The 56,797-nt window shown below is 69.3% G+C and carries 50 protein-coding genes (2 of these 50 only partly in view); 17 read left to right on the plus strand and 33 right to left on the minus strand.

The window, feature by feature from the left end:
• A protein-coding gene (locus tag GQ57_RS01665; RefSeq protein ID WP_031397215.1) for a TetR/AcrR family transcriptional regulator crosses the window boundary here: on the minus strand, positions 1 to 212 show its 5' end (the start). Its footprint begins 394 nt before the window's first position; the window shows 212 of its 606 coding nt (coding positions 1-212); it begins with the start codon at positions 210 to 212; its stop codon lies off the left edge, out of view.
• 110 nt (positions 213 to 322) lie between these two features.
• Between GQ57_RS01665 and GQ57_RS01670 the strand changes: the two genes are divergently transcribed.
• Positions 323 to 1,378 carry a sugar phosphate isomerase/epimerase family protein gene (locus GQ57_RS01670; protein WP_031397216.1) on the plus strand — a complete coding sequence of 352 codons (1,056 nt, stop codon included), beginning with the start codon at positions 323 to 325 and terminating at the stop codon, positions 1,376 to 1,378.
• 32 nt (positions 1,379 to 1,410) lie between these two features.
• The gene (locus GQ57_RS01675; protein ID WP_034196894.1) at positions 1,411 to 2,295 is read left to right on the plus strand and encodes an alpha/beta fold hydrolase; all 885 of its coding nucleotides are present in this window, start codon (positions 1,411 to 1,413) and stop codon (positions 2,293 to 2,295) included.
• A gap of 183 nt (positions 2,296 to 2,478) precedes the next feature.
• On the opposite strand, the gene GQ57_RS01680 is transcribed toward GQ57_RS01675, so the two are convergent.
• From GQ57_RS01680 to GQ57_RS01690, 3 genes are read right to left on the minus strand one after another with little or no spacing between them, the layout of a single operon-like run.
• Positions 2,479 to 3,213 (minus strand): polysaccharide deacetylase family protein, encoded by a 735-nt coding sequence (locus tag GQ57_RS01680; protein WP_034196895.1) that lies wholly within the window; start codon positions 3,211 to 3,213, stop codon positions 2,479 to 2,481.
• Between the two features lie 23 nt (positions 3,214 to 3,236).
• Positions 3,237 to 3,797: a hypothetical protein gene (locus GQ57_RS01685; protein ID WP_034196896.1), complete on the minus strand. Its 561-nt coding sequence runs from the start codon at positions 3,795 to 3,797 to the stop codon at positions 3,237 to 3,239.
• A 5-nt stretch (positions 3,798 to 3,802) separates the two neighbouring features.
• Positions 3,803 to 4,948 carry a glycosyltransferase gene (locus GQ57_RS01690; protein ID WP_034196897.1) on the minus strand — a complete coding sequence of 382 codons (1,146 nt, stop codon included), beginning with the start codon at positions 4,946 to 4,948 and terminating at the stop codon, positions 3,803 to 3,805.
• 529 nt (positions 4,949 to 5,477) lie between these two features.
• Between GQ57_RS01690 and GQ57_RS01695 the strand changes: the two genes are divergently transcribed.
• Both GQ57_RS01695 and GQ57_RS01700 read left to right on the plus strand, forming a co-directional pair.
• Positions 5,478 to 6,779 carry a dicarboxylate/amino acid:cation symporter gene (locus GQ57_RS01695; protein ID WP_031397221.1) on the plus strand — a complete coding sequence of 434 codons (1,302 nt, stop codon included), beginning with the start codon at positions 5,478 to 5,480 and terminating at the stop codon, positions 6,777 to 6,779.
• A gap of 508 nt (positions 6,780 to 7,287) precedes the next feature.
• On the plus strand, positions 7,288 to 8,112 hold the full coding sequence (locus GQ57_RS01700; RefSeq protein ID WP_034196898.1) for a peptidylprolyl isomerase: 825 nt from the start codon (positions 7,288 to 7,290) through the stop codon (positions 8,110 to 8,112).
• A gap of 45 nt (positions 8,113 to 8,157) precedes the next feature.
• On the opposite strand, the gene GQ57_RS01705 is transcribed toward GQ57_RS01700, so the two are convergent.
• Positions 8,158 to 8,595, minus strand: coding sequence for a GNAT family N-acetyltransferase (locus GQ57_RS01705; protein WP_034196899.1), 438 nt, complete (start codon positions 8,593 to 8,595; stop codon positions 8,158 to 8,160).
• Between the two features lie 43 nt (positions 8,596 to 8,638).
• The gene (locus GQ57_RS01710; protein ID WP_034196900.1) at positions 8,639 to 9,580 is read right to left on the minus strand and encodes a hypothetical protein; all 942 of its coding nucleotides are present in this window, start codon (positions 9,578 to 9,580) and stop codon (positions 8,639 to 8,641) included.
• 311 nt (positions 9,581 to 9,891) lie between these two features.
• Between GQ57_RS01710 and GQ57_RS01715 the strand changes: the two genes are divergently transcribed.
• The gene (locus GQ57_RS01715) at positions 9,892 to 11,184 is read left to right on the plus strand and encodes an MASE1 domain-containing protein (RefSeq protein ID WP_034196901.1); all 1,293 of its coding nucleotides are present in this window, start codon (positions 9,892 to 9,894) and stop codon (positions 11,182 to 11,184) included.
• Positions 11,185 to 11,197: 13 nt separating this feature from the next.
• Entirely contained in the window at positions 11,198 to 12,013 is an 816-nt protein-coding gene (locus GQ57_RS01720) for an alpha/beta hydrolase (protein WP_034196902.1), read from the plus strand.
• A 177-nt stretch (positions 12,014 to 12,190) separates the two neighbouring features.
• Here the strand turns inward: GQ57_RS01720 and GQ57_RS01725 are convergent, their stop codons facing one another.
• The 8 genes from GQ57_RS01725 to GQ57_RS01760 all read right to left on the minus strand — a co-directional run bounded on the left by GQ57_RS01725 (position 12,191) and on the right by GQ57_RS01760 (position 20,827).
• Positions 12,191 to 12,478 (minus strand): barstar family protein, encoded by a 288-nt coding sequence (locus GQ57_RS01725; RefSeq protein WP_034196987.1) that lies wholly within the window; start codon positions 12,476 to 12,478, stop codon positions 12,191 to 12,193.
• A 215-nt stretch (positions 12,479 to 12,693) separates the two neighbouring features.
• On the minus strand, positions 12,694 to 13,734 hold the full coding sequence (locus GQ57_RS01730; RefSeq protein WP_034196903.1) for a MerR family transcriptional regulator: 1,041 nt from the start codon (positions 13,732 to 13,734) through the stop codon (positions 12,694 to 12,696).
• 505 nt (positions 13,735 to 14,239) lie between these two features.
• Complete coding sequence (locus GQ57_RS01735; RefSeq protein WP_034196904.1) at positions 14,240 to 15,199, minus strand: amidohydrolase family protein; 960 nt, start codon at positions 15,197 to 15,199, stop codon at positions 14,240 to 14,242.
• 1 nt (position 15,200) lies between these two features.
• Positions 15,201 to 16,148, minus strand: coding sequence for a YncE family protein (locus GQ57_RS01740; RefSeq protein WP_031397229.1), 948 nt, complete (start codon positions 16,146 to 16,148; stop codon positions 15,201 to 15,203).
• 40 nt (positions 16,149 to 16,188) lie between these two features.
• Positions 16,189 to 17,481 carry an MFS transporter gene (locus GQ57_RS01745; protein WP_034196905.1) on the minus strand — a complete coding sequence of 431 codons (1,293 nt, stop codon included), beginning with the start codon at positions 17,479 to 17,481 and terminating at the stop codon, positions 16,189 to 16,191.
• 133 nt (positions 17,482 to 17,614) lie between these two features.
• Complete coding sequence (locus GQ57_RS01750; RefSeq protein ID WP_034196906.1) at positions 17,615 to 18,532, minus strand: dihydrodipicolinate synthase family protein; 918 nt, start codon at positions 18,530 to 18,532, stop codon at positions 17,615 to 17,617.
• An 8-nt stretch (positions 18,533 to 18,540) separates the two neighbouring features.
• Positions 18,541 to 19,713 (minus strand): L-rhamnonate dehydratase, encoded by a 1,173-nt coding sequence (locus GQ57_RS01755; RefSeq protein WP_034196907.1) that lies wholly within the window; start codon positions 19,711 to 19,713, stop codon positions 18,541 to 18,543.
• Between the two features lie 58 nt (positions 19,714 to 19,771).
• Complete coding sequence (locus GQ57_RS01760) at positions 19,772 to 20,827, minus strand: 4-hydroxythreonine-4-phosphate dehydrogenase PdxA (protein WP_034196908.1); 1,056 nt, start codon at positions 20,825 to 20,827, stop codon at positions 19,772 to 19,774.
• A 115-nt stretch (positions 20,828 to 20,942) separates the two neighbouring features.
• On the opposite strand from GQ57_RS01760, the gene GQ57_RS01765 reads away from it, so the two are divergent.
• A complete protein-coding gene (locus GQ57_RS01765) occupies positions 20,943 to 21,887 on the plus strand; it encodes a LysR family transcriptional regulator (RefSeq protein WP_034196909.1) in 945 nt (314 codons plus the stop codon).
• Positions 21,888 to 21,966: 79 nt separating this feature from the next.
• On the opposite strand, the gene GQ57_RS01770 is transcribed toward GQ57_RS01765, so the two are convergent.
• Positions 21,967 to 23,238, minus strand: a complete 1,272-nt coding sequence (locus GQ57_RS01770) for an MFS transporter (RefSeq protein ID WP_034196910.1) — start codon at positions 23,236 to 23,238, stop codon at positions 21,967 to 21,969.
• Positions 23,239 to 23,413: 175 nt separating this feature from the next.
• Between GQ57_RS01770 and GQ57_RS01775 the strand changes: the two genes are divergently transcribed.
• Positions 23,414 to 24,100, plus strand: a complete 687-nt coding sequence (locus tag GQ57_RS01775; protein WP_034196911.1) for a hypothetical protein — start codon at positions 23,414 to 23,416, stop codon at positions 24,098 to 24,100.
• Positions 24,101 to 24,117: 17 nt separating this feature from the next.
• Here GQ57_RS01775 and GQ57_RS01780 read toward each other — a convergent pair whose 3' ends face one another.
• The 3 genes from GQ57_RS01780 to GQ57_RS01790 form a co-directional block, all read right to left on the minus strand.
• A complete protein-coding gene (locus GQ57_RS01780) occupies positions 24,118 to 25,203 on the minus strand; it encodes an ATP-binding protein (protein ID WP_034196912.1) in 1,086 nt (361 codons plus the stop codon).
• Complete coding sequence (locus tag GQ57_RS01785) at positions 25,200 to 25,937, minus strand: response regulator (RefSeq protein ID WP_031397238.1); 738 nt, start codon at positions 25,935 to 25,937, stop codon at positions 25,200 to 25,202. The genes GQ57_RS01780 and GQ57_RS01785 overlap by 4 nt, the downstream gene beginning before the upstream one ends.
• A 148-nt stretch (positions 25,938 to 26,085) precedes the next feature.
• Entirely contained in the window at positions 26,086 to 26,301 is a 216-nt protein-coding gene (locus tag GQ57_RS01790) for a DUF1737 domain-containing protein (protein ID WP_031397239.1), read from the minus strand.
• Between the two features lie 182 nt (positions 26,302 to 26,483).
• Between GQ57_RS01790 and GQ57_RS01795 the strand changes: the two genes are divergently transcribed.
• From GQ57_RS01795 to GQ57_RS01820, 6 genes are all read left to right on the plus strand, one after another.
• The gene (locus GQ57_RS01795) at positions 26,484 to 27,158 is read left to right on the plus strand and encodes a histidine phosphatase family protein (RefSeq protein WP_031397240.1); all 675 of its coding nucleotides are present in this window, start codon (positions 26,484 to 26,486) and stop codon (positions 27,156 to 27,158) included.
• A 19-nt stretch (positions 27,159 to 27,177) separates the two neighbouring features.
• Positions 27,178 to 28,209, plus strand: coding sequence for a phosphotransferase (locus tag GQ57_RS01800; protein ID WP_034196913.1), 1,032 nt, complete (start codon positions 27,178 to 27,180; stop codon positions 28,207 to 28,209).
• A gap of 58 nt (positions 28,210 to 28,267) precedes the next feature.
• The gene (locus GQ57_RS01805) at positions 28,268 to 29,032 is read left to right on the plus strand and encodes an SDR family oxidoreductase (RefSeq protein WP_031397242.1); all 765 of its coding nucleotides are present in this window, start codon (positions 28,268 to 28,270) and stop codon (positions 29,030 to 29,032) included.
• Positions 29,033 to 29,039: 7 nt separating this feature from the next.
• Positions 29,040 to 29,798 (plus strand): SDR family NAD(P)-dependent oxidoreductase, encoded by a 759-nt coding sequence (locus GQ57_RS01810; protein ID WP_031397243.1) that lies wholly within the window; start codon positions 29,040 to 29,042, stop codon positions 29,796 to 29,798.
• Between the two features lie 47 nt (positions 29,799 to 29,845).
• Complete coding sequence (locus GQ57_RS01815) at positions 29,846 to 31,090, plus strand: acyl-CoA dehydrogenase family protein (RefSeq protein WP_034196914.1); 1,245 nt, start codon at positions 29,846 to 29,848, stop codon at positions 31,088 to 31,090.
• 76 nt (positions 31,091 to 31,166) lie between these two features.
• Entirely contained in the window at positions 31,167 to 32,072 is a 906-nt protein-coding gene (locus GQ57_RS01820; RefSeq protein WP_031397245.1) for a LysR family transcriptional regulator, read from the plus strand.
• Between the two features lie 12 nt (positions 32,073 to 32,084).
• Here GQ57_RS01820 and GQ57_RS01825 read toward each other — a convergent pair whose 3' ends face one another.
• From GQ57_RS01825 to GQ57_RS01840, 4 genes are all read right to left on the minus strand, one after another.
• Positions 32,085 to 35,123 (minus strand): FAD-binding and (Fe-S)-binding domain-containing protein, encoded by a 3,039-nt coding sequence (locus GQ57_RS01825; protein WP_034196915.1) that lies wholly within the window; start codon positions 35,121 to 35,123, stop codon positions 32,085 to 32,087.
• Between the two features lie 40 nt (positions 35,124 to 35,163).
• On the minus strand, positions 35,164 to 35,925 hold the full coding sequence (locus GQ57_RS01830) for a 2-keto-4-pentenoate hydratase (protein ID WP_034196916.1): 762 nt from the start codon (positions 35,923 to 35,925) through the stop codon (positions 35,164 to 35,166).
• A 52-nt stretch (positions 35,926 to 35,977) separates the two neighbouring features.
• A complete protein-coding gene (locus GQ57_RS01835) occupies positions 35,978 to 37,252 on the minus strand; it encodes an MFS transporter (RefSeq protein ID WP_031397248.1) in 1,275 nt (424 codons plus the stop codon).
• Positions 37,253 to 37,448: 196 nt separating this feature from the next.
• On the minus strand, positions 37,449 to 38,669 hold the full coding sequence (locus GQ57_RS01840; RefSeq protein ID WP_031397249.1) for a pyridoxal-phosphate-dependent aminotransferase family protein: 1,221 nt from the start codon (positions 38,667 to 38,669) through the stop codon (positions 37,449 to 37,451).
• Positions 38,670 to 38,852: 183 nt separating this feature from the next.
• On the opposite strand from GQ57_RS01840, the gene GQ57_RS01845 reads away from it, so the two are divergent.
• Positions 38,853 to 39,557: a GntR family transcriptional regulator gene (locus GQ57_RS01845; RefSeq protein WP_031397250.1), complete on the plus strand. Its 705-nt coding sequence runs from the start codon at positions 38,853 to 38,855 to the stop codon at positions 39,555 to 39,557.
• A 115-nt stretch (positions 39,558 to 39,672) separates the two neighbouring features.
• Here the strand turns inward: GQ57_RS01845 and GQ57_RS01850 are convergent, their stop codons facing one another.
• The 6 genes from GQ57_RS01850 to GQ57_RS01875 all read right to left on the minus strand — a co-directional run bounded on the left by GQ57_RS01850 (position 39,673) and on the right by GQ57_RS01875 (position 47,848).
• On the minus strand, positions 39,673 to 40,773 hold the full coding sequence (locus tag GQ57_RS01850; RefSeq protein WP_031397251.1) for a porin: 1,101 nt from the start codon (positions 40,771 to 40,773) through the stop codon (positions 39,673 to 39,675).
• 162 nt (positions 40,774 to 40,935) lie between these two features.
• Positions 40,936 to 42,570 carry an HAL/PAL/TAL family ammonia-lyase gene (locus tag GQ57_RS01855; RefSeq protein ID WP_034196917.1) on the minus strand — a complete coding sequence of 545 codons (1,635 nt, stop codon included), beginning with the start codon at positions 42,568 to 42,570 and terminating at the stop codon, positions 40,936 to 40,938.
• A 17-nt stretch (positions 42,571 to 42,587) separates the two neighbouring features.
• The gene (locus GQ57_RS01860; RefSeq protein ID WP_031397253.1) at positions 42,588 to 43,910 is read right to left on the minus strand and encodes an MFS transporter; all 1,323 of its coding nucleotides are present in this window, start codon (positions 43,908 to 43,910) and stop codon (positions 42,588 to 42,590) included.
• Positions 43,911 to 43,940: 30 nt separating this feature from the next.
• Entirely contained in the window at positions 43,941 to 45,581 is a 1,641-nt protein-coding gene (locus GQ57_RS01865) for a urocanate hydratase (protein ID WP_031397254.1), read from the minus strand.
• A gap of 24 nt (positions 45,582 to 45,605) precedes the next feature.
• The gene (locus GQ57_RS01870; protein WP_034196918.1) at positions 45,606 to 46,697 is read right to left on the minus strand and encodes a DUF917 domain-containing protein; all 1,092 of its coding nucleotides are present in this window, start codon (positions 46,695 to 46,697) and stop codon (positions 45,606 to 45,608) included.
• Positions 46,698 to 46,957: 260 nt separating this feature from the next.
• Complete coding sequence (locus GQ57_RS01875; RefSeq protein WP_031397256.1) at positions 46,958 to 47,848, minus strand: LysR family transcriptional regulator; 891 nt, start codon at positions 47,846 to 47,848, stop codon at positions 46,958 to 46,960.
• A gap of 99 nt (positions 47,849 to 47,947) precedes the next feature.
• Between GQ57_RS01875 and GQ57_RS01880 the strand changes: the two genes are divergently transcribed.
• Positions 47,948 to 49,333: a dihydroorotase gene (locus GQ57_RS01880; RefSeq protein WP_031397257.1), complete on the plus strand. Its 1,386-nt coding sequence runs from the start codon at positions 47,948 to 47,950 to the stop codon at positions 49,331 to 49,333.
• On the plus strand, positions 49,330 to 50,601 hold the full coding sequence (locus GQ57_RS01885; RefSeq protein WP_031397258.1) for a Zn-dependent hydrolase: 1,272 nt from the start codon (positions 49,330 to 49,332) through the stop codon (positions 50,599 to 50,601). The genes GQ57_RS01880 and GQ57_RS01885 overlap by 4 nt, the downstream gene beginning before the upstream one ends.
• 33 nt (positions 50,602 to 50,634) lie before the next feature.
• Here GQ57_RS01885 and GQ57_RS01890 read toward each other — a convergent pair whose 3' ends face one another.
• The 5 genes from GQ57_RS01890 to GQ57_RS01910 all read right to left on the minus strand — a co-directional run.
• Positions 50,635 to 51,657 (minus strand): AraC family transcriptional regulator, encoded by a 1,023-nt coding sequence (locus tag GQ57_RS01890; RefSeq protein ID WP_031397259.1) that lies wholly within the window; start codon positions 51,655 to 51,657, stop codon positions 50,635 to 50,637.
• A 94-nt stretch (positions 51,658 to 51,751) separates the two neighbouring features.
• Positions 51,752 to 52,948, minus strand: a complete 1,197-nt coding sequence (locus tag GQ57_RS01895; protein WP_034196919.1) for a porin — start codon at positions 52,946 to 52,948, stop codon at positions 51,752 to 51,754.
• A 144-nt stretch (positions 52,949 to 53,092) separates the two neighbouring features.
• Positions 53,093 to 54,277 (minus strand): MFS transporter, encoded by a 1,185-nt coding sequence (locus GQ57_RS01900; protein WP_031397261.1) that lies wholly within the window; start codon positions 54,275 to 54,277, stop codon positions 53,093 to 53,095.
• Positions 54,274 to 55,671, minus strand: a complete 1,398-nt coding sequence (locus GQ57_RS01905; protein ID WP_031397262.1) for a D-arabinono-1,4-lactone oxidase — start codon at positions 55,669 to 55,671, stop codon at positions 54,274 to 54,276. Before GQ57_RS01905 ends, GQ57_RS01900 begins: the two co-directional genes overlap by 4 nt.
• Before the next feature lie 65 nt (positions 55,672 to 55,736).
• Positions 55,737 to 56,797, minus strand: partial view of an amino acid deaminase/aldolase gene (locus GQ57_RS01910; protein WP_052001002.1) — the 3' portion only. Its footprint extends 166 nt past the window's final position; only the last 1,061 of its 1,227 coding nucleotides appear in the window; the start codon falls outside the window, past its right edge; its stop codon occupies positions 55,737 to 55,739.

The raw sequence follows: 56,797 nt of genomic DNA on the forward strand, positions 1-56,797 counted from the left end.
GCGAAGCCGCCATCGCCTTGCTCGTAGAGCGCCACGGCTTCATGGAACAGCGCCTCCTTGCTGCCGAACGCCGCGTAAATGCGCGCGGACGCAATGCCCATCGCTTCGACCAGGTCGGACATCGATGTGCCTTCGTAGCCGCGTCGCCAGAAAGCGAGCATGGCGCGCTTCAGCGCCATGTCGCGATCGAATTCTCTCGGTCGTCCCGCCATTTCCCTGTCGTCCGTGGTCACATCGTGGAGCGATTTTATCGCGCACCGTGTTGACACGGGCCGTTTCCTCGTCCTATTCTTTGTCGATCAACAAACAATAGGAGTCGGTCATGCGTACCCTCAAGGGCCCCAGTCTTCATCTGGCGCAGTTCGTCGGCGATACCGCGCCTTTCGACAACCTGCCCGATATCGCGCAATGGGCCGCCGGCCTCGGCTTCAAGGCATTGCAGATTCCCGCGTGGGATACGCGTCTGTTCGACGTGGCGACCGCCGCGGAGAGCCAGGACTACTGCGACGACGTGAAGGGCATGCTGGTCGAACACGGGCTGGAGATCAGCGAACTGACCACGCATATCTTCGGGCAACTGGTCGCCGTGCATCCGGCGTACGACGCCATGTGCGACAACTTCGCGCCCGAGGCCGTGCGCGGCAATCCGGCCGCGCGCACCGCATGGGCGCTGGAGCGGCTCGAGCTGTCGGCGCGCGCTTCACGCCGCCTGGGGCTCACCGACATGGGCACCTTCTCGGGCTCGTTCGCGTGGCCTTACCTGTTTCCGTTCCCGCAACGGCCCGCCGGCCTCATCGAGACGGCCTTCGACGAACTGGCGCGCCGCTGGCGGCCGATTCTCGACGTCTGCGATGAAAACGGCGTCAACCTCTGCTACGAGATTCACCCGAGCGAAGACCTGCACGACGGCGTCAGTTTCGAGCGCTTCCATGCGCTGGTCGGCGGGCACGCACGCTGCCGGATTCTGTTCGACCCCAGTCATTTCGTGCTGCAGCAACTGGACTATCTGGCGTACCTCGATATTTACCGCGAGCACATCCGCATGTTCCATGTGAAGGATGCCGAGTTCCTGCCATCGGGGCGCCAGGGCATCTACGGCGGCTACAGTTCGTGGCTGGAGCGCGCCGGCCGCTTCCGCTCGCTGGGCGACGGCCAGGTCGACTTCAAGGCGATTTTTTCTAAATTTGCTCAGTACAACTATGAAGGATGGGCCGCCCTCGAGTGGGAATGCTGCCTCAAGGATCCGGAGGACGGCGCGCGCGAAGGTGTCGCGTTCATCAACGACCACATCATCCGCGTGACGGAGCGCGTTTTCGACGATTTCGCCGGCGCCGCGGTCGATCAACGGCAAATCCACACGATGCTCGGCCTCGAATGAGCCGCTTTCTCCCACTGCCAGGAACCATCGACATGTCCGCTCAACTCGCGTCGCCGCCGGCCGACGCCAATGGCTTCACACATCAATACGTCCGGATCGACGGCCAGCGCATCCATTGCGTGACGGCCGGCGCGGGTACGCCCGTCCTGCTGATTCCGGGGTGGCCGCAAACCTGGTATGCGTGGCGCCACGTCATGCAGGCGCTCGCCGGGCACGGCTTCACGGCTGTCGCGGTCGATCCGCCGGGCACCGGCCATTCCGACCGGCCGCTGGCAGGCTACGACACGGGGCACACGGCGGCCACGCTGCATCGCGCGATGGCGCAGCTCGGCTTCGACGTCTACCAGGTGGCCGGTCACGACGTCGGCATGTGGGTGGCCTATGCGCTGGCGAGCGACCGCCCCGAGGCGGTGAAGGCGCTGGCGCTCACGGAGGCCGTGATTCCGGGGCTGGCGCCGGCGCCGTCGATCTTCGCGCCGCCGGAGGAGAACATCTTCCTGTGGCATTTCATGTTCAATCAGCTGGCCGACTTGCCCGAGACGCTGATCGCCGGGCGTGAACGCGCGTATCTGACGTTCATGTTCGACCGCTGGTCGTTCCGGCGCGACCGCGTGGCGGTCGACGTCTATATCGACGCGTATGCGGCGCCGGGCGGCTTGCGCGGCGGCTTTTCCTATTACCGCGCCATTCCGGAGACGATCCGCCAGAACCGGGAGCGGGCGCAGCGGAAGCTGGCGATGCCGGTGCTCGCCATCGGTGCCGAACATGCCACGGGCGACGCGCCGCTGGTCACCCTGCGCGACAACGCGACGGATCTGCAGGGCGCGATCGTTCCCGATTGCGGCCACTTCATCATGGAAGAAGCGCCGGATGCGTTCATCGGCCACCTGCTGCCGTTCCTGATGCGGACCCGCTGAACCTGCCGGCCGACGCGGGCCTCGCCGCGCCGTCGGAACGATTGGCCGGGGCGAATTGCCTGCGTCGCCGGGCGCGCGCAGTTCGTTTCAGCCCCCATGCAACGGCATCGCGCCTTCCAGGGCGGCCCCGTTGCCGGGGAACCGGCCTGTCGGGCATGGGCTCGCGGCGGGCGCGGCCCTACCCTACCTGCGCGCCTGAACCCGCCCGCGCAGGCACTTGAACCACAGCCGTACCGCGCCGACGCCGCCCGCCACCGGAATCCGCGGCAACAGGAACGGATCGTCGGACGCGTCGGCGCAACCGCGCCGGGTGGTCGTCGCGTTGCCGTAACCGGCATCCGCGACCTGGTCGCGCACACGCGGGTCGAGATCGCCGTACGGGTAGCAGAACGATTCGACGCGCTGGCCGCCCAGCGCTTCGAGCTGCCGCCTGGATTCGGCGATCTGGATTGCCGACACGTGCGCCGGCACGCGCGACAGCGCGACGTGATCGAGCGTATGCGAGCCGATCTCGTGGCCGTGATCGCGCCAGGCGAGCATGTCCTCGCGAGTCATCAGCGGCGAATGCGCGGTATCGGCTTCCGCATCCCAGTCGTTTTTCCCGCCGAAGCGGCCGGCGACGAAGTAGCAGGTCGCGGTGAACCCGAGTTCGTCCAGCACGGGCATCGCATGCGTCAGCACGTTGAGAAAACCGTCGTCGAACGAAATGCCGAAGACTTTCCCGCTGCGTTCGCCGCGCAGATACGGCTGCAGTTCGCGCACGCTCAGGCCGCGGTAGCCGAGCCGGCTGAACAGCGTCATCTGGCGGCGGAACGCGCCGGGTGCGACGCTCAGGCCGCGCAGCCGGTCGGGCGGCGGCGGCAGCGTGCGTATCTGGTGGTACATCAGGATCGGATAGCGCGCGGCGGACGGCAGCATGGGGCGATCGCGGGAACGGAGGGTTACGCGGCCTTGCGGAAAATCCGCAGGGTCTTGAAGTGGCCGGTTTCGACGAAATCGGCATTCGCCGCCCATCGCTCGATGACCGGTTCGGCCTTCCGGTAGGCCGACGAGCCCGTGTAGAACAGGAGGTGCCCTGCAGGCGCGGTATGGCGTGCGAACAGGTCGAGCACTTCGGCGTCGGTCTTCGCGCCGTAGCGGCTGTTCGTCTCGTCGCGGTACTCGCACAGATGGAACAGCGTGACGACGTCGAAGGCCGGCAGCAGGTCCGGATTGCTCGTATAGATGTCGCCGAAATACGCCAGATAGGTCTTGCCGACCTCCGGCCGCCGCGTGACGAGATCGACGTACGACCTGTATTCCTTCGGCGACGCGGTGACGCCGAACACGGTGTTGTTCAGGTGCGGTCGCGCGCATGCCACGCCGACATGGTGGTGGCCGCCGGTGCCGAAGTGATAGATGCGGATGCCGTTGAGGCGAGCGGATTCCAGCCATTCGACGAAGTGCACGTCGCACGGGCACTCCCCGATGCGCAGATCCCAGTACTTCTTCCAGACGTTCATTGCCGTCACACCGACCTCATGGATGTCACGCGGCGATACGGGTTGTGTCGAATCGAGTTCTGATAGACGGACAACGTCGCCTCGACGAACCGGTCGAACGAGAATTCGCGCTTGCCCTTCAGTTGCGCGCTGCGTCCCATCGCGTGGACGCAGCCGGGCTCGCGTGCGATCGCGCGCAGGATCGGCTCGATCGCTTCCGGCTCGCGCGGCGGGACGACCCAGCCGTCCACGCCCGGCTCGACGTTCTCGGGCAGCCCGCCCACGCGGGTCACGATCGCGGGGCAGCCGAGCGACATCGCCTCGCGGCACGCGTACGACAGGCTCTCGTGATACGACAGCACGAACGACACGTCGACGATCGAGAACGGCGTCCGCACGTCGTCGAGGCGGCCGGTGCAGGCGATGCGCGACGTCATGCCGTGCCGCGCGATCTGTTCGCGCTGCTCGCCGGACGGTTCCGCACCGACCAGCAGCACGCGAAACCGTTCGCGCTCGTGGTCGGGCAGGCGGCCCAGCGCCGCGATCAGGTCCATCCAGCCTTTTTCCGGCGCGGTGCCGGCGCTGCTGCCCAGGACGATCGCATCCGCGCCGGACGGCCCGAACAGGGCCGTCTTGCGGCGGCGAATCTCGTCGCTCGCCAGTCGTTCCGCGGCCGGCTGGCGCACGCCGTGCTTGATGACCGTGACGTTGCCGTACGGCGACCGGAACGCGAGCATGTCCGCCACGTAGTCGCTGACCGCGATGGTGTGGTCGGTTGCCAGCCGTGCGCGCAGCAGGTTGCCGAAGCTGTCGGCGCGATAGGTGTTGTGCTTGGTGAGCACGACCGCGGGCCGACGCCGGCACCCGAGCAGCGCCAGCATCACCTGCCGATGGTCGGCGGACCCGTTGACATGGATGACGTCGAAGCGCTCCGCGACGATCAGCTGGCGCAGCCGGACGATTTCCACGCACAGCCGGTTCCAGCGCGGCTTGAATTCCATGTCGAAGATGGTCACGCCGGGGCTGTCCGACAGGAGTCGCGACAGACGGCTGCCCTCCGGCGACGCGACGGTCACGCGGTGATGCCGGCTCATCGCCACGGCGAGATCGCGGACGTAGGTGTCCTGGCCGCCGCCGTAGTCGCCGTGGAAGTTCGTATACAGAATGTTCATCGCGATGCCGCCTTTGTCCGGTCGCCTGTTTGACAGGACTGCTTAAGATGAATGAATCGAGCTTTCGAGAGCCGTGCTTCCTGCCCGGAGCCGGGTTTCCGGTTCGGGATCGTGCATCGACGCCCGCGGAGGGCGGCAACGCGAATTATTTCCGAATATTACATACACATTACGTATCGTAGTGTCGAGGTCTGCGCATCTTTGTGAGAATGTGTCGCGATCGCTTGCGGTGTAGTTAGGTCTCGCAACGCCGCCGGAAGGGGCGGAGTTGGCCGGCGTCACCCGGGCAGGCTTGGGCCGGATCGCGACAAAACCGGCCTTTTCGACGGTAACCGGACGCAGATCAACCCGGCCGACTTTCAGATTTGAAAGCCGAAGTGCCATTTGCGTTAGAATGCCCCCCCTGTCCGCCCTGGCGATCGCCGAAGGCGGACTTGTCGCACCCAGGGAGACGTGGGTTCCGCTTCGGAGCCGGGCGCGAATGATGTGCCAGCCGTTAGCAACATAAGCTTTGTGATTTGGATTACTAATGAAAAAGAAGCACAACATCACCAAGTACATCGTTGTCGCGATGATGCTTGGTATCGCCGTGGGTTACGCCTGTCATAGCGCGTTTCCCGATCCGAAAATGGCGAAGGAAGTCGCCGGTTACGTGTCGTTGCTGTCCGACGTGTTCCTGCGCCTGATCAAGATGATCATCGCGCCGCTGGTATTCGCGACCCTGACCGTCGGCATTGCGCAGATGGGCGACGGCAGTGCCGTGGGCCGGGTCGGCGTCAAGGCGTTCGGCTGGTTCTTCATCGCGTCGTTCACGTCGTTGCTGCTCGGTCTGCTGACCGCGACGATCCTGCAGCCGGGCAGCCACCTGAGCCTGCCGTTGCCGGCCTCCGATGCGGCCCTCAACCTGAAGACGGGCGCCTTCACGCTGAAGGACTTCGTGGTCCACCTGGTGCCGAAGTCGATCGCCGAAGCGATGGCGAACAACGAAATCCTGCAGATCGTCGTGTTCTCGATCTTCTTCGGCACGGCGCTGTCCGCGCTCGGCGAGGCGGGCAAGCGCCTGACCGGCGTGATCGACGATCTCGCGCAGGTGATGCTGAAGGTGACGAGCGCGGTGATGTGGTTCGCGCCCGTCGCGGTGTTCGCCGCGCTGGCGTCGACGATCACGACGGAAGGGCTCGGCATCCTGCTCACGTTCGCGAAGTTCATGGCGAGCTTCTATCTGGCGCTGGCGCTGCTGTGGGGCGTGCTGACGCTCGCGGGCGTGACGTTCCTCGGCAAGCGCGCGTTCACGCTGATCAAGCTGATCCGCGAGCCGTTCCTGCTGTCGTTCGCGACGGCGAGCTCCGAGGCCGCGTATCCGAAGCTGCTGGACGCGCTCGACCGCTTCGGCGTGAACCGCAAGATCTCGAGCTTCGTGCTGCCGATCGGGTATTCGTTCAACCTCGACGGCTCGATGATGTACTGCACGTTCGCGGTGCTGTTCATCGCGCAGGTGTACGGCATTCATCTGCCGCTGGGCACGCAGATCACGATGCTGCTGATGCTGATGGTGACGTCGAAGGGGATGGCGGGCGTGCCGCGCGCATCGCTGGTCGTGATCGCGGCGACGCTCAACCAGTTCAACATGCCCGAAGCCGGGTTGCTGCTGATCATGGGCGTCGACATGTTCCTCGACATGGGGCGCTCGGCCACCAACGCCGTCGGCAACTCGATCGCGGCCGCCGTGGTCGCGAAGTGGGAAGGTCAGCTCGACGCGCCGCGCGACGACGATCCGGACGGCGGACGCGCGATGCCCGTGAAGGCGCCGGAGACATCCGCATCGGCATGATGCGCGGCAGCGCGGCGCTCGCCGCGCGTGGCCTGTTTCACGGTTACTGACGGTCGCCGGCCTGGATTCGACGAGGATCCAGGCCGGCGCTTCGTTTGGCGCAACGATTTCGCCATCTCTCCGCCACACTTGTCCGGATTCACCGGAACAGCCGCGTGGCGTTTCAATCCTTCGTCGCCGAACCGGCGGCGATTGCCTTGCTCGCCAGGCGCCAGCCTGACGCCTCCTTCTCCGTCAGGCGCATCGCTGCCTTCGCTGCCTTCGCTTGCGCACTGTCGCATCCGCCGTCGGCGTGTGTCGCCGCTCGGGGCCGCGCGACGACGTCCCGACGTCCCGACGCGGAAACGCGGTTCCGGGCAGAATGACGACGGCGTCCGCAGACGCCGCCGGCAGCCCTTGACGACGAACCGGACCGACCGAACGGTCGCACCGCCGCGTCGCAGCGCCGGCGAACCCGCGCGGCACTCGCTGCCGCGCTTTTCAAGTCCGAAGTGACGAAACGACGAAGATGAACAAGACACCGAAACGCCTGTTGCTGATCGCCGCGCTGGCCGGCGCATTGAGCGGTCCCGTCCTTGCCGAGACGGCGGCGACCGTTGCAACGGTCAACGGCACGCCGATCACGCAGGCCGACGTCGATACGTTGCTGCGCGCGTCCGGGCAGCCCGATTCGCCGCAGGTCCGCCAGGCGATCAAGAATCAGCTGATCACGCGCGTGCTGGTGCAGCAGGCCGCCGAGAAGGCGAACTATGGCGACAAGCCCGAGGTCAAGGCGGCGGTGCAGCAGGCGAAAACTAATGCCGAGGTGCAGCTTTACCTGCGCGAGAACGTGAAGCCCGAGCCGGTGACCGACGAGCAGGTCAAGGCGCGCTACGACGAAATCGTCGCGGCGCTCGGCAAGAGCGAGTACAAGCCGCGCGTGATCGTCGTCAATGATCCGTTGACGGCAGCGACGGTGCTGAGCGAACTGAAGGCGGGCAAATCGTTCGACGGGCTCGCGCGCCAGTACAGCCTGGCGCCGAGCCGCGATGCGGGCGGCGAACTGCCGTGGGTGAGCTTCAACACGCCGGCGGTGGAGGGCAAGACGTCCGGCTTGCCGCTGCCGGTCGCGCAGGCGCTCGAGAAGCTGGCGGTCGGCGCGACGACGAAGGATTCGATTCCGGTCGACGGCGTGCGGGCCATCGTGAAGCTGGATGCGAAGCGGCCGACGCAGGTGCCGGGCTTCGCGACCGCGAAGCCGGCGCTTCAGCAGCAACTGCAGGCGGCTGCGATCGAGAAGGCGAGTGCGCAGATGATCGGCAACCTGATGAAGGGCGCGAAGATCACGCAGTGATGCGGCGGCCCCGCGCGCCGGGCGTCAGGCGTCAGGCGTCAGGCGTCAGGCGCGCCAGATCATGCTCGTGCTCGTGTCGGCCTCCGATGCGACGCGAAAGCCGAGCCGCTCGTAGAGCCGCCGCGCCGGGTTGCCGTGCACCACGCTGAGCGATACGGGCACGTTCGCGCGCGCCGCGTCGTCCAGCAGCACCTGCAGCAGGGATTCGCCGATGCCCCGGCCCTGGTGCGCGGGGAGGATCTGGATCTGGTGAACGTGCCATTCGCCGGCGGCGCGCGTCACCTTCAGCAAGCCGATGGGAGCGGCGCCTTCGCAGACGATCATCGCATCGTCGAAGTGCGCTTCGATGCGCCGGGTGTGCGCTTCGTCGTCGGTTGGCGAGCCGACCCGCTGCAGGTGCGCGGTCATCGTGAGCCGGCGCAGGGTCAGCAGGAAGGGCAGGTCGGCCTGGCAGGCGGTACGCAGATGGATTGCCGGTTTCATGATGGGCGGGAGCCTGGGTTGAGCGTCTGGATGCCGACGCGGATCAAAGGCCGGGCAACTGAATCTGCAGGCCGGCCGGGCGATGCTCGAGGACATCCGTGACTTCGTATTCGGTTTTTGCCCCGTCCGAAGTTTGCCACTGCTGCATTCGGACATTGCAGACCAGTACGTCGCCCTTGCTGAAGCTGATCTGACTGTTGTTTACGCGCGACAGGAAGCGGGTATCCGTGATCGCCGCGTGAATCGTCGACGTGCCGTCGTACAGCCGCCACTTGTTGTCGTCCTTGAACGCGAGCGACACGATCGAGAAGGCCATCTTCCGATGCTCGTCGAGGATGAGCGCGTCGGCCTGTTCGGGCGCGTGAAACCACGCAATCTCGCTGCGGGAGACTGTTTCGAATATCTCCGTGTCGGTGCCGGCCGCAAACGTCGCGATGCCTTCGCGCGCGAGCGGCGCCAGGACTTGCGCGGTTGCGTTGCGCACGCGGATGTCGCGCAGCAGGGTGAGGACGGCCAGGTCGATTTCGAGTGCGTCGCCGTCGACGTGCAGCACCGCGGTGCGATCCTGTATCCGCACTTGCCGGATCGTGCGCCCGCGCAACCATTTGAGGACGGCGAAGAGCCCCTTTCTCGCCGTCGGCGGGGCGATGCCGAGCGCGGTCAGGATCGTGATCGCATTGGCGAGCGCCGTGCCGTCGTGGCCGCTCAGCATGTCGCGCATGCGGCCGAGCAACGAGGTCGCGAGCGTGAAATCGATACCGAAACTGCCGGTCTGGAAGCTGCCGCGCACGTTGACCTGCGGCCGCACCCGATCGCCGCACAGCGCCCGGGTCGCGGCGTCGAGCAAATCGCCGATCGCGAGCAGTGCGGGTGCAAGTTCGCGCACGTCCATCTCGGACGCTTCGAGCGCGGGCCCGTCGTACGTGACGCGAAATCGGCTCATGGCGTCGAAGAGGCCGGGACTGTTGCCATTGCGTGCGGTCATGCGACGTGTTGGCTGGAGACGTGGACGATACCCGAAACGTGTGCTTTCGAATGCCTTTCATGCCAGGCGCAATCGACCGGCCGCGCGGGATTTTGCGCCATCCGGCCAAGGCGACGCGCTGACGTGTCCCGACAGCGCCTGGAAAATCACGAACTTTTCCGATATGTTCCCGGTCACAACCGCCGGCTTGCGGCCGCGCCGGTGCGGTGAACGCGTTTCCGGCTTCCGGGATGCCGCGGCCTGCCTCAGTCGGCCTATCATTCGCACATCGCGCACCTGCGGGCCGCAGGCGCAGCACACAGGGATTCTCGATGGACATCAAACGATCGCGGCCGGGCCTCGTCGTCGCGCTGCTCTGGGCGGCGCTGTATCTCGCGACCGGCTACATCTCGCACCTGTTCAACGGCCCCGTCCGGTTGGCGGGCTACATCTGGCTGCCGGCCGGCGTGACTGTCGGCGCATTCATGCTGCGGCCGGTGCGCGAATGGCCGGCGCTGGCGGGCGCATTCCTGCTCGGGCAGCTCGCGCTGTCCGGCATCGAACAGGGCAGCCTCGTGAACGCGGTGCTGTTCACGGTTGACGAAGTCGGCGCGGCCGCGCTCGCGGTCTGGCTCGTGCAGCGCGTGCGATTCTCGCTCGAAGGGCTGTATTTCCTGCGCTCGGTGATCCTTGCCGGGCTGATCGCGGGCGTCGTCGGCGCGATCGGCGGCGCGGCGTGGTACACGGTGGTCAAGGGCGCGCCGTTCCTCGACGTGTGGTCGGTGTGGGCCGCGTGCGATTTCGTCGGCGTGCTGCTGATCACGCCGGTGCTCGCGTCGTGGTCGCGTTTTCGCGCGCACCGCTCGGGCGACCACGAGCGCTTCGACATCGTGCTCGGCGTCGTCGGGTTCGTGCTGGTCGCGATCATTGCGCTCGTGATCTTCGACGGCGACACGTCGCAGAAATTCGGGACGGGCGCCGGCTTCGCCCTGACCTACGTGCCGCTGTTCCTGACCGTCGCGGTGACGTTGCTGCTCGGCGGCCGCGCGGGCTCGTCGTCGGTGCTGGTGCTCGCGCTGATCGTGATCAGGCAGACCGCGCAGGGTGACGGCCCGTTCTCGTCGTTCCACGAGCACTACGGCAACGCGTTGCTCGAGGCGCAGCTCTACCTGGCGGTCACCTCGCTGCTGGTGCTGGCCGTGAGCACGCTGAAGACGACGCGCGAACGCGTGCACGAGCACGCGGCGGTGCTGCAGAACAACATGGAACTCGCGCTCGCGAGCGCCGGCCAGATCGCGTACGTGCTCGATCCGGCGTCGGGCCGGATCGAGTGGAGCGGCGACGTCGAGCGCGTGTTCGGCGTCGGCGTGGCCGCGGCGCAGATCGCGAGCGTGCCGCTCGTGCTCGAACGCGTGCGGCCGGGCGACCGCGAGGCCCTGCGCGACTACTGGAATGCGGAGATCGCGGGCGAGGATCGCGCCTCGCTGTCGCTGCGCGTCGTGCAGCGCGACGGCGGCACGCAGGCGATCACCGATCACGGTGCGCCGCTGCTCGATTCGAACGTCGACGTGACGGTGGTCGCGGGCGTCTGGCAGATCGAGCGTGTATGGCCGGCGGACGAATGAGCGGGGACGCGCGATGACGGGCCGCACGGCCGTGCTGCTGATCCACGGGCTCGGCGGCACGCAATACGATCTCGGTTCGCTGCACAAGGCGATGCGGCGTGCGGGCGGCGATACGCACATGATCACGCTGCCGGGGCACGGCACGCGCCCCGAGGATCTGGTCGGCGTGCGCGCGGAGGCGTGGCTCGACGCGGTGACCGAGCAGTATCGCGCGCTGGCGAGCGAGTACGACACGCTGCATGTCGTGGGCATGTGCATGGGCGCGCTGGTCGCGCTGCTGCTGTGCCACCGCGTGCAGCATGCGCGCGGCCGGCTCGCGTTGCTGGCCACGCCGGTGTTCATCGACGGCTGGTCGACGCCGTGGTATCGGGCGTTGCGGCACGTGCTGTATCGCGTGCCGGGCGTCGCGGAACGGATGCGCGTCGAGGAGGGCGATCCGTTCGGCATCAAGAACGCGACGATCCGCGCGATCGTGAAGAAGAAGTTCGAACGGGAGGACAGTTTTCACTATGCGTGGGTGCCGCTCGCGTGCGTGCGGCAGGTCGACCGGATGCGCGACTGGGCGCTCGAGGCCGCGGCCGGCACGGGTTGCCCGACGCTCGTGCTGCACGCGCGCGAGGACGAACTGACGAGCCTGCGCTCGGCCGATTTCCTGCTCGAGAAAATGCCCGACGCGCGCGGGATCGTGCTGGAGAACAGCTATCACATGATCTGTGCCGACAACGATCGCGACGACGTCGCGCGGCACGTGCTCGAATTCTTCGGGTTCGATCCGCTGCATGCGGTGAGTCCGGCGATGGCGCGCAGGATGGGGCGGCCGCAGTCGTGAGGGACGGGGCGGTGGCGAGGTTGAGGCCATGATGACGCACCCGGTGGTCCCGAGCGACGCCCGGCCGGCGGGATCATGAACCGGCTCGAAGCACTTCCGTCATGACGGACATGACGGAAGTGGCGGCGAACCTGCCGGACAGAACCGCGTGCGGCAAGATCCCGGATCGCGGCGCGGTCAGTCGTACTCGATACGGGAAGCGAAGGACGGGTATTGCCGCGCCATGTCCTGCAGGCAGTCGTTCATCAGCTTCGCGTCGTGGGGAAAGCGGCGTTCGAATTCATGCCAACCGTTCAGCCGGAGCACGTGCGGCATCTCGACGAGCGCGGTAATCGCATCCCAGAACGCATTCCAGTTACTGCCGTACCAGCCCGGGAAACCCAGTTTCTCCATCAGCCGTCCGTGCATCTGGGCGGTTGATTCGATATCGCCCAATTCAATTTCCACCAGCGTGTTGCGTGTCATCAGGATCTCCGACGGATCGGCTGCGCAATACACGTATCCGGATCCACGCGAAGCATGATAACGCGCGGTCAACGGCGGGCCGGCCGTCGTTCGGCCTGCCCGCGAAACGGCGTCGTCCTGGCGTCACGTCCGGCGACACGCAGCGAATCCGGCCATGGCGCGCCGGTTGCAGCAGCGCGCTCCGTGACGGCGACGCACCCGTGCCGCTTCGGACGTCAGGTCGGGCCGACGGCCTGCACCGTATCCGGCCGCCGGGCGATCCGCTCGCGGATTTCCGGCGCGGCCAGGCACGTGGCCACGGCTTCGTAGCCGGGTGCGCCCGGGTAGGGCGCCACGCGCGAAGGCGGGCTGTGATTGGCCGGGCACAGGATGATCGATTCGTCCGGGCCGACGGCCGACAGATCGAGGATCGACGACGAGCGCGTGAGCAGGAACAACGGCCGCGCGCCGGCGGCGGCGCGTTCGCGCAGCAGGGCAATCAGTGCCTGCTGCGTGGGCTGGTCGAGATCCTGCTCGATCATGTCGACGACCAGCGCGCGCGGGCCGTCGGCTTCCAGGCTGGCGAGCAGCGCGGTCAACGCCGCCGACGGCGTCGCGCCCCGGCCGGCGAGCGATGCCGACACGCGGTCGACGCGCGACTTCAGCGCGGGATCGGCACGCAGCGCGTCGCGGGCCGCCGCGCCGTCGCATTCCAGCCGGTCGAGGCCGACGAACGCCGCGCCGGGCAGCGCCTCGGCCAACCGGAGCGCCAGCCGTGTCTTGCCGCTGCCCAGCGAACCGATGATGTAGTTCAACGGACGGATATCGCGACACTCGAACCACTCGCCGCCCCACGGCCACGGCAGGCTGAACGCGACGCCGGCGCCGCCGTCGTCGAGCAGCCGCGTCAGTTCGCCGTCGGCCGGCATCCGGCCGCGCGCCAGGCCGGCACGGATCGCACGCAGCTTGTCGACCTTGCGCACGAGATCCCGGATGCCATGGTCGAGCGCCGCTTCGTGAGCGGCCAGTGCATCGTCGAGGCTGCGCGCGTCGCCGTCGAGCACGCTTGCTACCTGCGCGAGACCGAGGCCGAGCGCGCGCAGCGCCGCGATGTCGGCCGCGCGCGCGAGGTCGTCCGGGCCGTAGGCGCGGTATCCGGCCGGCGTGCGCGCCGGCGTGACGAGGCCGTGCCGCTCGTACAGCCGCAGCGCCTTGATCGAGACGCCGAGCCGGGCGGCGGCGGCCGATGCGTTCAAACGGGGCGTGGACGTGCTCATCCGTCACCTCTCTCTACGGTCGATTCGTGACGACCAGCATAAAGGCGATCCCAAGGGCCGGGTCAAGCACGAGCGTGCGTGAACGGACGAAGCCGTGGCTGCGCCGCTTGTCAGCCGAGGGACGCGAATCCGTCGCGCTGCGCACGAGTGGGCCGGCCACCCGGCCGCAGTGGAATCGGGTGCGACCGTTGCGGTGGCGGTTGGCTTGCCGCTGGCGGTCGATGCAGGCGGTTGTCAGGCGACGGACGCGAACCCGCCACGCTGCGCACGAGGGGGCTGGCCACCCAGCCACCCGGCCGCGGTGGAATCGGGTGCGACCGTTGCGGTGGCGGTCGGCTTGCCGCTGGCGATCGATGCAGGCGGTTGTCAGCCGACGGACGCAAGCCCGCGGCGTCGCGCACGAGCGGGCCGGGCCGGCCACCCGGCGGCCCGGCCGCAGCGAAATCGGGCGCGACCGTCGCGGTGACGGTCGGCTTGCCGCCGCCGGCGATCGAGCCGGGCGGCGTTATCCGCGTGCGGCCCGCTGCAACGCATCCGGCGTGATCCGGTAGACCCGCAGCGCGTTGTCGTGCCAGATCGCGCGGCGCGCCGCCTCGTCGAGATGCGTCATTGCGCGCGCAAACGTACGCAGCAGCACGGGATACGTCACGCGCAGCCCGGCCACCGGGAAGTTGCTCGCGAACAGGCAGCGCTGCCAGCCGAAGATCGCGATCGTGTCGCGGATGATCCGCGCGTTGTCCGCGTCGTTCCACACCGCGTCGCGCAGGCCGAGTTCGGAAATCTTCACGGCAACGCGCGGCGATGCGGCGAGCGCTTCCATGCCGCTGCGCCATTGCGCCAGCCCCGCTTCCGAGCGGTCCCACGGCAGTCCCGCATGTTCGAGCACGACGTCGACCGCGGGGGCCTCGGCGAGCAGCGCGGCCGCGTCGCCGAGATGCCAGAACGGCACGCGCAGATCCCAGCTCAGGCCATGCTCGGCGAGGCGCGCCAGCGCGACCGGCCAGCGCGGATCGCGCAGCGTGCCCGGCCCGTCGACGCGCGCATCCGGCGCGGCCGCGGTGCGCGGCTTGAAGCGCACGCCGCGCACCAGCGGCCATGCGGCCTGTTCGGCGAGCCGTTCGTCCGCGTCGCCGGCCAGCAGGTCGACCCACGCGACCACGGCCGACGGCAGCCCGTGCATTTCCGCGACCTCGTGCAGCCAGCGCGTTTCCGCCAGCGCCTCGTCGCGCGCGCGTTCGGCCTCGACGTGCACGCTGGCGACGATCGGCGCACCTTGCGCCGCATGCCGGAACGCGGCCACGTCGAAATCGCGGCACAGCGCCGCGTAGTCGCCGAACATGAAGCGCGCCGGATCGTATTGCGCCTGCAGCCACGGATAGTGCGCGCCCGCATCGAGCCGCCACAGATGGTGATGCGCATCGACGAGCGCATCGGGCAGGCCGTCCGCCGGCGAACCGTCGCGCATGTCAGCGCGCTCCGGCGAGCACGTACGACGCATCGGGTTCGCGCAGCGTCGCGAGCGCGCCGACGAAGCGCCAGGTGTCGAGATCGAGTTCGCGCACGTAGTCGTCCTGGAACGACACGTACGCGACGCGCCGCGACGGATGGAACGACAGCGCGGTCGGGTTCGCGGGCAGCGCGATGCGCTCGATCTCCTCGAGCTGGCGCGCGTCGAACACGGAGATCGACCGTTCGCCCGAATTGGTCAGCAGCAGCAGGTCGCGGCCGTCCGGCGCGCTCGTCCGGTAGATGCGGTTCGGATCGCTGCGCGTCTTGACGCGGCGGCCGCAGGTCATCGTCTCCGTGTCGATCTCGACCAGCGTGTCGTCGCCGCGATTCGCGACGAACAGCGTGCGCTCGTCGCCCGACAGCGCATTGCCTTCGGGGCGCGGGCCGGGCATCACCGCGCGCGGCGCGACCGTCGCGTCGCGCGGATGGAACTGCGTGACCGTGTTCGACAGCAGGTGCACGCCGTACGCGCGGCTCGCGTCGCGCGTGAGCGTGACGAGGTGCGTCTTCACGCCGCCGGACGGCACGGCCATGTTCGGCACGGGCTGGCGGGTCGGCTCGTCGAACACGAGCAGCATGTCGTGCGCCTCGCTCATCGCATACAGCCGGCCGTCGCGGTCGGTCGCCATCCCGTGCGGCCGGTAGTACGGCCACAGGTCGAGCATGCGCGTGTGGGTGCGGGCGACGAGGTCGATCTCGGCGATGCGGTGATCGCCTTCATGGCCGCGCGACCACGCGGTCTCGATCCCGAAGATGCCGACGTACGCGTAGCGCTCGTTCACGTCGACGGTGAACTCGTGCGGGAAGTTCGGCAGCACGACGTGCTTGAGCGCGGTTTTCGTGTCGAGGTCGTAGAAGCTGAAGGTATGGGCGCATTTCTGCACCAGCAGCAGGATGTCGTTCATGGTGTGTCTCCGTCGTTTCGTTCGCAGGCCGTATCGGGTGTCAGTGCTCGCAGCGCTTCGGCAGCGTCAGCGCGAGCAGGCCGGCCACCGCGAGCGTGACGGCGAGGCTGTACACGCCGGCCGCCGCGCTCACGTGCTGGGTCAGTACGCCGACCGCATACGGGCCGCAGAAGCCGCCGAGATTGCCGAGCGCGTTGATCAGGCCGCGCGCGCTGCCGGCCGTCTCGACGCTGCAGAGCTTCGGCGGAATCGCCCAGAACACGCCGGCGGCCGCTTGCAGGAAGAAGCCGCAGCCGATCAGGAACGTGAACGACACGGCCATCGACGCATGCGTGAGCACCGACAGCGCGAGGCACGCGGCGAAACCGACGAGCGGCAGCAGCACGAACAGGCGGCGCTTGCCGGTTCGGTCAGACAAATACGACGTGACGAACATCCCGATCACCATCGCGACATACGGCAGCATCGCGAGCAGGCCGATCCTGCCCATCCCGCCGTGCGTGAGATTCTTCAGCAGCGTCGGCAGCCACATCGTATAGCCGTAGATGCCGACCTGATAGCAGAAGTTGATCGCGATGAGCAGCCAGATCGTCGGGTTGCGCAGCAGCGCGCCGAACGAGCCGGCGGCCGGCGCGCCGGCCGCGCGCTTGCGCTCCTGCTCGTCGCGCAGCGCGTCGAGGATGTACGCCTTTTCGCGCGGCGACACCCAGCGCGCGGTCTCCGGGCCGTCGTCGGCGAACAGCAGCCACACGGCCAGGCACAGCAGCGACAGCGCGCCCGCGCTGAAGAACAGGTGATGCCAGTCGTACGCGGCGAGGATGAAGCCGGACAGCGGTGCGGTGATCATGCCGGCGAGCGGCACGAACATGATGACCATCGCATTCGCGCGGCCGCGTTCGCGGTCGGGAAACCAGCGGCTGACCATCGTCAGCACGACGGGCAGCATGCCGCCCTCGGCCACGCCGAGCAGGAAGCGCAGCGTCAGCAGTTGCCAGGTGTGCGTGACGAGCCCGGTCAGCACCGACAGCACGGCCCAGCTCACGAGCGACCACGCGATGAAGGTCTTGCCGCTGCCGAGCGCCGCGCGCCGGCCGCCGGGAATCTGCAGGAACAGGTAGCCGAAGAAGAAGATGCCGCCCGCGAGCCCGGCCATCGTCGCGTCCATGCCGAGATCGGCGTTCATCCCGCCGGGCATCGCGAACGCGATGTTCACGCGGTCCATGTAGGAAATGATGCAGGCGAGCAGCAGCGGCGGGATCACGCGCAGCCAGCGGCGGCGCGGAACGGCTTCGCCGACGTCGTATGCCGGGGTGGCCGGGGTCAACAGGGTCATGGTGTCTCCGATCGGGTTGGTGGGCGGCGGCGGTCTTCTGACGGACCGCCGTCACGCCTTGACGCGCCGGCATCGCGCCGGCCGTCGTTGCGCGACGCCGCGGCGTCGCGACATCGCACGGGTGAACCTGTGTCTAGCGCCCCCAGCGCAGCACGAGCGGATCGAGACGCCGCGCCGTGTCGAGCAGGCCGGCGCGCACCTGCGGATGCAGTTCGGGCCACGGCGAGCGCGGCCGGTCGCACGCGATCACGCCGCCTTCCCGCATCAGCGCCTTCGCGGTCAGGAAGCCCGACTGGCGGTTCTCGTAGTTGATGAGCGGCAGCCAGCGCGCGTACTGCGCGTACGCTTCGTCGCGGCGCCCGGCGAAATACGCGTCGGTGATCCGGCGGATTCCGTCCGGATAGCCGCCGCCCGTCATCGCGCCGGTTGCGCCGGCATCGAGGTCGGCGAGCAGCGTGATGCCTTCCTCGCCGTCCCACGGCCCCTCGATCGCGGCGCCGCCGAGCGCGATCAGCTCGCGCAGCTTCGACGCGGCGCCGGCCGTCTCGATCTTGAAGTACGACACGGCGTCGATCTCGCGCGCGAGCGTCGCGAGCAGCGACGCGGGCAGTGCGACGCCGCTCGCGGGCGCGTCCTGGATCATCAGCGGAATGTCGAGGCCGTCGGCGACTTCGCGGAAGAACGCCCGCACCTGCGCGTCGGGCACGCGGAACGTCGCGCCGTGGTACGGCGGCATCACCATCACCATCGCCGCGCCGAGCGCCTGCGCGCGCCGGTTGCGTTCCGCGCAGATCCGCGCGCTGAAGTGCGACGTCGTGACGATCACGGGCACGCGGCCCGCGACATGCTCGAGCGTGGTGCGCGTGATCAGGTCGCGTTCGTCGTCGCCGAGCGCGAACTGCTCCGAATAGTTCGCGTGGATGCAGATGCCGTGCGAACCGGCGTCGATCATGAAGTCGAGACAGCGGCGCTGGCCGTCGAGATCGAGCGCGCCGTGCGCATCGAAGATGGTCGGCGCGACCGGAAAGACGCCCTGGTAGCGTGCGTTCATGATCGGCCTCACTCGACGATGTCGAACTGGTCGAGGTACTCGGTCTTCAGCGTGAGGCCGAGGCCCGGCACGTCGTCGCGCAGTTGCAGGAAGCCGTGCTCGGCCACCGGCTCGCCGTCGAAGATGTAATAGAACAGCTCGTTGCCGACCTCGACGTCGAACATCGGGAAGTACTCGCTCATCGGCGACGCGAGCGTGCTCATCGTCAGGTGATAGTTGTGCATCTGGCCCGCGTGCGGAATCACCGGCACGCTGTACGCCTCGCACAGCGCGTTGATCTTGTGCGCCATCGTGATCCCGCCGACGCGGTTCGTGTCGTATTGCACGACCGACACGGCCTTGCGGTCGAGCAGTTGCTTGAAGCCGTACAGCGAGAATTCGTGTTCGCCGCCCGAGATCGGGATGCGCGTCAGGCGGTTCAGCTCCGCGTAGCCGTCGATGTCGTCGGCGATCACCGGTTCCTCGAGCCAGCGCGGCTGGTACTTCTCCAGCTTAGGCAGGATGCGCTTCGCATATTCGAGGTTCCAGCCCATGTAGCACTCGAGCATCAGGTCGTTGTCGTAGCCGATCACCTCGCGGATCGCCGCGACCGATTTCAGGTTCTCGGTCACGCCCTGCTGCCCGTGCGCGGGGCCGTAGCCGAAGCGCATCTTGAAGGCGCGGAAGCCTTCCTTCAGGTACTGCTGCGCCTCGTCCTGCATCGCCTTCAGGTCGGTGCGGTAGAGCTTCGAGTAGTAGCAGGGGATCTTTTCCTTGGTGCGGCCGCCGAGCAGCTTGAACACCGGCTTGCCGACGCTCTTGCCGAGGATGTCCCAGATCGCGATGTCGACCGCCGAGATCGCCGCCATGCCGATGCCCTTGCGGCCCCACGCGTGGGTGGCGCGGTACATCCGCTGGTTCAGGTATTCGTAGTCCCACGGGTCCTGGCCGATCACGAGCGGCGCGAGGTACTGGTCGATGATGACCTTCGCGACGTGCGGGGCGAGCGCGACGTTGCCGAGGCCGACGATGCCGTCGTCGGTCTCGACCTCGACGACCGTCCACGCATGGAAGCGGAACGTGCTCATCGTTTCCTGCGGCGCGTACAGCAGATCCATCGCGTTCGAGCAGAAGTTGCCTTGCGGCGGGACGGTCTTTCCTTTCCACTGGAATACGCGTGCGCGCACGGACCGGATTTTCATGGCGTGTCTCCGAGAGTCGATGTTGTCGTGTGTGAAAGGCGGGCGGCCGGCGCGGCCGTCACGCGGGAATGGCGGGGGTGCGGCGCGCGGCGCCCATCCGGCACGCAATCTGCAGCGCCTGCCAGGTCGCGCCGACGTCGGCCGTGCCGCGACCCGCGATGTCGTACGCGGTGCCGTGCGCGGGCGTCGTGATCGGCACGGGCAGCCCGCCCTGCACGGTCACGCCGCGCGAGAAGCCGAGCAGCTTGATCGCGATCTGCCCCTGGTCGTGGTACATCGTGACGATCGCCTGGTAATCGCCGGCCTGCGCCTTCAGGAAGATCGTGTCGGCGGGGAACGGGCCGTGGAACGGCGCGTCGGTCGGCCAGTCGCGCGACTGCAGCCTGCGCACCGCCGGCTCGATGATGTCGACTTCCTCGCGGCCGCAGCTGCCGCCGTCGCCGCCGTGCGGGTTGAACGCGGCGATCGCCACCTTCGGCGCCGCGACGCCGTTCGCGAGCAGCGACCGGTAGATCAGTTCGGAGGCCTGCTCGATCCGCTCGATGCTCAGGCAGCCGGCCGCGTCCTTCAGCGGGATGTGCGACGAGATGCGGGCCGTCCACAGTTCGCCGAGCGTGTTGAATTCGCAGAAATAGCCGGTCACGCCGAGCGCCTCGGCGAAGTGGTGCAGCTCGTCGTCGTGGCGCAGCCCGCCGAGCTTCATCGCGTATTTGTTCAGCGGCGCGAAGCAGATCGCGTCGATGTCGCCGGCGAGCGCCGCGTCGAGGCAGCGGTCGAGCACGGCGAGCGTCGAGCGGCCGCCGGCCGCGCCGGGCTGGCCGACGGCGACCAGCGCGGGATCGATCGTGTCGACTTCGACGAAGGCGGCGCGCGCGCTCGACGGCCGGCCGCGCACGTCAGCCAGCGACGCGACGGGTTCGACGTCGACCGTGACGCCGGCGGTGCGCTGGCCGGCTTCCCACAGCCAGCGATCGCCGATCAGCACGAGATTCGCGCGGGCGGTCGCGTCGGGGCGGGCGAGCAGTTTCGCGATCAGTTCGGCGCCGATGCCGGCGGGGTCGCCCAGCGTCAGTGCGACGACGGGCAGGGGGGAGGCGGTCGAGGGGGCGTTCATGCGGTGTCTCCGGTGGCGGCGCGTGGCCGTTCGTGTATGGGGTTCATGCTAGGTAGACGGAATGAGTCGGTAAATTGAAAACTCTTGATGAATCGATAACCAGGAGTAATCGGAAATGGGCTCGATCGACCGACGAGACTCGACCCCGCAGTTGCTGAACCGGCTGCGCATGCGCCAGATCGCGCTGCTGCTGGCCGTGGACGAATGCTCGACGCTGCGCGCGGCGGCCGAGCAGATGGGCCTCACGCAGCCGGCCGCGACGAAGATGCTGGCCGAGCTGGAGAGCGCGCTCGGCCAGCGGCTGTTCGACCGGATCGGGCGCGGGCTCGTGGTGAATCCGGCCGGCGAGCGCGTGCTCGGCTATTTCCGCGGAATTCGCGGCAGTGTGGAGGCGCTGAACCGCGAGCTCGGCGAGCTGCAGCTCGGCAGCGCGGGGCGGCTCGCGATCGGCAGCATCATGGCGGCGTCGCCGGGGCGGCTGACCGAGGCGCTGGTGCAACTGAAGGCGCGGTATCCGCTGCTCGCGATCGACATCGCGGTGGACACGAGCGACCGGCTGATGCCGCAGTTGCGCGAAGGCGTGCTCGAAGTGGTGATCGGCCGCAACGTCGGGACCGATTGCGACTTCCGCGTGGTCGACGACGAGGCGCTCGCGATCATCGCGGGCCGCGATCATCCGCTCGCGGGCGCGGGGCCGGTCGGATTCGACGCGCTGCTCGATTACGCCTGGATCCTGCAGCCGGCCGGCAGCCCGGCGCGCGAGGTCGTCGAGCGCGAGTTCCGCGCGCGGCACCGGCCGATGCCGCGCGGGCTGGTCGAGACGGGGTCGATCCTGACGACGATGAACCTCGTCGACCGTTCGCCGATGCTCGGCGTGATTCCGCTGACGGTGGCGAAGCGCAACGCGGAGCACGGGCTGGTCGCGATCATCGATTTCGCGCTCGAACAGAAGCTGCCGTCGTACGGCAGCCTCGTGCGGCGCGACCGGCCGCTGAGCGTGCCCGCGCAGCAGTTTCTCGCGCTGTTTCATGGAGACGGGGCGGGGGCGGGCGGCGGCTGACTACGCGGTGCGGCGCGCCGTCCGCGCCGTCCGCGCACCGCGGAGCGGCCCGAGGCGCGCCGGCGGCGCGGGGGCGGTTTCAACGCACCGACGGTGCGGCGGGCGCGTCGGCGAGCGGCGGCGGCGATGCCGACAGCGTGCGGTCCGGGCGAATCCGCAGCGCGGCGACGATGCCGATCAGCAGCATCGCGACCGAGCCGACGAACGGCACCGTCCAGCTTCCCGTACGGTCGACGAGCAGGCCGAACAGGATCGGCGACAGGATGCCCGAGATCGCGGAACCGGCGTTCATCATCCCGCTCGCGATGCCGGCGTGGGTCGGCGCGATGTCGCTCGGCACGGCCCAGATCGGCCCGATCGTCAGTTCGAGGCACAGGAACGACCCGGACAGGCACAGCGCGACGCCGGCCGTCGAGTGCACGAACGCGAGCGGCAGCAGGCAGGCGAGCGCGCCGGCGAAGCTCGCGACGATCACGCTCTGGCGCGACAGCGCGAGGTTGCCGGTCTTCCGGTAGATGCGGTCGCAGAGCCAGCCGCCGAGCGTGTCGCCCACCACGCCCGCGAAGAACACGCCGGACGCGAACAGCGCGGTCGATTTCAGGTTCAGGCCCTGGCCGTTCAGGAAGAAGGTCGGCAGCCACGTGAAGAACAGCCAGGCGGTCCAGCCGTAGCAGAAGTAGACGAAGATCGCCGGCGCCATCCGGCGCAGCAGCGGCCCCCACGGCGTCGGGCCGGACGGCGGCGCGGGGCGGGCGGCGCGCGCGCGGCCGTCGTCGTCGACGCGCGGATGTTCGCGGAAGCCGACGATCCACCACGCGAGCCATACGAGCGTCACCGCGCCGATCACGAAGAACGCGGCGCGCCACGACAGCCACGTCATCAGCGCGGCGACGATCGGCGGCGTGACCGCATTGCCGAGCCGCGAGAACGAATGCGTGAAGCCCTGCACGACGCCGCGCCGCTCGCGCGGGAACCAGTGCGTGATCGCGCGCGCCTGGGCCGGCAGCGTCGCGCCTTCGCCGATGCCGAGCAGCAGGCGCGCGGCGAACAGCAGGCCGAGGCTGTGCACGAGCCCCGTCATGAAGGTGGAGGCGACCCAGATCAGCCCGCAGCCGATCAGCGTGATGCGGGCGCCGAACCGGTCGGCGATCCAGCCGCCGCCGATCTGGCAGATTGCATACGAATACGCGAACGCGGAAAATGCGACGCCGAGCTCGGTATTCGACAGGCCGAGTTCGGCCTTGATCGCGCCGGCCGCGGTCGCGAGGTTGACGCGGTCGACGTAGAGGATGAACGAAAGCGCGCACAGCAGCCACAGCGTGTGGCGCCGTTGACGATGGTCGTTGGGCATGTGTCTCACTCCATGTTCGTGCGCGGCATGGCGATGACGCCGCGTTCACTGGCGAGGCCAGCATCGCGCGGCGGCGGAGACACTGTCTAATGAATCTTTGGGATCAATCGATAACCCCGGGTATTCAATCCTGTTCCGGCCGGGCCGGACGCAACGGAACGCCACAGGTGAAGCATTGACCGACAACGAAGAACTTTCGCTGCGCCCGGAGAGCCGCTTCTGGCAGCTCGCGCCGGTGAAATGGTGGATCCGCGGGCACGGCCGCGACGGCTATTCGTTCCGTCTGCTGCTGGGGCCGCTCGTGATCGTGTTCGTGCTCGAATTCGTCTGCATGATGTTCGAAGCGCTGTACCCGAGCATCGCCATCAGCGCGGTGGCGACGCTGTTTCTCGGCATCGGCGGGTTCTACGGCGCGCAGCGCGAATGGCTCGTGACGTCCGCGGCCGCACGCGCGCTCGTGAAGGCGCGCATGAAGAAGGCGGCCGAGCGCTTCTCGTCGCTCGGCGTCGGCGCGACCGTGCTCGCGATCTTCGTCGCCGCGACGTCGCTGTCGCTCGTGATGTCCGGCCAGCCGGTGCTGGACAGCGTGTCGAAGGAAGCGGTGTCGATCTTCATCGCGCTGGTGTTCCTGCCGGTGTACGTGTCCGGCGCGGTGCGCAAGCTGGCGATCGCGCGGATCGAGGAACTGGAGGCGCTGCGCAACGCGACGGTCGGCACGCGCCTGAAATTCGACCGGGCCGGCGCCGTGCGCGCGGTGGTCGTGCAGGGCGCGGCTGGCAAGGGGACGGTGTCCGTGACCGAGTACACGGTGCTCGGGTTCAGCCCGCCGCTCGAGCAGGTCGGGCGCGAACCGCGCGCTTGAGGGGGCGGAGCGCCGCCTTACGCCGGAAAGCGCGCGTCGTGGGGCGTCGGCACGAGGTTGTCGGGCCATTGCACTTCGAATCGCGTGCCGCCCGCCCCGGACGGCATGCAGACGGCTTCGCCGCGATGTGCATGCGCGATCGCCGCGACGACGGCGAGCCCGAGCCCGCTGCCGCCGGGCTGCGATTCGTCGCCGCGCCGGAAGGCCTTGAACACGTGCGCCGCGAAATCGGCCGGGATGCCGGGGCCGTCGTCCTCGACGCGCAGCCGGCACAGGCCGCGCTCGACGCGCGTCTGGATCCGGATCGTGCCGGGCACCGCGTGACGGCGCGCATTTTCCAGCAGCGCGAGCAGGGCCTGGCGGATGCGAACCGGGTCGCAGCCCATGCGCCGCGGGTCGAGATCGAGTACCGGGCGCTGGCCGGCGGCCTGCAGCGCGTGCGCGAACACGTCGACCACGGCGCGCACCTCGGCGGCGAGGTCGGTGTCGCGGATCTCGATGCTCAGGTGGCCGCCGTCGGCGAGGCTGACCACGCGCAGATCCTCGATCAGCCGCGTCAGCCCCTCGACCTGCGCGAGCAGGCTGCGGAACTGCGCCTCGTCGGGCTGGAACACGCCTTCGGCGAGCCCCTGCAGGCGCCCGCGCAGCACGGTCACGGGCGTGCGCAGTTCGTGCGCGATCGCCGCGTTCCAGATGGCCTGCTCGTTGGTGACGCGCTGCAGCTCGTCGGCGAGCGCGTTGAAGTGATCGGCGAGCAGCGCGGCTTCGTGCAGCGAGCGGTCGCCCGCGACGGCGCGCGCGTCGAGATCGCCGCGCGCGACGCGGCGGATGCTGTCCGTGACCGAGTTGAGCGGCACGAGGATGCGGCGCGCGAGATTGACCGCGACCGCCACCGACAGCGCGAGGCCGACCGACGTGGTCGAGATCAGCCACACCCATTCCGGCCCGGTCGGCAGCAAGCTCTTCGTGTCGAATTTCGCGGGCCAGTAGTTGAACGCGAAGTAATAGAAGGTGTAGGCGGTGATCACCATCAGCAGCGTCACGCCGAACACCATCCCGGCCATCGTCAGCGCGATCTGGCGGCTCAGGCCCTCGAGCTTCATTCGCCGCTCCACAGCTTGTAGCCGACGCCGCGGACGCTCGCCGGCACGCCCTGTACGCCGAGATCGTCGAGCTTCTTGCGCAGCTTGCTGACGTGGCTGTCCACCGTGCGTTCCAGCGCATCGCCTTCCGGCAGGCAGGCGGCCATCAGCTCGGCGCGGCTGAACACGCGCCGCGGCGCACGCGCGAGCTGCGCGAGCAGCTTGAACTCGGTGAGCGTCAGCACGAGCGTGTGGCGCGTGCGGCCGACCTCGACCGTGGCCTCGTGGCGTTCGAGATCGATCTCGAACGGCGCGGCGCGCAGCACGCGCTGTTCTTCCTGGCGCGTGCCGGCCATCGAGCGGCGCAGCACGGCCTGCGCGCGCGCGACGACTTCGGCCGGGTTGAACGGCTTGACCACGTAGTCGTCGGCGCCGATGCGCAGCCCGGTCAGCTTGTCGATGTCCTGGTCGAGCGCGGTCAGCATGATGACCGGCGTGTCGCCGCGATGGCGGATCTCGGCGAGCACTTTCCAGCCGTCGACGTGCGGCATCTGCACGTCGAGCAGCACGAGGTCGGGCTTCAGCGACAGGTGAAGTTCGAGCGCGCGGCGGCCGTCGGCGGCGTGCACGGTGCGCAGGCCGTTGCGCGCGAAATAGGCGATCAGGATCTCGGCGATCTCGGGCTCGTCCTCGGCAATGAGGACGAGCGCCTGGGCGCCCTGGCCGGCGCCGGAAGATGAGGAGGATTCGGGCATGGCCATTCGTTCAGGTCCATCGGGGTTCCATCGGATCGCCATACTACCGCACGGCTTGTGCCGCCGAACGGAGGAGGCGGCCCTGCCGGAACGGCCGGACCTGCGAGCGCGAAACAAGGCGCACCGGTGCGCCCGCCGCCCGCCGCGATCAGGCGCCGGAAGGGCCGTCGGGATCGCCGGGGCGGTCCGGCCAGAGCAGCGCCTGCGCGACGACGACGTGGTCGCCGTTGAAGGTGGCGGCGGGCGATCCGTACAGGCGGTAGCCGAGCGCCAGCGCGTCCGAAACGCGATGGCAGAACGCGGCGTCGTCCTTGCCTGTCAGCAGGCGGTAGCGGGGCAGGTTGTCGGGCGGGGAATGCGGCATGGGCGGGTTCCTTGCATCGGGCCGGGCGGAGCAGTATAGGTCGGCCGGCCCGGCGGCGCGCGCCGGCGTGGCGGAATGGCGAATCGGTCATTCCGATGGTGAATGCCGGGCCATTCATCAAATAAATTTTAAAAATGCCGGACCGCTCGCTATGCTGAATCCTTCTATCTGGCGGGCATGCGATGGCTGAACTCTTTCTGGTACGGCACGGGCAGGCGTCGTTCGGCACCGACGACTACGACCGGCTTTCCGCGGGCGGCGAGCAGCAGGGCGTCTGGCTCGGCGAGTACTTCGCACGGCAGGGGCTGGCATTCGACCGCGTGATCTGCGGCACGATGAACCGCCACGCGCAGACGGTCGACGCGATCCTGCGCGGAATGGGCCGCGAGGGCGCGCCGGTCGATCGCCATCCGGGCCTGAACGAATACGACTTCCACGGGCTGTTCGCGGCCGCCGCCCACGACCATCCGGAGATCGCGCGGCTCGCCGCCGGCTCGATGAAGGCACACTTTCGCGCGCTCCGGCAGGTGCTGCAGCTGTGGACCGAGGACAAGCTCGGCGACGCGGCCCCCGAAACCTGGGCGCACTTCCAGCAGCGCGTCGCCGACGCGCGCGCCGCGATCCGCCACGGCGGCGGCCAGCGCGTGCTCGCGGTGAGCTCCGGCGGCCCGATCGCGGTCACCGTGCAGCAGGTGCTCGCCGCGCCGCCGTCGAGCGCGATCGCGCTGAACCTGCAGATCCGCAACAGCAGTCTTTCGCAGTTTTTCTTCAACGCCGATGCGTTCCACCTCGCGTCGTTCAACGGCATCCCGCATCTGGAGGATCCCGAACGGCACGCGCTGCGAACCTACGGCTGACCCACGAACGATCGCGACGATGACGAACCCTTCCCAGCAACTCGACGCAGCCCGCCTCACGCGCTATCTGGAAACGCACCTGCCGGGCTTCGAAGGCCCGGTCGACATGGAGAAGTTTGCCGGCGGCCAGTCGAATCCGACTTTCCTGCTGAACGCGAAGAGCGGCCGCTACGTGCTGCGCCGCCAGCCGCCGGGCGAACTGCTGAAGTCCGCGCACGCGGTCGACCGCGAATTCCGCGTGCTGACCGCGCTGTCGGGCACCGCGGTGCCGGTCGCGCACCCGTATCACCTCTGCGTCGACCGCGACGTGATCGGCAGCCTGTTCTACGTGATGAGCTTCGAGGACGGCCGGATCTTCTGGGATCCCGCGCTGCCGGAACTGCCGAAGGACGATCGGGCGGCCTGCTACGACGCGCTGCTGCGGACGATGGCCGCGCTGCACGACGTCGACGTCGACGCGGTGGGCCTGGCCGACTACGGCCGCCCCGGCAACTATTTCGAACGCCAGATCGGCGTGTGGACGAAGCAGTATCGCGCGGCCGAAACGGAGCGCCTCGACGCGATGGAGACGCTGATCGACTGGCTGCCGAAGGCGTGCCCCGAGGATATGGGCCGGCCGGCGCTGGTGCACGGCGATTTCCGGATCGACAACCTGATGTTCGCGCGCGACGGCTACCGCGTGCAGGCCGTGCTCGACTGGGAACTGTCGACGCTCGGCAACCCGCTCGCCGATCTCGCGTATTTCTGCATGTGCCTGCGGCTGCCGGCCGGCGGGCAGGTGCGCGGGCTCGCGGGCCAGGATCGCGCGGCGCTCGGCATCCCGGACGAAGCGGCGATCGTCGCGCGCTATTGCGAACTGCGCGGCATCGAGCCGATCCGCGACTGGCACTTCTATCTCGCGTTCAGTTTCTTCCGGCTCGCGGCGATCGCGCAGGGCGTGAAGGCGCGCGCGCTGCAGGGCAACGCGTCGAGCGAGCAGGCGCTGCGCGTCGGCGCGATGGCCGGGCGGCTCGCCGAACTGGCCGTCGGCGTGATCGACGCACACCGCTGAGATCGCCGGCTTCACTGCACGGCGGCATGACATTCCATCAATGGAGGAGCACGGCAACATGGCAACGAATCTGTTCGACCTGACGGGCAAGATCGCCCTCGTGACGGGCGCGAGCCGCGGCATCGGCGAGGAAATCGCAAAACTGCTGGCGGAGCAGGGCGCGCACGTGATCGTGTCGAGCCGCAAGCGCGACGACTGCCAGGCCGTGGCCGACGCGATCGTTGCGGCGGGCGGCAGCGCCGAGGCGCTGGCCTGCCACGTCGGGCGGCTGGAGGACATCGCCGCGACGTTCGAGCACATCCGCGGCAAGCACGGGCGGCTCGACATCCTGGTGAACAACGCGGCCGCGAACCCGTATTTCGGGCACATCCTCGATACCGACCTCGCCGCGTTCGACAAGACCGTCGACGTGAACATCCGCGGCTACTTCTTCATGTCGGTCGAGGCCGGCAAGCTGATGAAGACGCACGGCGGCGGCGCGATCGTCAACACGGCGTCGGTGAACGCGCTGCAGCCGGGCGACCGGCAGGGCATCTACTCGATCACGAAGGCGGCCGTCGTCAACATGACCAAGGCGTTCGCGAAGGAGTGCGGGCCGCTCGGGATCCGCGTGAACGCGCTGCTGCCGGGCCTCACGAAGACGAAGTTCGCGGGCGCGCTGTTCGCGGACAAGGACATCTACGACGCGTGGAAGGCGAAGATTCCGCTGCAGCGCCACGCGGAGCCGCACGAAATGGCCGGCACCGTGCTGTATCTGGTGTCGGACGCGGCGAGCTACACGAACGGCGAATGTATCGTCGTCGACGGCGGCCTGACGATCTGAGCGCGCGATGAACATCGACAGCTACGCCGGGCAGGCCGTGATGATCACCGGCGCCGCGAGCGGCTTCGGCGCGCTGCTCGCGGGCGAGCTTGCCGCGATGGGCGCGCGGCTGGCGCTCGGCGATCTGCACGGCGAGGCGCTCGAACGCGTGGCCGCGCCGCTGCGCGCGGCCGGTGCGGACGTGATCGCGCGGCGCTGCGACGTGCGCGTGGAGGCGGAAGTGGCCGCGCTGGTGCAGGCGGCCGCGGCCCGCTTCGGGCGGCTCGACGTCGGCATCAACAACGCGGGCATCGCGCCGCCGATGAAGGCGCTGATCGATACCGACGAAGCCGATCTCGACCTGAGCTTCGCGGTGAACGCGAAGGGCGTGTTCTTCGGGATGAAGCACCAGATCCGCCAGATGCTCACGCAGCACGCGGGCGTGATCCTGAACGTCGCGTCGATGGCAGGGCTCGGCGGCGCGCCGAAGCTGGCCGCGTACGCGGCGTCGAAGCATGCGGTGGTCGGGCTCACGAAGACGGCCGCGCTCGAATACGCGCGCCACGGCATCCGCGTGAACGCGGTGTGCCCGTTCTACAGCACGACGCCGATGGTCACCGAAGGCGATATCGGCGACCGCCAGGCCTTTCTCGCGCAGGGCTCGCCGATGAAGCGGCTCGGCCGGCCCGAGGAAATCGTCGCGACGATGCTGACGCTGTGCGCGAAGGAAAACACCTATCTGACCGGGCAGGCCGTCGCCGTCGACGGCGGTGTCTCGGCGTTCTGACCGAACCGGACGAAGCTGACCGGACGAACCGAATCGAGGAGTCGATCATGGATTTTGGCTACACCCCGAAAGTGGAAGAACTGCGCGAGCGCGTGCGCGCGTTCATGGACGCGCACATCGTGCCGCGCATTCGCCAGTGGAACGAGGAAGTGCATGCGGGCAAGTATCCCGTGTCGTTCATGGAAGACCTGAAGGCGCGCGCGAAAGCGGAAGGGCTGTGGAACCTGTTCCTGCCGCACCTGAAGGACGACGAGCCCGGCGTGGGCCTGACGAATCTCGAATACGCGCCGCTCGCCGAGATCATGGGGCGGGTGGGCTGGGCGTCGGAGGTGTTCAACTGCAACGCGCCGGATACCGGCAACATGGAGCTGCTGCACATGTTCGCGACGCCGGAGCAGCGCGAGCAGTGGCTGCTGCCGCTGCTGCGCGGCGAGATCCGCTCCGCGTTCGCGATGACGGAGCCCGACGTGGCGTCGTCGGACGCGACGAACATCACGACCCGCATCGAGCGCGTCGGCGACGAATACGTGATCAACGGCCGCAAGTGGTTCATCACCAACGCCGCGCATCCGAACTGCCGGATTTTCATCGTGATGGGCAAGACCGACCCCGAGGCCGAGTCGCACCAGCAGCAGAGCATGATCCTCGTGCCGCGCGACACGCCGGGCGTGACGATCGTGCGCAACATCACGGTGGTGAATCACCACGCGCCGGAAGGGCATTGCGAGATCACGTTCGACAACGTGCGCGTGCCGGTGCGCAACCTGCTCGGCCAGGAAGGCAGCGGCTTCGCGCTCGCGCAGGCGCGCCTGGGGCCGGGCCGCATCCACCACTGCATGCGTTCGATCGGCGCGGCCGAGCTCGCGCTGGAACTGATGATCGACCGCGCGCAGTCGCGCGTGGCGTTCGGCAAGCCGCTGAACCGGCACGGCACGGTGGGGGAATGGATCGCGCGATCGCGCATCGAGATCGACCAGGCGCGCCTGCTCGTGCTGAAGGCCGCATGGATGATCGACAAGGTCGGCGCGAAGGCCGCGCGCAAGGAAATCGCGATGATCAAGGCGCTCGTGCCGACGGTATATACGAACGTCTGCGATCGTGCGATGCAGGTGTTCGGCGCGGCGGGGTTGAGCCCCGATACGCCGCTCGCCGACCTGTGGACCTGGGGCCGCGCGCTGCGCTTCGCGGACGGCCCGGACGAGGTGCATCTGCAGGCGATCGCGCGGATGGAGATCAAGGACGGCGAGCCGGGTTCGACGGCCGCGTACCTGACGCCGCCGCCGCGCGGCTGAGCGCCGCGCCGCGATGCGCAGGGGCGTGGACGAACGGGCGGCGCGCGCCGTAAGATGCCGGCAAGGAGATCCGGCGATGCGCCTCTCGAAGATTGACCTGAACCTGTTCGTCGTATTCGACGCGATCTACACCAAGCGCAACCTGACGCGGGCGGCCGAGGTGCTGCATCTCACGCAGCCGGCCGTCAGCAACGCGCTCGCGCGGCTGCGCAAGACCCTCGACGATCCGCTGTTCGTCAGCACGCCGGCCGGGATGATGCCGACGCCGCTGGCCGAGAACATCGTCGGACGCGTGCGCGAGGCGATGCAGCTGCTCGATTCGAGTGCGCACGAAGGCGACGTGTTCGATCCCGCGTCGTCCACGCGCGTGTTCCGGATGAGCATGAGCGACCTCACCGAAGCGCTGCTGCTGCCCGCGCTCGGCGAGCTGCTGCAGACCCATGCGCCCGGCATGCACGTGCGCAGCTACACGATGGATCGCCGCGAGGTCGCGACCGCGCTCGCGAGCGGCTCGGTCGACATCGCGATCGACGCGCCGCTGATCGGCGATCCGCACCTGCACCAGGCGCTGCTCGTGCGCGACCGCTATGCGTGCATGATCCGGGAAGATCACCCGTTCAAGGGCGCGACGCTCACCATGGACGACTACCTGTCGATGGGACACATCCACGTGTCGAGCCGCCGCAAGGGCAGCGGGCACGTCGATGCGGAACTGACGCGCCTCGGGCTGCGCCGCACCATCCAGATGCGCGTGCAGCACTACATGGTCGCGCCGCTGATCGCGATGCGCGGCGATCTCGCGCTGACGGCGCCGCTGCGGTTGCTTCAGCGCTACCCGGCGCGCATTCTCGAACTGCCGTTCGAGATGCCGGGCCTCGAATACTTCTGCTACTGGCATCGCAGCGCCGATCAGGATCAGGGCAGCCGGTGGTTGCGCGAACAGCTGATGACGCTGATGGGCGGGATGGGCGAGCCGCGGTGACGCCCGCCCGGGTCATCGGTCGTTCAACGCCTGCGCCAGCACCCTGGCCACATGCACGGCCTGCGTCCGCGCGCCGTCCCTGATCTGATGCCGGCAACTCGTGCCGTCCGCGACGACGATCGCGCCGTCGGCCCGCGCGCGCACCGCCGGCAGCAGCGACAGCTCGGCCATCGCCTGCGACGCGTCGTAGTGTTCGGCTTCGTAGCCGAAGCTGCCGGCCATCCCGCAGCACGACGATTCGACCGGCGACACCTTGAGGCCCGGAATCCAGCGCAGCACGGCCTGCACCGGCGTGAACGCGTCGAAGGCCTTCTGGTGGCAGTGGCCGTGCACCAGCGCCTCGGGCGCGTCGATCCCGCGCAGCGGCAGGCGCAGCCGGCCGGCGTCGTGCTCGCGCACGAGAAACTCCTCGAACAGGAACGCATGGCGCGCGAGCCGCGCCGCTTCGTCGCCGTAGCCGTAAGCGAGAAACTCGTCGCGCATCGACAGCAGGCATGACGGCTCCAGCCCGACGATCGCGACGCCGCGTTCGAGGTACGGCCGCAGCGTGTCGAGCGTGCGCCTTGCCTCGGCCTTCGCTTCGTCCACGAGGCCGGCCGACAGGAACGTGCGGCCGCAGCACAGTGGCCGTTCGTCCTTGCGCACGTTGAAATGCACGGTATAGCCGGCCGCTTCGAGCACGGCCTGCGCGGCGCGTGCGTTGTCCGGTTCCTGGTAGTTGCTGAACGTGTCGACGAACAGCAGCACGTCGCGGGTCGCCGCGCCGGCTTGCGCGGGCGTCGAGGTCGCAACGGCATCCGCGTCCGCCAGGAACGGCCGCGCAAACGAAGGCAGCGCACGCTGCGGCGCAAGGCCGATCCAGCGCTTCAGCGCGGGCGCGACGACCGGCACGCCGTTCGCGAACGCGATCGCGCCGCGCATCCGCGCCGCCCACGGCGCATAGCGCGGCAGGTACGCGACGAGCCGTTCGCGCAGCGTCGCGCCGTGCTTGCGATGCCGCGCATGGCGCGCCTCGATCTTGAAGCGCGCCATGTCGACGCCCGTCGGGCAATCGCGCTTGCAGCCCTTGCACGACACGCACAGGTCGAGCGCGGCCTTCACGTCGTCGCCGGCGAGGCCGTCCGCGCCGAGCTGCCCCGTCACCGCGAGCCGCAGCGTGTTCGCGCGGCCGCGCGTCACGTGCTGCTCGTCGCGCGTCACGCGATAGCTCGGGCACATCGTGCCCGCATCGAACTTGCGGCAGTGGCCGTTGTTGTTGCACATCTCGACGGCCGACGCGAGCCCGTGCGTGACGTCGGCGCCCGTGCCGGGCGCGGTTTCGTCGCCGGTCAGCGGGTTGCGCGTGACGTTCCAGGCCGACCAGTCGAGCGCGGGCCGCAGCGGCAGCGCCGCATAGCCGGGCGCGAAGCGGAAGTTCTCGCGCGCATCCATGCGCGGCGGGTTGACGATCTTGTCGGGGTTGAAGCGGTTGTCCGGATCGAACAGCGTCTTGATCTCCGCGAACGCCGCATTGAGGCGCGGGCCGTACTGCCACGCAACCCATTCGCCGCGGCACAGCCCGTCGCCGTGCTCGCCCGAATACGCGCCCTTGTACTCGCGCACGAGCGCCGAGGCCTCTTCCGCGATCTCGCGCATGCGCGTCGCGCCGTCGCGCCGCATGTCGAGGATCGGCCGCACGTGCAGCGTGCCGACGCTGGCGTGCGCGTACCACGTGCCTTCGGTTTCGTGCTTGTGGAACACGTCGGTCAGGCGGCGCGTGTACTCGGCGAGATGTTCGAGCGGCACCGCGCAATCCTCGATGAACGACACCGGCTTGCCGTCGCCCTTCATGCTCATCATGATGTTCAGCCCGGCCTTGCGCACCTCCCACAGCGCCTTCTGCGCCCCCGCGTCGGTCATCTTCACGACGCTGCCGGGCAGGCCGAGATCGCCCATCAGCTCGTCGAGCCGGTCGAGCTGCGCGCGCTGCGCGTCGCGCGATTCGCCCGCGAATTCGACCAGCAGGATCGCCTGCGGCCGCCCGACCAGCGCCTGCCCGATCACCGGCCGGAACGCCGGGTTCTCCATCGACAGGTCGATCATCGTGCGATCGACGAGCTCGACGGCCGCCGGCTTCAGCTTCACGATGTGCTGCGCGGTGTCCATCGCCTGGTAGAAGGTCGGGAAGTTCACGACGCCGAGCGTCTTGTGCGCGGGCAGCGGCGCGAGCTTCAGCGTGATCTGGCGGCTGTGGGCGAGTGTGCCTTCCGAGCCGACGAGCAGGTGCGCGAGATTCGCGTGGCCGTCGTCGGTGTACGCACGCGGGTTCTGGCAGTCGAACAGGTCGAGGTTGTAGCCGGCCACGCGGCGCAGCACCTTCGGCACGCGCTCGACGAGCTCGTCGCGCTCGCGCTTCGCGATCCGTTCGACGCCGTGCAGCAGCTCGAGCGTGCGGCGATCGGTAACGGGCTGCGCGAGCGAACCGAACCGGCATTCGCTGCCGTCGGCGAGGATCGCGTCGATCGCCAGCACGTTGTGCACCATGTTGCCGTACTCGATCGAGCGCGATCCGCACGAGTTGTTGCCGGCCATCCCGCCGATCGTGCATTGCGCGCCGGTCGACACGTCGACCGGGAACCACAGCCCGTGCGGCTTCAGCCACGCGTTCAGATGGTCGAGCACGATGCCGGGCTCCACGGTGACGGTGCGCGCCTGCGCGTCGAATTCGACGATCCGGTTCAGCCATTTGCTGTGGTCGACGACGAGCGCCTCGCCGACCGTCTGCCCGCACTGGCTCGTGCCGGCGCCGCGCGCGAGCACGGGGATCTTGCGGTCGCGCGCGATGTCGAGCGCGATCCGCAGGTCGTCCTGGTCGCGCGGCACGACCACGCCGAGCGGCATGATCTGGTAGATCGAGGCGTCGGTCGCGTAGCGGCCGCGGCTCGCGCGATCGGCGTAGACGTCGCCGCGCATTTCACGGCGCAGCCGCTCGAACAGCGGCGACAGCGCGGCGCCTTGCGACGGCACGAGATGGACGGGGCGAACCAGCGAAGGCGGGACGGCGGATTTCATGGCGGCGGTCGGTATCGGGTGGAAACGGATCAGGCGTGGATCAGGCGAGCGTGACGCTGACGGGCGGCAGTCCCGCGATGCGGCCGACGGCCGTGCCCGCGGCCTGCGGGAAAAACATGCCCGTGTACGAGCCGGTCGTGACGACGGTGCCGGCCGGCAGCGCGATGCCGCGTCGCGATGCGTGATTGACGAGCCATGGCAGCAGGCGGCGCGGGTCGCCGGCGGGGTTGGCGCCTGGCGTCGTGCCGGTGATGTCGTGCCCGTCGAACGTAAACGCAGGGGCCGGCGCGACGAACGGGAAATCGGCGCGATAGCCGGTCATCTCGCCGAGCACGAGCGCGCCGTGGTTCTGCAGGTCGGCGAGCTGCGCGGCCGGTGCGACGTCCGGCCATTCATGGAAGCGGCTCGCGACGATCTCGATCGCGGCGCCCATCTGCGCGATGGCGTCGAACACGTCGTCGTCGGTATAGGCGGCCTCACGCGGCGTGAAGTCGCGGCCGAAGCGGAACGCGATCTCCAGTTCGAGCCCGAGCGGCCGGAACGCGCCGCGCGGCAGCGTGACGCCGCTCGCATGCCGGCAGTCGTCGGGCAGCGGGGCGCCCTGGATCGGGCCGTCGGGTTGCTTCGCGCCGACTTTCCATGCGCCGATCGCGGCGCGGCGTTCGCGCAGGAGCTGCGCCTGCACGGCATAGGCGGCGTCGGCGCCGGCGGGAACGAGTTCGGGCGGCAGCGCGGCGAACGCGATGCCGTGTTGCCAGCCGGCGGCGAGGCGGGCGGCGAGATCGTGAGTGGCTTGAGTCATCGTGGGCAGTGAAGAGGTGAGGAAGCGGGGCGGCGCGGCGCCCCGCGCGGCATCAGGCCGGCGAGCGGCCGGCGGCGGCCTGCGCGGCGGGTGCATCGGCGAAGCGGCTTTCCGGCTGCATGCGGAACGCGAGCAGCACGCCCACGCCCATCAGCACCATGCTGCCGATGAACGGCAGCTCCCAGCTGCCGAAGCGGTCGATCACGAAGCCGGAGATCACCGGCGACAGGATCGCCGCGAGCGCGGAGCCGGAATTCATCATCCCACTCGCGGTGCCGGAGTATTCCGGCGCGATGTCCATCGGCACGGCCCACATCGGGCCGATCGTCATTTCGGCGAAGAAGAAGCCGGCCGCGAGACACGCCATCGATACGTACAGGTCGTGCATGAACAGCAGCGGCAGCAGCGACAGCAGCGTGAGCAGCATGCAGATCGACACCATCCAGCTGCGCGCGCGCCTGAGGCTGCCGGTGCGCGCGAGGATGCGGTCGGTGACGACGCCGCCGAGCGTGTCGCCGATCACGCCCGCGAAGAACACCGCCGACGCGAACACGGCCGACTTCTTCAGGTCGAGGTCGTAGCTGTGCAGGAAGTACTGCGGAATCCAGCTCAGGAACAGCCACAGCGTCCAGCCGTAGCAGAAGTAGACGATCGTGACGGGCATCATCCGGCGGAACAGCGGGCCCCACGGCACTGTCGCGGGCTGCTGCTTCGGCGGCGGCAGCGCATCGAGTTCGGCCTGCGTGATGCGCGGGTGGTCCTTCGGGTGTTCGGTGTAGACGAGCGCCCAGACCGCGACCCAGACGAGGCTGATCGCGCCGCAGATGTAGAACGATTCGCGCCAGCCGTACACGGCCATCACCGCGACGACGGCGGCCGGCGCGACCGCGTTGCCGACGCGCGAGAACGCGTGCGTGATGCCCTGCGCGAAACCGCGTTTCTCGCGCGGCACCCAGCGCGACATCGCCGATGTCGCCGCCGGGAACGTCGCGCCTTCGCCGAGCCCGAGCAGCAGGCGCGCGGCGAGCAGCGACGCGAGGCCGCCGGCCATTCCGGTGAGCAGCGTCGCGACGGCCCACAGCAGCCCGCACGCGAGCAGCGTGCGGCGCGCGCCGAAGCGGTCGCTGACCCAGCCGCCGATGATCTGGAACACGAGATACGGATACGCGAACGCGGAGAACACGAGGCCGATCTCCGTCCTGTTCAGCCCGAATTCCTTGCCGAACCCGGCGGCGGCCGTGCTCACGTTCACGCGATCGAGATACGTGATGAAGTACATCACGCACAGCATCACCAGCACGATGCCGGTCGCTCGGAACAGCTTCATGTTTCGTCTCCTTGATGTTGTCTGACTGGCTGCCCGTGCCGGCGTCGAGGCCGGCCTCGGGGCGGGTCGTGCCGATGAAGCGGGGCGGGCGCGCGCCGGCGGCGGGCGAGGCGCGTCGCGACGGCCGCGCAGCCGCCCGTGAAGGGGAAAGGACTCGGCGGGCGGCGCGCCGGGTGCGCGCGCCGCCGGCCGGCGCTCAGGCCGCCGCGCGCAGGGCCGGTGCGTGCGGGCTCGCCGCGAGGTAGTCCATCGCCGCGACCACGCCGCTCGCGGCGACCGGCACGCCGGCGAGCCTCAGCCCCATCTCGCAGCCGGCGAGCGTGGCCATCAGCGTGAGGTCGTTGCAGTCGCCGAGGTGGCCGATGCGGAACATCGTCCCGCGCAGCTTGCCGAGCGCCTGCCCGAGCGACATGTCGAAGCGTTCGTAGATCAGCTTGCGCACGGCGTCCGCGTCGACGCCGTCCGGCATCATCACGCCGGTCAGCACGGGGCTGTAGACGGCCGGGTCCGCGCACTGGATCTCGAGGCCCCACGCGCGCACCGCGCGGCGCGTCGCTTCCGCGAGCCGCTGGTGGCGCGCGAACACCGCGTCGAGCCCTTCGCCGAGGATCATGTCGAGCGCCTCGGCGAGCCCGTACAGCAGGTTGGTGTTCGGCGTGTACGGCCAGTAGCCGTTCCGGTTCGCTTCGATGATGTCGTGCCAGCCCCAGAACGCGCGCGGCAGCCCGGCGTGCTCGCTCGCCGCGAGCGCCTTCGGCGACACCGCGTTGAAGCTGATGCCCGGCGGCAGCATCAGCCCCTTCTGCGAGCCCGATACCGTGACGTCGACGCCCCATTCGTCATGGCGGTAGTCGGCGGATGCGAGCCCCGAGATCGTGTCGACCATCAGCAGCGCCGGGTGCCCGGCCGCATCGATCGCGCGGCGCACCGCGGCGATGTCGGACGTGACGCCGGTGGACGTCTCGTTGTGCACCACGCACACGGCCTTGATGTCGTGCGCGGTGTCGGCGCGCAGGCGCGCCTCGATCAGGTCGGGCTGCACGCCGCGGCGCCAGCCCTCGATGCCCGGCAGGCCGAGGAATTCGGGCTTCAGGCCGAGCGCCTCGGCCATCTTCTTCCACAGCGTCGCGAAGTGGCCCGTCTCGTACATCAGCACGGTGTCGCCGGCGCTCAGCGTATTGGTCAGCGCCGCTTCCCACGCGCCGGTGCCCGACGCCGGATAGATGATCACCGGTTGCACGGTCTTGAAGATCTTCCCGATGCCGGCCAGCACCTTCAGGCCGAGCGCGCCGAATTCGGGGCCACGGTGGTCGATGGTCGGATAGCTCATCGCCCGCAGGATGCGGTCGGGCACCGGGCTCGGCCCCGGAATCTGCAGGAAGTGGCGGCCGGACGGATGGAAGTCGAGTTGCAGCATGGTCGTTCTGTCTCCTTGGTTGCATTTTGAATTTTGAATGCAAAATACTTTAGCAGAGCGATCGCGACGGAACCAAGCGCTGATTTCGCCGAAGATGCCGGTGTTTACCCGGCATTGGCGGGGCAATATTCGGGTCGGGCGAGTTGCAGTAGAATCGCGGGAAGCAAGAAGGAAGGACTTTGCATGCAAGATTTGAATGATCTGGAGCCTGCCGGCGGCGCGCCGGCACTGCCGAAACTGGAGCGGCAGCGGCTGCACGACACCGTCGTCGAGCACCTGCGCAAATTCATCGTCGAAGGCGTGCTGACGCCGGGCATGCGGCTGAACGAGCGCGAGCTGTGCGAGACGCTCGGCATCTCGCGCACGCCGCTGCGCGAGGCGTTCAAGGTGCTGGCGGCCGAGGGGCTGCTGGTGCTGTCGCCGAACCGCGGCGCGAGCGTGTACCGGATGAGCGAATCGGAGATCCGCGAGACCTTCGAGCTGATGTCGGGGCTGGAGGCGTTTTCAGGCGAGCTGGCCTGCGAGCGGATCACGCCGGCCGAGCTGGCGGAGATCAAGGCGCTGCATTACTCGATGCTCGCGTGCCGGATGCAGAACGACCTGCCCGGCTACTACAGCCGCAACCAGGAGATCCACGACCGCATCAACGAGGCCGCGCGCAATTCGGCGCTGCGCGCCACGTACCAGTCGATCAACCGGCGGATCATGTCGATGCGGTTCCGCTCGAACCAGCACGTCGAGAAGTGGGATCGCGCGGTGCACGATCACGAGGAGATGATCAAGGCGCTCGAGGCGCGGGACGGCAAGGCGCTCGCGGCGATCCTGCGCCGGCATCTGCTGGAGAAGCGCGACGCGGTGCTGCTGCTGCACGCGGAAGCCGGCGCCTGAGCGCGCACCGCGCGGGTTCGGAGCGCCGTGCGCGGGCCGGCCCGCTCGCCGCGGGTCGATCGGCTGAAGCGATCGACCCGCGGACGAGGCCGCGCCGGCCCCGTCGCGCGGGCCGTCAGAACGCGTGGCGAATGCCCGCGCGGCCGACCGCCTGCTTCTGGTTGCCGGACGGATTGAAGCCGGCGATCTGCGCGACTGGCGCGTCGCCGGCGGCCTTCTGGAACGCGCCCATCACGTAGACGCTGGTGCGCTTCGACAGCGCGTATTCGACGCTCAGGTTGAACTGGTGATACTTCGGCTCCGCGTTCGTCGCATGATCGCGGCCCGTCGTGTACGTATAGCCGGCGCCGACGGTCACGGCCGGCGTCGGCGTGACGAGCGTCGACAGCTCATAGTTCTGGAACGTCGCGTCGTGCCCCGCGCTGCCCTGCTGGAAGTTCGTGTTCGTGAAGTCGGCCAGCAGCTTGAGCCACTGCACGACCTGGTACGACGCGCCGACGCCGAACACCTTCTGCGCGCGCGCCGCGTCGAGGTAGTTGCCGTAGATCGCATTCGTGAAGCCGGGGTAGTTCTGGTAGCCCTGCGTCGATACACCCGGGTCGTTGATGCGCAGGTAGCCGACGCCGAAGCCCACCGGGCCCGCCGCGTAGCTGGCGCCGACGCTGAACGTCGCGTTGTCGGAGAAGCGGCCCGGCTGCCCGCCGAATGCATAGAGGCCGCCGAACGTGACGCCCGCGATCGTCGGGCTGCGGTACTTGACGGCGTTCGAGATCGGAAAGCCGTTGTCGGTGTTGTCCATGTCGTTCGGGTGTGCGAAGTAGTAGCCGCCGATGTTGCCGTTCAGCGTGAACGGCTCGACGTAGTCGACGATCGAATCCCACTGGCGGCCGAGCGTGAGCGTGCCGAGCTTCGTGTCGTTCAGGCCGACGTACGCGTTGCGCGAGAACGCGAGGCCGCTGCCGAGGCGGCCGGCGTTGAGGTCGAAGCCGCTTTCGAGCCGGAAGATCGCGCTCAGGCCGCCGCCGAGATCCTCGGTGCCGCGCACGCCCCAGCGGCTGCCGGCCGTCACGCCCGACGCCAGTTGCACGAGATGCTTGCCCTGCACGTTCGAGACGTAGTCGACGCCGTCCTCGACGATGCCGTACAGCGTGACGCTGCTTTGCGCATGAGCGGTGGCGGCCGCGGCGAGCGGCAGCGCGAACAGGATTCGTTTCATGATGAAGGTCCGGTGCGGAGTGGTTGTAAGACGGTGAACGGCGGTTCGATCCGGTGGCCGGTCGAGCGGCCGGGCGTACGTGCCGCGCGCCGCGATCGGGCGGCGATCGCGGCGGCGGGCGCGACGGCCCGTGGGTGACAGGAACGACGGGCGGCGCGCCGCTCAGTCGCGATACGCGCGCAGCAGCGCATCGGCGGCCCGGAAGTCGGGCGTGAGCGGGCGGTCGCGCTCGAGGAATGCGACCTTCGCACGCAGCGCGCGGTACAGCGGCTGCGTGGCCGGCGCGAGCGCGAACGACGGTTGCTTGCGCTGGCGCAGGTCGATCGCCTGCGAGGCCTCGATCAGTTCGAGGCCGAGCAGCGTGTAGCTCGCGTCGATCTGCGCCTGCACGCGCTGCACGACTTCCGGCGCGTTCGTCGCGATGTCCTCGATATTGCCGGCAACCGGCAGGTAGTCGAGCGACACGGGCATCGCCAGCGACTTCACGGCCATCGCGAGCGCGGTGGGCGGCTTCTCCATCGCGCCGAACGCGTGCACGGTGTCCTCGGTGCCGAGGAAGCGCGAGAGGCCGGTGAGGTGCGGGTCGTTCAGCTTGACGATGCGCTGCGCGGACGCGAGCGCGTTGTGGCCGAGCGCGAGCCCGAGCTGTTCGAACGCGAGCACCCACGGCAGCGGCTCGAAATTCGCGCTCGGCAGCACCGCGCCGCCGCCGTCGACATAGCCTGCCGCGTCCTGCACGCGGTTCGATTTCGGCGTGACACCGACCGCGACGCCGGGATTGTCGTCGCTCGAATTGAGCTGGACCTGCAGCAGCGCGCGCGCTTCGTCGTAGGTGCGATCCTCCTCGCCGAGCAGATAGACGCCGGAGCGGAAGCTGAGCGGGTCCTGCAGCGGCCGGTCCGGGTCGCGCTCCCACAGGCTGCTGCCCGCCAGCAGCGTGCGCAGCTGCGCGCCCGCGCGGAGCGTGGCCGGGAACGGCCGCAGCGCGAGCGTATCTTCGCGGAACGGCGACACGTTGCCGTTCAGCCCCTGCAGGCTCAGCGCGAACACGAGCTTCGACACGTGCGCGAGACGCGCCATGTCGGCAAGCGCGAGCGCCGCCATGCCGGCCGAATACGCGTTGGAACTCAGGATCGCGAGCGCGTCCTTGCCGTACGGGCGGATCGTCGCGATGCCGGCCGCCTTCAGCGCATCGGCGGCCGCCATCTTGCGGCCCTGGTAGTACACGTCGCCTTCGCCGAGCATCGCGAGGCCGACGTGGCTCAGGATCGTGATGTCGGCTTCGCCGATCGAGCCGTCCGCCGGCATCGCCGGCGTGACGCCGCGATCGAGGAACTGCGCGTACGCGTCGACGATCGCCGGCTGCACGCCGGCGCCGCCGTCGAGCATCGCGTTCAGGCGCGCGGCCATCGCGGCGCGGGCCACCCGCACGCTCATGTCGGGGCCGACGCTGCCCGAGTGCGCGTGGATCAGCCCGACGTTGAAGCGCGTCGACGCGTCGATCACCTCCTGCGACAGCTTGCCGTGCGCATCGACCATCTGGCGGTCCTTGTTGAGGCCGACGCCGACCGTCAGCCCGTAGATCTGCTGGCCGGCCGCGGCGGCCTTCAGCAGCACGTCGTGCGCGGCGACGACCCGCTGGCGGGCGGCCGGCGCGATCGACACGGCTTCGCCGTCGGCGATGCGCGCGATCGATTCGGGCGTGACGGTGCGGCCGTCGAGCAGGACGTCCGCGAAGGCGGGGACGGCGGCGAAAAGCGCGAGCGCGAGCGCGCTCCGCATGAGGAAGCGTTGCATGAAGCGGTTCTCCGGTTTCAGTCGTGACGTGAGGTGGAAGGCAAGGCGGCGATCGATGCGAGCGCGATGGCGCATGCGGCCATCACGTACCAGGCGGGTGCGAACGGGTTGCCGGACCGTTGCGTGAGCCACGCGAGGATCGCCGGCGCGAAGCCGCCGAAGATCGTCGCGGCGATGTTGTAGGACAGCGACATGCCGGTGGCGCGCACGCGGGTCGGGAACAGCTCCGACAGCGCGGCGGGCGCGACGCCGGTGAAGATCGCGACCATCACGCAGAACGCGCTCTGCACCGCGATCAGCGCGGCGAGCGTGTGCACGTCGGCGAGCCAGTGCAGCAGCGGGTACACCGACACGAGCATCAGCGCCGCGCCGGCCGTCAGCACCGTGCGCCGGCCGAAGCGATCCGACCAGCTTCCCGCGCATACGCAGGTGACGGCCATCAGGCAGTTGCCGACCAGCGACGCGACGAACGCGTCGCGCCCGTCGAAATGGAGCGCGCGCTGCACGTGCGTCGGCATGTAGATCACCAGCGCATACACGCACACGGCCCACAGCACCGAGAACCCGGTGCCGACCGCGAGTGCGCGCGGATGGTCGCGCACGACCTGCAGCAGCGGCGTCTTGCGTTCGGCCGGCGCGTGCGCGGCGCGCGCCAGCTCCGCGCGGAAATGCGGCGTTTCGTCGAGCGTCTTGCGCAGCCACAGGCCGACCGGCGCGATCGCGAGGCCGAGGATGAACGGAATCCGCCAGCCCCAGTCGCCGATCTGTTCGCGCGAGAGCACGAGCGTCACGGCGGTGGCGACCAGCGCGCCGAGGATGTTCGACGCGGCCATGCTTGCCTGCAGCCACGATGCGTAGCGGCCCTTGCGGTCCGCCGGCGCGTGCTCGATCAGGAACGCCGCGGCGCCGCCCACTTCGCCGCCGGCGGAGAAGCCCTGCAGCAGCCGGCCGCACAGGATCAGGAGCGGCGCGCCGATGCCGATCGCGGTGAACGGCGGCGCGAACGCGATGATGCCGGTGCCCGCCGCCATCACGAGGATGGTCAGCGTCAGCGCGGCCTTGCGGCCCGCGCGATCGCCGTACACGCCGATCGCCAGCGCGCCGAGCGGCCGCGCGATGAAGCCGATCCCGAACGCCATGAACGCCTCGACCAGCTCGGTGCCCGTGTTGCCGCGATGGAAGAAGTTCTGCGCGATGTACACGGCGAAGAACGCGTAGACGGAAAAGTCGTACCACTCCAGCGCGTTGCCGATCGACGCCGCGGCGATCGCTCGCCCGGCGCTCGACGTGGGGGGCGACGCGGCGATGGCCGTGTCGAGGGGAACCGCGGTTTGCTTCACATCGATCTCCTGTCGTCGTGCGGGGCGGGCTTACAGCCGGATGTGCGGAATCTGTCCGCGTTGCGCCTCGTCGAGCGCTTCCTCGTAGCCGGCGTCCGCATAGCGGATCACGCCGAGCGCGGTGTCGTTGGTCATCGACAGCGTGAGCCGCTCGTGCGCTTCCGCGCTGCCGTCGGCAACGACGGTCACGCCCGCGCTCGTCATGTAGCCGCTGTAGCCGCCGCCGCCCGAATGGATCGCGACGAGGTCGGCCATCGACGCGCAGTTCATCATCGCGTTCAGCAGCGGCCAGTCGGCCACCGCGTCGGAGCCGTCGCGCAGGTTCTCGGTCATGATGTTCGGGTGCGCCATCGCGCCGGCGTCGAGGTGGTCGCGCGTGAACGCGACCGGTCCGGCCAGCACGCCGTCGCGCACCATCGCGTTGACGGCTACCGCGAGCCGCGTGCGTTCGCCGTGGCCGAGCCACGCGATGCGCGCCGGCAGGCCCTCGAACGGCACGCATTCGCGTGCGCGCCGGATCCAGTTCGTGACGATCCGGTTGTCCGGGAAGTGTTCGAGCAGGTAGTCGTCGACGATGCGGATATCGTTCGGGTCGTTCGACAGCGCGATCCAGCGGAACGGGCCGATCGCGCGGCAGAACAGCGGGCGCAGGAACGCCTCGGTGAACACCGGGATCTCGAACGCGCGCGCCACGCCGCCGTCCTTCGCATGCGTGCGGATCAGGTTGCCGTTGTCGAACACGATCGCACCGCGATCCTTGAAGCCGAGCATCGCCTCGACGTGGCGCACGATCGACGCGCGGCTCGCGTCCATCAGCCGCGCGCGGTCGCGCTCGCGCAGCGCGCGCACTTCGTCGAGGGTATGGCCCGACGGCACGTAGCCGTACACGAGATCGTGCGCGGCCGTCTGGTCGGTGACGATGTCGGGCACCACGCCGCGCGCGAGGATCGCCGGGAACACGTCGGCCGCGTTGCCGAGCAGCCCGACCGAGATCGGCTCGCGGCGCGCCTGCGCGTCGCGGATCAGCGCGAGCGCCTCGTCGAGATCGCGCGCCTGCCGTTCGAGAAAGCCGATCTGCAGCCGCTTGTCGATGCGCGTCTGGTCGATCTCGACGACGAGCGTCGCCGCGTTCGCCATCCGGCCGGCGAGCGGCTGCGCGCCGCCCATCCCGCCGAGGCCGGCCGTCAGGATGAAGCGGCCGCGCAGGTCGTTGTCGAAATGCCGCTCGGCGATCCGCGAGAAGATCTCGTAGGTGCCCTGGATCACGCCCTGCGAGCCGATGTACTGCCAGTCGCCGGCCGTGAGCCCGCCCCAGCAGATCAGGTTGCGCCGTTCCAGTTCGTAGAAATGCTCGGCCTTCGCCCATTGACCGATCAGGTTGCAGTTCGCCATCACGACGAGCGGCGCGCGCGCATGCGTGCGCAGCAGGGCTACGGGCTTGCCGGACTGCACGACGAGCGTGTGGTCCTCGTCCATCGTCTTCAGCGTGCGCACGATCGCGTCGTGCGACGGCCAGTCGCGCGCCGCGCGGCCGAGCGCCGCGTAGACGATCAGTCGATCGGGGTCCTCGCCGACGGCGAGCACGTTCTCGAGCAGGCGCAGCAGCGCCTCCTGGCGCCAGCCCTTGCAGCGCAGCGCGGTGCCGGACGCGACTTCGAAGGTGCGGGTCATCTGGTTCGTCATCGTCGGCTCCGTTCAGCGGGCGAGCGCATAGTCGGCGATCGAGATGCCGAGCGCGGCTTCGACGGGCGGGTAGACCGCCGGATCGAACACCGACGACGACAGCGGAAGGTGCGCCTTCGCCACCCGCAGCACGTGGATCTCCATGCCTTCCTTCAACTGCCCGGCGCTGACGGGGCGGCCTTCGGCATCGAGCGTCGTGATGACGTCGGGATAGGTCGCGATGCGCGCGCCGTGCGCGTCGTCCACCGCCATGTGCTCGTTCATCACGTGAATGACCGCGCGCCGCGCGCCGCTGCCGAGATAGACGAGGCCGACGTCGAACGCCTCGCGCGTGTATTCGAGCGTGTTGCGCTCGACCTTGCCGCTCGCGACGATCTCGCCTTGCGTGGCCGCGCAGATCGCATCGATCACCGCGCTGCCGCCGCGCCGTTCGGCGTCGATGATCGCTTCGCCGAGCGCGAGCGCGCGGCTGATGCCGCCGAGCGCCGCATGCTGGCGCACGTACGACGCGCGAAGCGGATTGCGGCAGCTCGCGATGAAGCCGCCGGCCATGTCGGCCGCCTTGCGCAGCACCGGCGACACTTTCGCGGTCGCGCCGCGCACGACCACTTCCATGTAGGCGTGGCGCTCGCGGTTGCCGCCGGCCGCGGCCTGGATCATCGGCGCCGTGCTCGACGCGAGGCCGAGCGAGCCCATGTCGCCGGTCGGGTGCGCGCGGATGTCGCCCACCGCGTCGACCACCTTGGTGCCGAGCAGCGCGGACGGCAGCCACGCGTTCAGCGTGCTCGACATCCCGTTCTGCCCGATGATGAGCCCCGCGAGCGGCGCGCCGAGCGCGTCCTGCACGAGCTGCGCGGCCTTCACGTAGTCGGCGCCGAGCATCTGCCAGTCGGTGAGGCCGCCCGGCGCGCCGATCGCGGCGGCCGTGGCGATCCATGCGTCGTCCGGCAGCTCGTCGACGCTCACCAGTTCGGGGCGGCCGATCGTGACCGCGAGCGTGCCGAGCTCGCGGCCGTGGTCGGCCCAGCCGCCGCCGCCGCAGGCGAAAACCGAGCCGCCCTTGACGGCGGCTTCGACGTCCTTCGAAGACAGAATGCGTCCCATGTGTCGTTTGTCCTGAGAGGGAAAAAGGGCTGTACGCGCCGGCCGGAAGGCGTTGCTTGGCGGTACTGTCCAAACGATTCTAGGGACGCCGAATATTGAGCGTTATTGCTATTTTATGGAGACTTCATAACGCGATGTTAAGTCTAGGGTAATCCCGGTGACGCCCGGGCGGCGGGCCGGGGGCGGGGTCGTCCACCGCCGCCGACGAGGCGTCGAAATGCATGCCGCACCAGGCGTCCGGCCTGCTGCAGCGACGCAATTCACGCGTCGGCAGGCAGCGCGTGCAGCGTGTCGATGAACGCGTGCGCGAGGCGCGACAGCGGCGCGAGCACCGGGTGCAGCACGCTGACCGGCGCGGCGATGGTCGGCACGATCGGCTTCACGACGATCTGCGGCCACACGGGCCCGGCGACCGTCAGCTCGTCGATCAGCGCGATGCCGGTGCCTGCCTGCGCGAGCGCGCACGCGACATGCGCCTGCTGCACCTCGATCTTGACCTGCGGCACGAGGTCCTCGTCGCTGAACAGGCGGCGCATCAACTGCCCGAGCGGAATGTCGCTGCCGTAGCCGATCAGCGGCTGATTCGCGAGATCGCGCACGGCGAGCGTCTTGCGGCGCGCGAACGGATGCGACGCGGGCACGGCCGCGACCATCCGGTTTTCGTAGAGGCGCCGGCTTTCGACGTTCGGGTGCGTGTCCTGCAGGAACGCGATGCCGAGCTCGACCTGCTGCGTGAGCACCGCTTGCAGCAGCACGCCCGGAATCATCGTGTGCAGGATGATCCGCACGTCGGGGTAGCGTTCGTAGAACGCCGCGATCGCGCGCGGCAGCAGCGATTGCCCGAGATTGGGGCTGCATGCGATGCGCAGGTGGCCCATCCGGTTCTCGATCAGGTCCTCGGCGATTTCGTTGACGCGTTGCACGCCCTGGTACACCGCATTGACTTCGACGAACAGCCGCTGCGCTTCCGGCGTCGGGTAGAGCCGCCCCTTGATGCGTTCGAACAGTGCGAGGCCGAGCCGCTGTTCGGCATACGAAATGAGTCGCGAGACGGCCGGCTGCGACACGTGCAGCAGTTTCGCCGCGCCGCTGATCGAGCCGGTCAGCATGATGGCGCGAAACACCTCGATCTGGCGCAGGTTCAGACGCACAGCCTTAACTCCATGTTATGTGAGGACGATAAATCGGCAAGAGACATTCTGGCAGAGCGCTGCATAAACTGCTCGTGATCAAAAAAGCAGGAGGCGGACATGAGCGAATTCGAGCAGGTGGTGCGCGGCCGGTTGGTCGACGCACGCGAGGTGGTGGACGACGGCTGGCTCGCGATCCGGGGCGGGCGCATCGCCGCGCGCGGGACGGGCGCGCCGCCGGCGGCGCGCGACACGATCGACGCGCGCGGGCAGTGGGTGCTGCCGGGCGTCGTCGACGGGCAGGTGCATGCGGCGAGCCAGGCGAACCAGGAGGGGCTCGGCCACGCGTCGCGCGCCGCTGCCGCGGGCGGCGTGACGGTGATGGTCGACATGCCTTACGACGATCCGGAGCCGGTCGCATCGCGCGCGCAGCTCGACCGCAAGATCGCCGAAGCCGAACGCGACTGCCACGTGGACGTCGCGCTGTACGGCACGCTCAACGCGAAGCACGGCCTCGACGCGGCGGCGGGGCTGATCGACGGCGGCGTGTGCGCGTTCAAGTTCTCGACGTTCGAGGCGACGCCCGGCCGGTTCCCGCGCGTCGAGGAAGACGTGCTGTACGACGCGTTCCGCCTGATCGCGCCGTCGGGCCTCGCGTGCGGCGTGCACAACCAGATGCAGGAGATGACGCGCAAGAACGTCGCGCGGATGATCGAGGCCGGCGACACGGGCTGGGATGCGTTCCTGCGCGCCCATCCGCCGCTGATCGAGAACCTGGCGACCGCGCTGATCTACGAGATCGGCGCGGAGACGGGCGCACGCGCGCACGCGGTGCACGTGTCGACGTCGCGCGGCTTCGAGCTGTGCAACATGTTCCGGCAAGCCGGCCATCGCGCGAGCATCGAGACCTGCGTGCAATACCTGATGCTCGATCACGAAACGCACACGAAGCGCTTCGGCGCGAAGACGAAGCACTATCCGCCGATCCGGCCGCGCGCCGAGCAGGCGCTGCTGTGGACGCACGTCGCGCGCGGCGAGTGTACGTTCGTGTCGTCGGATCACGTGAGCTGGGGGCTCGAACGCAAGGGCGATCCGAACGTGTTCCGCAATGCGTCGGGCGGCCCGGGGCTCGAAACGCTGCTGCCGGCGTTCTGGACCGGCTGCGAACAGCACGGCATCGCGCCCACTCGCGTGGCCGGGCTGCTGGCGACGAACCCGGCGCGGCACTTCCTGCTCGACGACCGCAAGGGCTCGCTCGACGTCGGCGCCGACGCGGACTTCGTGATCCTCACGCCGGAGCGCTATGCGTTCGATCCGTCGCGCAGCCTGTCGGCCGTGCAGTGGAGCGCGTTCGAGGGCATGGAATTCTCGGTGCGCGTCGCCGCCACCTATTGCCGCGGCGCGCTCGTCTACGACGGCGCACGCGTCGTCAACCCGGCCGGGTCGGGCCGCTTCCTGAAGCCGCACGGCAGCCGTTCGATCGCCACCCAAACGGAGCACGCATGAATCCGACGACTTTTCCGCCGCTGAATGCCGAGCGCCTGAACGCGCGCGTCGAGCAACTGGCGCGCCTGACGCGGCCCGACGTGCCGTGGACGCGCCGCGCGTTCTCGCCGCTGTTTGTCGAAGCGCGCGCGTGGCTCGCCGCGCAGTTCGCGGAAGCCGGGCTCGCGGTGTCGACGGATGCGGGCGGCAACCTGATCGGCCGCCGCGAAGGCAGCGGGCGATGCACGAAGCCGCTCGTCACGGGGTCGCACTGCGACACGGTCGTCGGCGGCGGCCGCTTCGACGGGATCATCGGCGTGCTCGCGGGCATCGAGGTCGCGCATACGCTGAACGAGCAGGGAATCGTGCTCGACCATCCGCTGGAGGTGATCGATTTCCTGTCCGAGGAACCGAGCGACTACGGCATCTCGTGCGTCGGCAGCCGCGCGCTGTCGGGCGTGCTCGACGCGGGCATGCTGCGGGCGACGAACGCCGGGGGCGAAACGCTCGCGGACGCGCTGCGGCGCATCGGCGGCAACCCGGACGCGCTGCACGAACCGCTGCGCGCGCCGGGCAGCACGGCCGCGTTCGTCGAGCTGCATATCGAGCAGGGGCCGGTGCTGGAGACGCGCGGCTTGCCGATCGGCGTCGTGACCCACATCGTCGGCATCCGGCGCGTGCTGATCACCGTGACCGGCCAGCCCGACCACGCCGGCACGACGCCGATGGACATCCGCCGCGATGCGCTCGTCGGTGCCGCGCACCTGATCGAGGCCGCGCATGCGCGCGCTTCGGCGCTGTCGGGCAACCCGCACTACGTGGTCGCGACGATCGGGCGGATCGCGATGACGCCGAACGTGCCGAACGCTGTGCCGGGGCGCGTCGAGCTGATGCTCGAAGTGCGCAGCGACAGCGCCGCGGTGCTCGACGATTTTCCCGAGGCGCTGCTGGCCGGGGCGGCCGCGCGGCTCGATGCGTTGCGGCTTTCCGCGCACGCGGAACACGTGAGCCGCGCGCGGCCGACCGACTGCCAGCCGCTCGTGATGGATGCGGTCGAGCAGGCGGCCGCGCAGCTCGGCTATCCGAGCATGCGGCTACCGAGCGGCGCCGGGCACGACGCCGTGTACGTCGCGCCGACGGGGCCGATCGGGATGATCTTCATTCCGTGCCTGGGCGGGCGCAGCCATTGCCCGGAGGAGTGGATCGAGCCGCGCCAGCTGCTCGACGGCACGCGCGTGCTGTACCGGACACTCGTCGCGCTCGACCGTTCGCTGGCGAACGCCGCGTAGCGGCCGCCCTGCGGCGTCCCGCGCGGCGCGCCGTCACAGCGCCGCGCGCTGCCCCTCGCGCGGCCCGTGCCCGGTCCAGCGCTTGAACGCGCGCCGGAAGTTGTGCGCGTCGCTGAACCCCACTTCATGCGCGACGTCCTCGATCGACAGCCGCGGGTTGCTCAGCAGCGTGAACGCGCGCTTGCGGCGGATCGTGTCGATCACCGTCTGATACGACACGCCCTGATCGGCGAGCCGCCGCCTGAGCGTGCGCTCGCTCATGCACAGCTGCGCGGCGATCGCGGCGAGCGATGGCGTATGCCGCAGGTCGCGCCGCATGATCCGTTCGATCGACTCGAGAAACTCGGTGCCTTCGGATTCGGGCGGCAGCGCGTCCTGCAGGAATTCGAGCACCTGCCGATGCGCCAGCGGATCGTGCGTCGCGATCGGGCGGCTGCCGAGCGACGCGTCGCACGACAGCAGGTTCTGCTCCTGCTCGAAGCGCACCGGGCACGAGAACACGCGCGCGTACTGTTCCGCGTACGGCGGCGGCGGGTAGCCGAGGTCGATCACCTTCGGCTGGAACGCGGGGCCGACGAGCGAACGCCCGATCTTCATGAAGCTGCCGAACGCCTCCTCGACGAGGAACGCCTCGATGTCCGGCTCGAGCAGCACGTTGGTCGCGCGGATCGACAGCGTGCGCGCGTCCGACACCAGGTCGAAGCGCATCAGCGGCCCGGTGTGGCGCTGCAGTTCGAGGCCGACCGTGATCGCATCCTTCAGCGTGGGGCTCGTCAGCATCGCGTAGCCCACCAGCCCGATCGACGCGATCGTCTCGCTCGTGCCGAGTTCGAGGCCGAGCGCGCGCCCCGGCGCCATCTCCAGTGCGCGCCGGATCATCGTGCCGGCCTGGCGCAGCGAAATCCGGCACGACGGATTCGACAGGTCGGCGACGTCGAAGCCGAGCCCCAGGCACAGCCGGGTGGGGTCGATGCCCAGTTCCTTGCTTGTCTCCGCCAGGCACCGCAGTAAATGGACCGGCAGATTCGCCGTCGTATAACGGGCGGTATCGTCCATGAACGCTCCGTGTTTTTTTCCACGGATTGTACTCGTCCCGCCCGGCCGGGGTGCCGCCCCGGCCGTCATCGGCCACATGCCACGCGGCCCCGCTTCAGAAGTAGTGACGCAGGCCGACCGTCGCGCCGAGCTGCGTGGTGCTCGTGCTCGGCGCCTGCCCGTTCACGCCGACGAGCTGCGCGCCGACCAGCCCGCCGCGGTAGAGCGCGTAGTCGACTTCCGCATAGAGCATGCTGCGCTTCGACAGGCTGTAGCCGGCGATCACCTGGAACTGGCGCGCGCGGCCGTCGAAATCCGCCGTGTAGCCGGACTGCTGGGTCCACCACGCGTTGACGGCCGCGGTGAACGCCGTCGTGAAGCGGTAGGTCAGCCCCGCGAGCGCCATCTTGCGGCGGCGGAATCCGCCGGGCGTCGTCGGGTCGGCCACCTGCGCGGGCGAGATGATGCCGAGCCCGGCCAGGTCGGTCGGGCTGAACGGGCCGTTCTCGAACGACGTGAAGTCGTTGTCGCGCGCGTTCTCGATATAGCCGGCGTTGACGGTTGCGTTGCCGATCGTCACCGAGCCGCCGCCCGCGTAGATGTCGAATTTCCCGTGCGTGACGTCGTCCCAGCTGCGCATGAACGATGCGCCGACCGTGAACGGCCCCTTGTCCGGCGCGTATGCGGCGGCCGCGCCGAGCTGGCTGCCGAGCACGCCGCCGCCCGCGTGGCCGCCCGGCGCGTATTGTGCAAGCAGGTAGAGGCTGCCGAGCTGCGCGCCGTACTGGATCATGTTGCTGGTGCGCGCGCCCGCGAGCATCGTCTGCTCGGGCTTGAACAGGTTGAAGTACGGGTCCTGCGGGCCGGCCCACAGGTTCGAGCCGTAGGTCAGCGACACCATCTCGAACGGCACGTTGTACTGGCGCCCGAGCGAAAGCTGGCCGAGCGACGTCGACGTGAGCCCCACGTACGCGACCTGGAAGAAGTTCGGCGAGCCGGCCGGCACGATCGCGCCGCTGTTCGGGCCGAAGTGGCTTTCCACGTTGAACTGCGCGGACAGCCCGCCGCCCAGGTCCTCGTTGCCCTTGAGGCCCCAGTAGCTTTCGGTCAGCCCGCCGCCGTCGGTCATCGAGATCTTGCGGCCCGTCGACACGGGCGTGCCGTCCGCGCCGTAGGACACCCCGTGCGTTTCGTAGCGGATGCCCGCGTCGATCACGCCGTAGAGCGTCACGTTGCTTTGCGCGTATGCGCCGGTACAGGCCAGGACCATCATCGCGCAGCACGCCGCGCGAACGCTATCGTGACGATTCATTCTGGACTCCGCATCTCTGCATGGAACAGGGGGGCAGGCGGCGTTGCACCGCCGGAAACGAATGTAGGAAGCCAAATTTACGCGGGCCAAGGCCGCGCCGGCCAATCTCGTGGTGCGCCGCGGCCACGCGATGGCGCGGTGCGGTCAGGACGACGCGCGGGCGACGGCGCCGGGCGCGGCGCGGCGCAGCGCAAGCCGCACGAACGGCGCGGCGGCCAGCACGGCCACGCACAGCACGTGCGCGACGTGCATGCCGCCGAAGCGGCCGAGCAGCGCGCCGGACAGCGCGGTGCCGATGCCGGCCGCGAAGAACGTGACGACGAGCGTGCGCGCGACGAGCGAGCCGTCCGGATCGACATCGGAGAGCATGCCGGTGAGGAACGGCACGATCACGAAGAACGCGGCGTTCAGCACGAACTGGCTCAGGAAGTACGCGGTGCCGCCGCGCGCACCGAAGAACCATTCGATCGACCCGATCATCGCGAGCTGCGCGGCCCAGATCAGCGCGAGGCGGTGCTTGTGGCTGGCCGGATGCGACGGGATCGCCGCGCCGACGAAGCCGAGCAGCGACGACACCGACAGCAGCACGCCGATCGTCGTCGGCGACAGCCCGGCGCGCTCGCCGACGAAGCCGGCGATGGCCCACTGCGACGCCTGCACGCCGTACACGAGCGCGGTCACGATCCAGATCGCGACGACCGGCCGCCACGGCAGCGCATGGCCGCGCGCACGCGCCGGCGCTTGCGCGCTCGCGAATGCGCCGATGCCGCGGATCGCGGGCGCCAGCACGGCGACGACGGCCGCCAGCAACGCGAACACCCAGCGCCCGAGCCACGCGGCCGGCATGGCGGAGATCAGCACGAGGATGCCGCCGTTGACGCCGCCCGCGAGCAGGTTGATTTGCCCCCACAGGCGGTCGGTCGACGCGCGCTGCGACACGCCGGACGCGACCACGACGAACAGCATGCCTTCGAACAGCCCGGTCAGCCCGCGCGCGGTTGCCGCGGACGCGACGCCGGGCGCGAGCGCGCTGAGCGCCTGTCCGGCGATCGTGCCGAACAGCCCGGCCAGCGTGAACGGCCCGGCGGCGCGCGCGATCCGGTGCGACAGCAGCGCGCAACTGATCGCGATGCCGAGGATCTCGGCGCTGACGAGCGCGGTCGCCGTGCCTTCGTCGAGGCCGAAGCGCGTCATCACCGCCGCGACGAGGAACGGCGACAGGATCAGGCCGTTGGTGGCCGCGGCGAACGCGAGCGCGAGGCGCACGACCGCGCCGGTCGACGGATCGGGGCGCGACTGGGCGGCCATGTGCAGGGTGGCGGTGCTCATGAAGCCTCCTGGTTGGATCGCGGACGATCTTGCGCGATGCCGGCCGTTTCGTGCATCGGGTGTGTCCCGCGTGTCGCGGGTGCGACGGCGGCCGTGCGCCCGCCTTGCCGGACGCCGAACAGCGCGCGCAGGTACGGCGTCAGGAAGCGGCCGTGCGGGTCCATGCGCTCGCGCAGCGCGAGGAAATCGTCCCAGTGCGGGTAGCACGCCGCGAGCTCGGCGGCCTTCATCGCATGCACCTTCCCCCAGTGCGGCCGGCCGCCGTGATTGCGGCAGATCGCCTGCACGCCCGCGAAGTAAGCGTCGAACGGCATCCCGCGATACTGGTGCGCGGAGATGCGCACGCTGTCGCGCCCGTAGTCGGGGCTCAGCCAGATGTCGTCGCCGCGCACCCAGCGGTATTCGATCGGGAACATCAGCGGGAAGCTGCGGCGCGCGATGAACGCACGGATCTCGCGCAGCGCGTCGGCGCCGCGCTCGGCCGGCACCGACCATTCCATTTCGTTGAAGCGCACGCGGCGCACCGTCGACAGCATCGCGTAGCTCGCGTCCACGTGCCGGCCGGCCGACACCGTCGATGCGCACAGCCGGCTCAGTGCCGGGCACAGCGACGGCACGCGCTTGCCGAGCCCGCACAGCGCGCCGAACACCGTGTTCTCGAGGAACGACTCGGACGCGCGGCTCGCCCAGTGCACGGCGTCGGCCGGCTCGTCCGTCATGTCCCACGCCTTGGTCAGCACGGTGTCCGCGTGCGGGAACCAGTAGAACTCGAACGAGCGGTGCTTCGCGATCAGCGCATCCGCTTGCGCGAGGCAGTCGTCGAGCCGCATGCCGCCGCGTTCGAGGCGCAGGTTGAACGCGGGCACGAGGCGCAGGCCGATCTCGGTCAGCACGCCGAGCGCGCCGAGCCCGATCCGGCCGCCCGCGAACAGGTCGGGATGCGTGTCGGCCGTCGCGCGGATCTCGCTGCCGTCCGCGCACATGAAGGTCAGGCTGTCGATCTGCGTCGACAGGTTGCCGAGCGTGATGCCGGTGCCGTGCGTGCCGGTGCTGGTCGCGCCGGCGATCGACTGCACGTTGATGTCGCCGAGGTTCTCCATCGCGAGGCCGTGCGCGGCGAGCGCGGGGCCGAGCGTCCACAGCCGCGTGCCGGCATGCACGCGCGCGATGCGCCGGTCGCGATCGATGTCGATCACGCCCTGCATCGCGTCGAGCGACAGGATCACGTCGTCGGTCTGCACGAGCGGCGAGAACGAATGACCGGCGCCCGCCGCGCGCACGGTTGCGCCGGACGCCGCCGCATCGCGCAGCACGGTCGCGAGCGCGGCGCGCGACGCGGGTGTCGCTACGGTTGCATCCGGACTGCTGACATATCCCGACCAGTTGCGCCACATGGCGTTGTCTCCCTGGGTGTCGTTTGAATGGTGTGAACGGGTTGAACGACGGGCCGCGCGGCCCGCTAGAAGAAGCTCTTGCCTTCGCCGCGATAGGTGGGCGCTTCGCCGATCACGCGGCCGCCGCGAATCAGCAGCAGCGTGTTGAAGCGCTCGCACAGCTCGCCGGCCTTCGCGTGGCGGAACAGGATCGGGTCGCCGATTCGCGGCGCGAAGCCGGGCGGCACGCGCACGGGCGTCTGCACCTCGCCCGCGCCCTCGTTGGCGATCAGCGCGCAGCCGGCCGGCAGCCACGGGCGCGGCAGGCGGCTCTTGCCGGCCGGGCCGGACGCGATGTAGCCGCCGCCCGAGCAGGTCACGATGCCCGGCTGCGGAATCCGCACGACCGGCAGCGCGAAGCCGGCCGCCGGCTGCGCATGGAATGCCGCGTAGTGATCGAACAGCGCCGGCGCGTACAGGCCGGAGCCGGCCGCGAGCTCGGTGACGGATGCGTCGCCCAGCGTGCTCTCGAAGCTGCCGGTGCCGCCGCCGTTCACGAAGCGCAGCGTGTGGCCGGCCGCCGCGAGCGCCTGCACCGCCGCGTGACGGCGCGCGTTGATCTCGCGCGCGGAGCGCCGCTTCAGGTGGCGCACCAGCGCGTTGCGCGCGCCGCCGCCCGGTTCGGTATCGGCGACCCCCGCGATCTGGCCTTCGTAGCCCATCAGCCCGTCGAGCCGCACGTGCTGCCGCTGGCCGATGCGGTGCGCGAGCGCGAGCACGCCGGCCACATCGCGCACCGGCGAGCGGTACATGCCGAAGTACAGGCCGGGATACGCGGACGACATGTCGAGGTCGATCGCGAGCGGGATCGTCACGCGTTCCTCGCGCGCGATGCGGTCGATCGCGTCGACCTGCGCGTCGTCGTCGACCATCAGCGTGATCGAGCGGCCGCGCCCGAGTTGCGCGGCCACCGCGCGCAGGTCGTCGGGTTCGACGCTTGGATACGCGACCACGATGTCGTCGAATCCGCCGTGAGCGAGCCACGCGGCTTCGGCCGCCGAATAGCACAGCAGCCCCTGCATGAACGGGCCGGCGGCGAGCACCGCGCCGATCAGCTCGCGCGAGCGCACCGACTTCGTCGCGAGCC

Source organism: Burkholderia sp. MSh2, assembly GCF_000731655.1.
In the GTDB taxonomy this organism is placed as follows: domain Bacteria; phylum Pseudomonadota; class Gammaproteobacteria; order Burkholderiales; family Burkholderiaceae; genus Burkholderia; species Burkholderia paludis.

Coding starts and splice junctions, on each gene's coding strand:
- GQ57_RS01690 (WP_034196897.1), bottom strand. CDS start 4,948: ATGAACATTCTGTATACGAACTTCCACGGCGACTACGGCGGCGGCCAG.
- GQ57_RS01730 (WP_034196903.1), bottom strand. CDS start 13,734: ATGAGCACGTCCACGCCCCGTTTGAACGCATCGGCCGCCGCCGCCCGG.
- GQ57_RS01820 (WP_031397245.1), top strand. CDS start 31,167: ATGCGCCTCTCGAAGATTGACCTGAACCTGTTCGTCGTATTCGACGCG.
- GQ57_RS01710 (WP_034196900.1), bottom strand. CDS start 9,580: ATGACCGCACGCAATGGCAACAGTCCCGGCCTCTTCGACGCCATGAGC.
- GQ57_RS01770 (WP_034196910.1), bottom strand. CDS start 23,238: ATGCCCAACGACCATCGTCAACGGCGCCACACGCTGTGGCTGCTGTGC.
- GQ57_RS01840 (WP_031397249.1), bottom strand. CDS start 38,669: ATGCTGCAACTCGACTTCCATCCGTCCGGCCGCCACTTCCTGCAGATT.
- GQ57_RS01800 (WP_034196913.1), top strand. CDS start 27,178: ATGACGAACCCTTCCCAGCAACTCGACGCAGCCCGCCTCACGCGCTAT.
- GQ57_RS01695 (WP_031397221.1), top strand. CDS start 5,478: ATGAAAAAGAAGCACAACATCACCAAGTACATCGTTGTCGCGATGATG.
- GQ57_RS01835 (WP_031397248.1), bottom strand. CDS start 37,252: ATGAAGCTGTTCCGAGCGACCGGCATCGTGCTGGTGATGCTGTGCGTG.
- GQ57_RS01740 (WP_031397229.1), bottom strand. CDS start 16,148: ATGAACGACATCCTGCTGCTGGTGCAGAAATGCGCCCATACCTTCAGC.
- GQ57_RS01850 (WP_031397251.1), bottom strand. CDS start 40,773: ATGAAACGAATCCTGTTCGCGCTGCCGCTCGCCGCGGCCGCCACCGCT.
- GQ57_RS01810 (WP_031397243.1), top strand. CDS start 29,040: ATGAACATCGACAGCTACGCCGGGCAGGCCGTGATGATCACCGGCGCC.
- GQ57_RS01785 (WP_031397238.1), bottom strand. CDS start 25,937: ATGCCCGAATCCTCCTCATCTTCCGGCGCCGGCCAGGGCGCCCAGGCG.
- GQ57_RS01750 (WP_034196906.1), bottom strand. CDS start 18,532: ATGAACGCACGCTACCAGGGCGTCTTTCCGGTCGCGCCGACCATCTTC.
- GQ57_RS01905 (WP_031397262.1), bottom strand. CDS start 55,671: ATGTGGCGCAACTGGTCGGGATATGTCAGCAGTCCGGATGCAACCGTA.
- GQ57_RS01795 (WP_031397240.1), top strand. CDS start 26,484: ATGGCTGAACTCTTTCTGGTACGGCACGGGCAGGCGTCGTTCGGCACC.
- GQ57_RS01675 (WP_034196894.1), top strand. CDS start 1,411: ATGTCCGCTCAACTCGCGTCGCCGCCGGCCGACGCCAATGGCTTCACA.
- GQ57_RS01685 (WP_034196896.1), bottom strand. CDS start 3,797: ATGAACGTCTGGAAGAAGTACTGGGATCTGCGCATCGGGGAGTGCCCG.
- GQ57_RS01755 (WP_034196907.1), bottom strand. CDS start 19,713: ATGAAAATCCGGTCCGTGCGCGCACGCGTATTCCAGTGGAAAGGAAAG.
- GQ57_RS01870 (WP_034196918.1), bottom strand. CDS start 46,697: ATGGGACGCATTCTGTCTTCGAAGGACGTCGAAGCCGCCGTCAAGGGC.
- GQ57_RS01885 (WP_031397258.1), top strand. CDS start 49,330: ATGAATCCGACGACTTTTCCGCCGCTGAATGCCGAGCGCCTGAACGCG.
- GQ57_RS01830 (WP_034196916.1), bottom strand. CDS start 35,925: ATGACTCAAGCCACTCACGATCTCGCCGCCCGCCTCGCCGCCGGCTGG.
- GQ57_RS01805 (WP_031397242.1), top strand. CDS start 28,268: ATGGCAACGAATCTGTTCGACCTGACGGGCAAGATCGCCCTCGTGACG.
- GQ57_RS01670 (WP_031397216.1), top strand. CDS start 323: ATGCGTACCCTCAAGGGCCCCAGTCTTCATCTGGCGCAGTTCGTCGGC.
- GQ57_RS01700 (WP_034196898.1), top strand. CDS start 7,288: ATGAACAAGACACCGAAACGCCTGTTGCTGATCGCCGCGCTGGCCGGC.
- GQ57_RS01895 (WP_034196919.1), bottom strand. CDS start 52,948: ATGAATCGTCACGATAGCGTTCGCGCGGCGTGCTGCGCGATGATGGTC.
- GQ57_RS01880 (WP_031397257.1), top strand. CDS start 47,948: ATGAGCGAATTCGAGCAGGTGGTGCGCGGCCGGTTGGTCGACGCACGC.
- GQ57_RS01890 (WP_031397259.1), bottom strand. CDS start 51,657: ATGGACGATACCGCCCGTTATACGACGGCGAATCTGCCGGTCCATTTA.
- GQ57_RS01900 (WP_031397261.1), bottom strand. CDS start 54,277: ATGAGCACCGCCACCCTGCACATGGCCGCCCAGTCGCGCCCCGATCCG.
- GQ57_RS01790 (WP_031397239.1), bottom strand. CDS start 26,301: ATGCCGCATTCCCCGCCCGACAACCTGCCCCGCTACCGCCTGCTGACA.
- GQ57_RS01745 (WP_034196905.1), bottom strand. CDS start 17,481: ATGACCCTGTTGACCCCGGCCACCCCGGCATACGACGTCGGCGAAGCC.
- GQ57_RS01865 (WP_031397254.1), bottom strand. CDS start 45,581: ATGACCCGCACCTTCGAAGTCGCGTCCGGCACCGCGCTGCGCTGCAAG.
- GQ57_RS01780 (WP_034196912.1), bottom strand. CDS start 25,203: ATGAAGCTCGAGGGCCTGAGCCGCCAGATCGCGCTGACGATGGCCGGG.
- GQ57_RS01720 (WP_034196902.1), top strand. CDS start 11,198: ATGACGGGCCGCACGGCCGTGCTGCTGATCCACGGGCTCGGCGGCACG.
- GQ57_RS01705 (WP_034196899.1), bottom strand. CDS start 8,595: ATGAAACCGGCAATCCATCTGCGTACCGCCTGCCAGGCCGACCTGCCC.
- GQ57_RS01725 (WP_034196987.1), bottom strand. CDS start 12,478: ATGACACGCAACACGCTGGTGGAAATTGAATTGGGCGATATCGAATCA.
- GQ57_RS01825 (WP_034196915.1), bottom strand. CDS start 35,123: ATGAAATCCGCCGTCCCGCCTTCGCTGGTTCGCCCCGTCCATCTCGTG.
- GQ57_RS01735 (WP_034196904.1), bottom strand. CDS start 15,199: ATGCGCGACGGTTCGCCGGCGGACGGCCTGCCCGATGCGCTCGTCGAT.
- GQ57_RS01845 (WP_031397250.1), top strand. CDS start 38,853: ATGCAAGATTTGAATGATCTGGAGCCTGCCGGCGGCGCGCCGGCACTG.
- GQ57_RS01765 (WP_034196909.1), top strand. CDS start 20,943: ATGGGCTCGATCGACCGACGAGACTCGACCCCGCAGTTGCTGAACCGG.
- GQ57_RS01815 (WP_034196914.1), top strand. CDS start 29,846: ATGGATTTTGGCTACACCCCGAAAGTGGAAGAACTGCGCGAGCGCGTG.
- GQ57_RS01760 (WP_034196908.1), bottom strand. CDS start 20,827: ATGAACGCCCCCTCGACCGCCTCCCCCCTGCCCGTCGTCGCACTGACG.
- GQ57_RS01680 (WP_034196895.1), bottom strand. CDS start 3,213: ATGCTGCCGTCCGCCGCGCGCTATCCGATCCTGATGTACCACCAGATA.
- GQ57_RS01715 (WP_034196901.1), top strand. CDS start 9,892: ATGGACATCAAACGATCGCGGCCGGGCCTCGTCGTCGCGCTGCTCTGG.
- GQ57_RS01855 (WP_034196917.1), bottom strand. CDS start 42,570: ATGCAACGCTTCCTCATGCGGAGCGCGCTCGCGCTCGCGCTTTTCGCC.